Consider the following 49,338-nt stretch of genomic DNA (forward strand, 5'->3'; position numbering starts at 1 on the left):
ATCACGCCGCCGATCTGCGCCCACAGCCATTGCGCGAGATAACCAAAGTTAACGTTCGCGCAGATGCCCTGGCGCGCGGCGATATCGAGCTCGAGCCGCCGGCGCACGGCCGCGCTCGGCACGATCACGGGCCGCGCGGTCCACGGATCGGACGGCGCTTGCGCGAGGTCGCCGAGCAGCGCGCCCACCAGCGTTTCGTAGCGGTTCGAGTAGAAGAGCTGAAGCATGGATTCCAGATCACATTTGGCACGCTGATGGCCCGCGAGCGATGCGCGCGAGCCACGGCGGACATTGAAGTGACAGCATAACAAACCCATCCCCAGGGCATAACCTGGCCGAATGGACGAGGTCAGAACGCGCGCAAAATCAGTTAGACTCGACGGCAGTTTCGCGCTGTCTTTCCAACTGCGGTTTTCTCGGTGAATGGATTCAGGTAGTCGATGCGCTATTCGGTCGAAATAAGAAAATTCCTTTATAGCCAGTACTTTTATGGCGGCCTGCGCATCGCGGTCGGCGTGTCGTTACCGGCCGTCCTGTGCCTGATCGTGTTTCACAATCGTGACCTCGGCTTCACGATCGCGACCGGCGCGCTCGGCGCCTGCGTCGTCGACATGCCGGGCCCGCTCAAGTACAAGCACAACGAGATGCTGGCCTGCTCGGTGATCGGCTTTCTGTCCGCGCTCGCCACCGGCCTCGCCACCGTCAATCCGCTCGCGCTGTGGTGCACGGTCGTGCCGCTCACGTTCGTGCTGTCGCTAATCGTCGTGTACGGCAATCGCTGGCCGCAGATCAGCTTCGCGACGCTGTTCATGATGATCATGACGCTGGAGGAGCACTTCACGCCCTTGCAGGCGCTCGTCAACGCGTCGTGGATCCTGCTCGGCGGTCTCTGGTACACGTACTGGTCGACCTTCGTGAGCCGCTGGATGATGCATCGGATCGAGCAGCAGGCGCTCGCCGAAAGCGTGTTCGCGTGCGCGGACTATCTGCTCGCGCGCGCCGCCTTCTACGATCTCGACAACGATCTCGACGAGTGCTATCGCAACCTCGTCGACAAGCAGATCTCCGCGGTCGATCGCCAGGACGCCGCGCGCGACATGGTGCTGCGCAATCTGCCCAGGTTGAAGCGCGGCAAGCTCGAACCACGCCGCGCGATGCTCTACAACCTGTTCATCAATAGCGTCGATCTGCACGAGCTGTTCGTCGGCGCGCAAACCGATTACCCGCTCGTGCGCAGCACGTTCGGCGGCTCCGATCTGCTGGTGTTCTATCGCGATCTGATCCGCAAGGCGGCCGAAGATCTCGAGGAGATCGGCCTCGCGGTGCTGCAGGACCAGGCGCCGCGCATGCGCGTGAACGTGAAGGCGGAATTGCGCGCGATCGAGTATGAAATCGAACTGATGCGCAAGCAGGAGCTGCCGACGCAGAACCCGGAGGCGTATTCGGCCGTGTCGTCGAATTTCCGCCGCATCTGGAGCGCCACGCGGCTGATCGACAAGATGCGCCGAAGCCTTGCCGCCGAGCCGAGCCCGACCGAAACCGAACTGCGCATCGACCAGGCGCTGAGCCGTTTCGTGTCGAGCCGGCGCGTGCCGTTCGGGCAGATCCTGTCGAATCTGACGATGGCCTCGCCGAGCTTTCGACACGCGTTGCGCGTGACGATCGCGGTCGCCGTGGGCTTCTGGCTCGGCCGCCTGCTGCCGCTCACGAACGCGTACTGGATCGTGATGACCACCGTGATCATTCTGAAGCCCGGCTACTCGCTGACCAAGCAGCGCAATGGGCAGCGGATCATCGGCACGCTGATCGGCTGCGCGGCGAGCATCGCGCTGACCATCTTCGTGAAGGAGCCGCACATCCTGATGGTCGTGATGTTCGCGTCGATGGTGATGAGCTACAGCCTGCTGCTGTTCAACTACACGGCGAGCGTCGTGTTCACGTCATCGTATGTGCTGCTGCTGTTCCATCTGCTCGCGCCGGGCAGCATGCGCATCATCGGCGAGCGCGCGATCGACACCGTGGTCGGCTGCGCGATCGCGATCGCGGCGAGCCACCTGTTCCCGTACTGGGAGTACCGCTTGATGGGCAAGCTCGTCAACAACATGATCAGCGCGACGCGGCAGTATCTCGAAGCGAGCTGGTGGTGGAGCGGCAAACCGGCCGCGGCGGTGGCCGCGGCCGTGACCGAAGCGGGCGCGCGCGCGCCGGCGGCGGCGATGGCGGATCCGGCGATCGGCTTTGGCGGCCCGGCGCTCGCCGTCGCCGTCGCCGTCGCCGGCTCCGGCGCCGGCTCCGGCGCCGGAGCCGGAGCCGGAGCCGGTGCCGGTGCCGAAGTGGCGAGTGGCGTCGGTGCGCGCGGCGCGGGGCGCGCCGGCGTGGCACAGCCGGTCGCCGACGCCAATGCCGAGGCGAACGCGGGCGAGGCCAGCCATGACGCCACCACGATCCGCAACGCGACCGCGCGGCCGGCAAGCGGTGCATCGGTCGCCGCTGCCGCCGCGGCGACCGCGCTCGACCGCGATTACCGTTATCGGCTCGCGCGCAAGAACGTTCACGTTGCGTTCGCGAATCTCGGTCAGGCGTTCCAGCGGATGATGCTCGAACCGAAGTCCGCGCAGAAGTTCGTGCCGGAGTTGAACGGTCTGCTGGTGCGCAGCCATGTGCTCGCGTCGCAGATCACGGCCGCCGCGCCGCTGTTGCGCACTTCCGCGCAACAGCAGCACCAGGTCGAGGATATCTCGCTACAGCCGCTGCAGCGCGCTTTGAGCCTCGTGCGCGACAACCTGAGCGCCGCCGAAGCCGGCACCGCGTTGCCCGCCGAGCAGGGCGAGCAGATCAAACTGATGAGTCGCGAACTCGATGCGATGGTCGTCGAAACGGAGAAATCGCCGGACTATACGGCCGATGCCGTGCATGACACGAAGCTGCTCGCGCATCAATGCAAGCAGATGCTCGCGGCGTCCGCGCAGATTCGCAAAGACGCGAGCATGATCCGGCTACCGGAGGAGTGAAGCAGGAAGCGCGCGGGCGTTATTGCGCGGCGCCGCTCGCCGGTTTCATCGCGGTGGCCGCCGCGGCTGCCTGCGAAGCCACTGGCGGCACCTGCGTGGGCTGGCTGTCGAACTCGTGCTTTTCGCGGATCGCGTTATAGAACAGCGTGGCAATCACCAGCAGGATCGCCACCACGATAAAGACGGAGATGCCAAAGGTCGGATTCTTCTTGCGCGGCGGTCTGGTCATGAAGCGGGCTCGATTCGCGACGCAGTCGCGGATGGGTCGGAGAAGGCGGCATTCTACGCCCAGTGGGCTTGCACGCGGCTTGCAGCCGGGGGAGCAGTATGGATGCGCTGTGGCGCGTTTACGGTCGAGGCAGCAAGCGGCGCTCCTGACGGCACGCGATCTGCCTCGTATTGCTGCGGGTGATTTTGGTCTGTGCTCTCCCGTCGCCTTAAATGCATCGACCACGTCGCCATCGTAGCGAACCCGTGTTCCGTTCGTTCGTCACCGCCCCATCGCATGTCGCGCGTCAGCCGTTATTTGTGACAGTCACAGCCGGCCGCACCGGCAATGCCGTCGAATACTTGATCTGCTCCATCGCAAAGCTCGAACTCACGTCGTACAGCGGCACGGCCGTGATCAACTGTTTGTAGATCCGGTCGTAGTCGTCGATATCGGAGACCACCACGCGCAGCAGATAGTCGGTCTCGCCGCTCATCCGGTAGACCTCGACCACTTCGGGAATATCGCGCACCGCCTGCGTAAATGCGGCGGCCCATGTCTCCGTGTGCTGATTCGTCCGCACCGCCACGAACACCGTGGTTCCGACCCCGAGCTTGCGCGCGTCGCACAGCGCCACCTGCGCGCGAATCACGCCCGCCTCCTTCAGGCGCTGCAGCCGCTTCCAGCAAGGCGTCTGTGACAGGTTCACGCGCTGCGCGAGTTCGGCGATCGGCATCGTCGCGTCTGCCTGCAGCAATTCGAGCAGCTTCCGATCGATGATATCCATACTCATACCACCCACCCCTCATAGGAAATTATTCTACTTTTCTGACGGTCGAGGGAATTATATGGAAACTCTTTCTCCGGGCAAACCGGTATAAATATCGATACCGAAAATTGCCGAACTGCAGCGCCCGCGCTGCAATAAAACCATGAGCGACGACCTTCGCGCCACCGCTTTCGAGCACCTTCCCGACTACCTGAAGCCGCTGCCGGACCCGACCCGACTTGAAGCGGCCGCGTTACCGACACAAACGCTGGGCGAGATCGGGCGCACACCGGTCGAGCGCCTGTGCGACACGCTCGACGCGATGTTCGAAGCCTGCGCGAAATTTCCGGAACCGTCGCATTCGACGTTCTTCGCGCGCACCATGCGGCTCGCGCTCGCCGAGGCGGCCGCGGACCCGGCGCTGCTCGCACCGATGCAACGCGAAGGTTCCGCCGACACCTATCGGCGCCATCTGCTCATCGCCGATCCGCAAGGCCGCTATGCGATCGCCGCGCTGGTCTGGCAGCCCGGCCAGGCGAGCGCCGTGCACGCGCATCACACCTGGTGCGGTTACGCGGTGGTCGAGGGCAAGCTGAGCGAAACGGTCTTCGAATGGGACGACGCGCATCAATGCGCGAGCGCGCTGCGCGCTCAGACGCGCAAACGCGGCGCGGTGTCGTTCGTGCGCGGCGGCCGTGCTGCGATTCATCGGCTTGGCAACAGCAGTGATGCGCCGGCGGTGTCGCTGCATATCTATGGCGTCGAAGGCGCGCGGATCGGCACGCACGTGAACGACATCGTGCGCATGGCCGACGCGGCGGAGATGGTTTGACGGTTGCACGGCCCCCAAACCCACCCCCGCCTCAATTCTTCCCACCCACATCACCCGCCGTCGGAATCTGCGGCGGAATCGGCGCGGTCTGTCCGGTCGTCGGCGGCGCCGGACGCGGTTCGTGCGACACGTCACGGGCGGGCGCAAGCGGCACCTGTGTCGACGCGCGCGCCGACGGGCCAACGACGCCCACCTCATACTCAGCTTCGCGCGGATACTCGTGCGGCCCTTCGCGGTCTCTTTCGCGAGTGGGTTCATGCGCCCTTTGATGGGTTTTGCCGCGCGCGCCGTCCCGCGCCCGCTGCTGCGCCTCGCCATGCGCATGCCGGCTGTCATCGGCACCAGCATTCACAGGCGCGACGAACCCGGTCATCTCATCGTCGCGCAGCGGCTCGCCCTCGCTATCTTTCGACGATGTGTACAGCCGCATCTGCGCGACCGGAATCTCGATGCCGGCCTCGTCCATCTTGCGCTTGAGCCGCAAATTGAACGCGCGCGCGACGCTCCATTGCTGCAGCGGCCGCGTCTTGATCTGCCCTTTGACGACCATCCAGTTCGGATCGAAGCGGTCGAGGCCCCACACCTCGATCGGCCCGAGCATCTCGCGCCGGTAGCGGAAGTCGGCCATCAGCTCCGCGCCGACTTCGCGAATCAGCTGCGTGATCTCGTCGACATCGGTCGAGAACGACATGCGCACCTCGAACACCGCGTACGCGAAATCGCGCGACAGGTTCTTCACGATCTTGATCTGCGAGAACGGAATCGCGTGGATCGCGCCCTGCCCGTCGCGCAGCCGCACGGTGCGGATCGACAGATGCTCGACCGTGCCCGCATGCCCGCCATCGACGTCGATCCAGTCGCCGACCGAGATCGTGTCCTCGATGATGATGAAGAGGCCGGTGATCAGGTCGGTCACCAGCGACTGCGCGCCGAAACCGATCGCCAGACCGATCACGCCCGCGCCCGCGAGCAGCGGCGTCACGTTGATGCCGAGGTTCGCGGCGGTGACGATCCCACCGATCGTCATGATCGTGACGAGCAACACGTTGCGCACCAGCGGCAACATCGTGCGGGCGCGCATGCTCGGGCTGCGCGCCTTGTTGCGCGGGCTGCCCGGATTGAGCGTCTCGGTGATCGCGGTGTCGACCAGAATCCACAGCAGCCACGCGATGAACACGGTGGCGACGATCGCCGTCATCGCATGCGCGACGCCGCGCGCCGCCACGTTCCTCTCGATCACCGCGGCCAGCGACACGCCCCACAGACGCGCCGCGGATTCGAAGAAAAACAGCCAGATGAACAATGTCAGCAAGGTGCCGCAAAAGCGCAGCAGCCGCGTCAGATACGGCGAGCGGCGCCGCGCGCGGGCGCTGCGCGGCCGCGTCATGCGCAGCACGATCGCCGACAGGAAGAACGCCAGCACCAGCAGCAGCGCGGTGACGATCGAGATCTGCAGCACGTTTTCGCTGGAGCCGGAGCCGCCGAGCGTCGCGACCACCGACGCAGCCGAGAGCACCAGCACCGGCACGTGCCACAGCGCGGCGAGCACCTCGAACGCTTCGGTCGCGGCCTTGTGGTCGTTGCGCTGTTCGTACGGCCGGTTGCGGATCAGATGCGCGACCGGCCGGCGAAACGCGAGCGCGAAATAGCCGGTCAGCACGGCGGCCGTCATGTTGGCCGCGGTCGAAATCAGCGCGGCGAGGTTGGTGCCGAGCTGATGCTCGACGTCGTAATTGACGGCTGCGTCGCCGAGCGCGCCGCACACGCCGATCACGAACAGCACGCGGCGCGCGTGATCGATCAGCAGACGCACCGCGACGCGGCGGTGGCCCGAGCCGAACAGCGAAAACATGATCAGACAGATCGCGGAAAACACCGCGCCCGCGACGATCGCATACGCGACCACCATGCCGAGCGTGCGGCCGAGCGAATCGGGCATCGCGCGCATGAACAGCAGCGCCGCGATGAACGCGATGATCCACGGACCGACGCGGCGCAACGCGAAGATCAGCAGCTCGCGCGTGGTGGGATTGGGCCGCAGCACCAGCTCGACACCGAAGCGCCGGTGCAGCCGTTGCTGCAGATAGATCAGCGCGCCGGCACAGGCGCCCCAGCCGGCCAGCATCCCCAGCATCGCCAACAGGATCGTGCCGACACCCTCGTGTCCCTGGCCCGAGACGATCGTGTACAGCTCGTTGCCGGCCGCGGTCACGCGCCCGCTCCAGTAGCGCACCGGCGTGCGGCCCTGATGCACGTCGGATTCGAACGACGCGATACCCGAGGCGATCGCGCCGAGCAGGCCCGGGCTAGGTTGCGCGGACGCGGGCGCAGGTGGCCCGACGGTTTGCGCGGCGCTTTGCGACACGTCGCGCAGCTTTTTCAGCTGGGCAACGAGCGCGCTGCGCTGGCGGTCGTTGTCGAGCGTGGCGATCACGCTGTCGAGCGAGCGCGCCAGCTCCGCCTGGCTCGCGGGCGACGGCGCCGACGCCGCCTCGGGCGCCGACGCCCCCGATGCCGCGGACGCCGGCGTCGCGTTCACCGTCGCGCTGTTGATCAGGCTCTGCAATGCCGGGATCACCGGCGTGCCGCCGCCGACCGCGGGGCCCGCGGCTTGCGCCATGCGCGGCAGCGCGCCGAGGCACAGAATCAGGGCGGCGCACAGCAGCGCGGCAAACCAACCGACGGCATCTGTGCTCGCGCGCGGGCGGGCGTCGCCGCTGGCCGTGTCGCGAGCGGTGTGAGCGGAGGAGAGATGGGGGGCGCTGAGAATCGCCGGCTGCTGCCCGCCGCCAGACGGCGCAGCCTCGGACTCACGCTGCGACGGGCATGACTGCATGGCAAATCCGTGAGAAAACGGCAGACGCCAGTGTAGCCGCAGTTTCGCCCGGCGCGGCCGAACATGCGTAACCGAATGTTAGTACGCTTGCGCGGCCGGCGAATTCGAACCGCCGCTCGTCAGTACGCGACCGTCGCGATCTGGCGGATGAAGCGGCCCTGCTCCAGTTCGTCGACGAACGCGATCGCGTAGTCTTCGGCCGAAATGCGGCTGTTGCCGTCCGCGTCCGCAATCAGCGTGTTCGCGCCCGTGCGGTACTTGCCGGTGCGCTCGCCCGGCGCGATCAGCGCGGCCGGCGCGAAGAACGTCCAGTCGAGATCGGTCACGCCGCGGTAGTACTCGAAGGCGTCGCGGTGCGCGAGTGCAATACCCTTGTACGCGTCCGGAAAGCCGTCGGTATCGACCAGTTGTTTGCCCGGCGCGACTTCGAGCGAGCCCGCGCCGCCTACCACGACGACGCGCTTCAGCCCCGCCGCGCGCACCCCCTCGACCAGCGCGCGTGTCGCTTGCGTCAGCGTGGCGAGATCGCCCTGCGGCGGCGCATACGCGCTTGCGACCACGTCCTGACCGCGCACCGCCGCGCCGACGCTCGCGGCGTCGAGCAGATCGGCCTGCGCCGCATGCAGATTCGCGACGCCAGCCGGCACGCGCGCCGGATCGCGCACCAGCGCCGTCACCTGATGCCCGCGACGCGCGGCTTCCGCGGCAATCCGCGAACCGATCATGCCAGTCGCGCCAAACAGGGCGATCTTCAGTTGCTTGCTCATATCAGCATACTCCTCAGGTTGTCTTATATGTAACTTTTATAGTTACACATAACGAGAAAAAAAGCGGGGCGCTCACCCCCGTTCCTTTGTTTGGCACGCGTGCCGGACCAGTTCGACCCGCGCCCTACGACACTGTGCTTCTATCGTTCACCGCCGCCGCGTCTTGCGCGCGAAGGCACGCTCAAGCACGGCGTTTGCGCTCGCGCTGCTTCTCCGAGCGGACCACGTCGGCGGTCGCGTCGGCGAGCGTGCGCGCGGCCAGCGTCGCTTCCATTGCCTGCTGCGCTTCGTCGATGATCCCGCTCAACACGCTCTGGATATTGCGCCCCACCATGCACGCCGGATTTGGCTCCTCGCGATGCAACGCGAACAACTGCGCGTCTTCCACCGCGCGATAGACCTCGAGCAACGTGATCCGTTCCGGCCGCCGCGCAAGCAACGCGCCGCCACCGGCGCCCATCTGCGAGGTGGTGAGGCCGGCGTCGGAGAGCATGGTCAGAAGCCGGCGAATGAGCGCGGGATTGGTGTTCACGCTGCCCGCGATCATCTCCGACGACAACGGCACGCCACCCTGTAGCGACAACAGCGCGAGCACATGCACGGCAAAGGCAAACCGGCTACTCGTGTTCACGGCAGATCCGTCCCGAAGCGACAATGTGTAACCATCGTAATTACATATAACGCTAACGTCAAACGGCGAAACCGGATCGAACGGCGCGAGTCATTTATCCATCTGCTTCTGCGCGTCGGCGGAATCGGTCGATGCAGTCGACGAAGCCGACGCGCCCGCATTCTGCGCCGACCACGCCTGCAGCTTGCGCCCCGCCGTTTCGAGGCCCTGGCCCGTGATCGACGCGGCCTTGCCGAGCTGCGCGTTGGCCGCGCTCGCCGCGTTCTGCAGGTTGGCCTGCGCGCTCGACGCGAGCGCGGCGGGGTCGATCTTGAGCGACGGCGCGGAGGCCGAGTCGAGGTTCTGTTGCGCGGCGTCCTTGGTCGCGTCGACCTGTTGGCCGACGTAGCTCGCGGCCTGATCGAGCTTCTGACCGGCAAGCTGTGCGGCGTCGTTCAGCTTGCCCGCGGCCTGGCCGGCCGACGCGTCGTTCTTCTGGCACGCGGCCAGCGCGCCGAACACGAGGACCACGACCGCCGCGCGGCGCAATAACGATGAGGAAAGAGATGAAATCATGATCTGGAAGGAGCCGCGTCGGGCGGCTCGCACATGCGAAGACGTGCCCATGATACCGCCGTTGCGCGGCGCGCCCGCTTCGGATCGCCCCGGCGAGTTGGTCGCGGTTCTGTCGAACCTGATGGAGCTGACGTCCGCGCGATTCAAAAGGCGACCCTTCCCTCAACGATCGTCTTCGGCGCGCGCCTGTTGCCGCGGCAGTATTGCGAAGCCCACGCGCGCTGTATTGCCGACCATGCGCGCGAACCGCTCGGGCCACGTGATCAATGTTTCATCGATTGGCGGCTATCGTGCCGCGGTGGGCTTTGGCGTGTATTCGTCGACGAAGTTCGCCGTCGAAGGCATCACGGAAGCGTTGCATGCCGAGTTGAGACCGCTGGGCATTTACGCGACAGTCGGCACGCGGATCGCGCACCGAGTCCCGAGACCACGTGCAGCAACGAGCGTCGACTTGCAGCGGCGCTCGCCTCAACATCGCTCAACAGCGCCCCACAATTCAGAATCTTCCGACTGTTGCAGGCGAAACACCTCCGTATAGTGTCGCGGCTGCTTTTGGGGAGTGCTGTTTCGATGAAACTGATCGACTGGATCGTCACCCTCGTCATCATGCTGATGGCGATCGTTTTTTTCTGCGCGCGCCGGCTGCCCACCTGGTCGCACGACACCCGCGCTCGGCATATGAAAGGGACCCGTTTGCTGATGCAGGCTGCGTGTGCACTGTGGGCGGCGCTGCTGGGTGTCACGCACGGCCTGTTTGCCGTCGAGGGTCTTGCCGGCATTCAGCCAACACCGGCCGAAACGTTCGCCGGCATCGCCGTGCTGCTGGCATGCGGTTGCTACTGGTCGGTGCGCGGCAGAAGACTGCTGAAGCCGCGGCGGATTTTCGCCGGTTGATGCGCGGGCGAGCGCCATCCGCGCCGCACGATCGAGCGCCCCCTACCGCGTGCTGACTCCTCGCACCGCGTGGACCGAACGCGCGGACGACCCGCTGCCTGCGCCCAAGCCTGGTCCCGCAGCGCCCGGCACACTCTGACGCGCACCGCGCGCCGCCGGAGCCGGACCCGCCGCGGCGAGCGCAGCCGCGCCAGCCGCGGCCGGTTTCGCGCTCGCAGCACCCGCCTCTGGCAGCGACAGATAGAACGTCGTGCCCACCCCCTCCTTCGATTCCGCCCACACGCGGCCGCCATGTCGCTCGACCATCCGCCGCACGAGCGCGAGGCCGATGCCCTCGCCGGCCGCGGCATTGCCGTGCAGGCGCTGGAACGCGGTGAACAGGCGCGGCAGCGCGATCGCCGGGATACCGAGGCCGTTGTCGCGCACGTAGAAGATCCGCAGCGAATGCACGCCCGGCGGCGGCGCCGTCGTGCCGATTTCGACGCGGCCCTCGCGCGCCGGGTCCAGATAGTTGACCGCGTTGCCAATCAGGTTTGCGAAGATCTGTTCGAGCGCGGTCGGATCGCCCCATACCGCGGGCAGTTCGCCGACCGTCACGCGCGCGCGCCGCGCACGGATCGAGCCCTGCATCGCATCGACGACACGTTGCACGAGGTCGCGTACATCGACATTCTGGCGCCGGTACTCGACCCGCCCGACCCGCGACAGCCGCAGCAGCGCGTCGATGATGTGCGACGCGCGCAGCACCGCGGTCTGCAGATAGTGCAGCGCCTCGCCGATGTCCTCGTCGACGATGCGCTCGATCCGCTCGCGCGTGCTGATCGCGAGCGACGAGTTGCGCACCGCGTCGCGCAACTCGTCGCTTGCGCGAATCAGCTCCCGGGAAAATCCCTGCAGGTTCACGAGCGGCGCGCGCAGGTCGTGCGACACGCTGTAGATGAACGTTTCGTTTTCCTGGGTCTGCTGGCGCAGCGTCTCGTTGCTGCGCGCGAGCTCGGCGGCGCGCCGCTCGAGGTCCGCGTGAAAGCGAGCTTCGATGCGCTCGGCTTCGAGCAGTCGGCGGCTCGTCTCGTGCAAGGTCAGATCGAGCCGCGCGATTTCATCGCTACCCGCGCCGAGCGGCGCGAGCGGCGCGAGCGGCTCGTTGCCGGCGAGCCGGCCCGCGTTGTCGGACAGCAGCGCGAGCCGGCCGCGCACGCCGCGCGTGAACATCCAGACGGCGAGCGCGACGAACACCAGCGAGCCCAACGCGGCCGCGACGATCAGCGTCTGTTCCCGTTCGCGCACGGCGGCGACGGCATTCGAGCGCGAGCTATCGAGACGGCGCTCCTCGGCCTGGAACGCGCTCACCTCCACACGGAAATGATCGAGCACGTCGGCCTGGGCGAGAGCGTGGAAGCGCGCGAGAATCTCGCCGGTCCGCCCGGCGTGCAGCATGTCCTGGATCCGGTCGGCCCACTGGCGGTACGCCTGCACCGCCTGGCGCACCTCGGCCACGCGCTCGACCTGCGCCGGATCGTCCGCGACGAGTTCTGCGAGCTCGTCGATGCGCCGGTCGACGTCCATCCATACCGCGATCGGGGTGGTGAAATGCGCGTCGTTGGCGAGCACCGCGCCCCGCAGCGCGACCGATTCGGCCAGCACCGGATCGAGAATCTCCGTGGTCTGGCGCAACACCTCCTCGCTATGCATCGTCCAGCGCTCCGCCATCGTCGCATCGGTCTGGGCCTTCACGACACCGGTGAGCAGCGCGAGTTCGAAAACGGCCGGGATCGCAATCAAAAGCAGGCCTTTAGTGGTCAGTCTCATGCGTGCCCATGGGAGGGGTTGGCCGGCGGATCGTGGACGGAGTCGGCACATTATGTCGGCGTTTGCGCGGGAAAAGAAAGAGGGGCACGAACGCGTCGACGGCAGCTTCTGCCGTTCGCGTACAGTGCGCCAGAAATGGGCATCGACGCGCCGGCCAGCGTCTCGCTGCGTCAGGATGCCGAATGAAAATGTAATTTAAATCGAATATTTCGCCCTCGTCTGGGTCAATCTGCGCAAGGGCGTCGATTTATGCACTTTTCTTGTGCCATTCCTCTCTGTTAAGGTGCATGACGCGCTCGGGCGGCGCATGGCTCAGAACCCACCAGATACCCATCCCGGTGCCCGATTGCACCGTGTCGACGCGACCAGCACAGCTTTGGCCCGCTTCTTGCTCACATAGCGCACTTTTTTGGCATAAGCGGGACATATCGATGGAAAGTCTGAAATACGGCGCCGATACCGAGTTTCTTTTGATCGGCGCCGCCATGGTGCTGGCGATGCATGCGGGATTCGCCTTCCTGGAGCTTGGCACCGTGCGCAAGAAGAATCAGGTGAATGCGCTGGTCAAAATTCTGGTGGACTTCGCGGTCTCGACGATCGCGTACTTCTTCATCGGCTACACGATCGCATACGGCGTGCAGTTTTTCGACAGCGCGGCGACGCTCGCCCAGCACAACGGCTATGCGCTCGTGCGCTTTTTCTTCCTGCTGACGTTCGCCGCCGCGATCCCCGCGATCGTGTCGGGTGGCATCGCCGAGCGCTCCAAGTTCAATCCGCAGCTGTTCGCGACGTTCGTGCTGGTCGGTTTCATCTATCCGTTCTTCGAAGGCATCGCGTGGAATGACCGCTTCGGCATCCAGGGCTGGCTCAGGCAGGCTTTCGGCGCGCCGTTTCATGACTTCGCGGGCTCGGTGGTGGTGCACGCGTTCGGCGGCTGGGTCGCGCTGCCGGCCGTGCTGCTGCTCGGCGCGCGCCACGGTCGCTATCACCGCGACGGCGGTATCGCCGCGCATCCGCCGTCGAACATTCCGTTTCTCGCGCTCGGCGCATGGGTGCTGACGGTCGGCTGGTTCGGCTTCAACGTGATGAGCTCGCAGACGCTCGACAAGATCAGCGGCCTCGTCGCGGTCAATTCACTGATGGCGATGGTCGGCGGCACGCTGAGCGCGTGGTTCGCGGGCCGCAACGACCCGGGCTTCACGTACAACGGCCCGCTCGCCGGGCTCGTTGCGGTGTGCGCGGGCTCGGACATCATGCATCCGCTCGGCGCGCTGGTCACGGGCGGTATCGCCGGCGTGCTGTTCGTCTACATGTTCACCTGCGTGCAGAACCGCTGGCGCATCGACGACGTGCTCGGCGTGTGGCCGCTGCACGGGCTGTGCGGCGCATGGGGCGGCATCGCGGCCGGGATCTTCGGCATCCATTCGCTCGGCGGGCTGGGCGGTGTGTCGTTCGCCTCGCAGGTCATCGGCACGCTCGGCGGAATCGTCGTGTCGGGGCTCGGCGGCACGGTCGTGTATGGCGTGATCCGCATGACGGTCGGTCTGCGCCTCGACCAGGAAGAGGAATACAACGGCGCCGATCTGTCGATTCACAAGATTTCGGCAACGCCGGAGTGAACGAAGGCGGCGCTCGCGGGAAACGGGAGAGGCACGAATCAAGCGCCTGTCCCCAAATGCGCGCGCCGATGTTAGACTTCGCGGCTGGAGATGGCATTCTCCATTAACCGCCCTCGGGGCTGATGATGCCTGCTACGCCCGGTTATGCGGACGCGGCATCAACTCGCCCGCATCAACCGGTCTGTCGACATTCCGGTTTCGATCCTCTTCCATGTATTGGTCTTTTCTCGCTGTCGCGATTGGCGGCGCACTCGGCTCGCTGTTTCGCTGGTTCCTCGGCTTTCGACTTAACCCGGTCTTTAGCGACCTGCCGCTCGGCACGCTCGCCGCCAACGTGATCGCCGGCTACCTCATCGGCGTGGCGGTCGCGGGCTTCGCGCGTGTGCCCCAGCTCACGCCGGAATGGCGGCTGTTCGTCATCACCGGTCTGATGGGCGGGCTGTCGACGTTCTCGACGTTCTCCGCGGAGGTCGTGCAGCGTCTGCAGGACGGCCGGTTCGGCTGGGCGGCGGGCGAAGTGGCGATTCACCTGAGCACTTCGCTGATCATGACGATTCTCGGCATCGCGACGGTTTCGTTGCTGGCGCGCTGAGTCGAACACGTTGACGAGGATCACGGACGCGGGCCCGAGCCGTCGGCAATCGGGCTAGCGCCCGTTTGCATCTGAGCTCGGTGCGAGCCAGCTCGACGATCTCGTCGCCGCGTCCGTTCAATATCGCACGCAGCATATAAAGGCTGAATCCCTTCGCATGGGCAAGTTCCACCTTCGGAGGCATGGCAAGCTCATGCTTCGATGTGATCACATCGACGAGTGCGGGACCGGGATGCGCAAACGCCTGCACCTGGCCGGCAGCGCGTCTCACTGTGTCTTCGGCACCGACGTCGCAGGCAGCGGCGCGGGCCGCGCTGCCTCCCAGCGGCTCTTCAGCACGCGGCGCAGCCTGGTCCTGAGCGGCAACACGACCCGCTCCTGAAACAGCACCGACGTCACCAGCACCAAAATCAGATAGACCGGATAGGCGGAAAAATGCACGGGCACCTGGCTTGCCGCCTCCCGGCAAACATGCGGTCGATGCACGCATGACAACAGCGAATACGGAATGCCAAGCAGCTTCTGCACTTTGAGAAAGCCGATAAATAGCGGGTATTGCAGCGCGAAGATCGACAACGAAGCGTTGCCGAGCCGTCTCGTCCAGGCGGCCACGCGCGGCGACGCGTTTTGCAGTGTGCTCGCGCAAACAAAAATCACCGCGACTTGCGCGGGCAAGAGTGCGCCGTTGTGAAGAAGTACCTCCCACGAACGCATTCCCGCCGTAAACAGAAAAGTGGCGCCGATGAAAAGTGCCCCTGTAGCGGCGAATATGATCCACCGGCAACTCGCGATCATGCCGGTAATGCTTTCGACGTTCGCCTCGAATATCCCGTAAGCGAGAATGCCCGCCAGAAACTCCGGAAGCCGCACCAGCGGATTGGTATGCAACACACCGATCGGCCACCCCTGATACCAGCCGCCTGCAACGACGATCACGGCCGGCAACAGGCTGGCGCCCCACATCGCCATCAGCATCGTGGACTTCCAGCGCATCGACAGCAGGCGTGGCGCGAGCGCCGGAAACGATAAATAGAAAAAAAACAGCGTCGACAACGACCACGACGGAATGTTGAATGACAGATAAAAGGGATTCCAGGCCTGCAATAACAGGATCTGTAAAACCGCATTGACCGCCACTTCCACACCGCTCATGGTGTGCACAATCGGCGGTGCTGAATCGAGGTTGCTCAGTTCGGTGTCGAAGGGATGGGAATTTACCGCCATTAATGCAACGCTCAGCGCTAGCGTAACGATGTGAATGGGATAAATATTGCTAAAACGGTTGATAAAAAACTTCGATGCCGAAACCTTCATCGCTTCGCCAGTTTTCTTTTCCACCGAAACGTGCGATAGAATGAATCCTGACAGAATAAAGAAGATACTCGTCGCGCAGCCACCGAATTTGAAGAAGTCGGCCATTGGCATCGCCCTCGCCTCGGGGTAAATGACGAGCGTGTGGAAGACGACCAGATAGCAGGCCAGCAGGAACCGCAGGATGTCCAGCCCCGGGAGCATCGCCTTCATTTTGTTTTCCTTTTTCTTACATGGAAATATCGCTTCATTGCGTTTCCTTTCATTTTTATATTCTTTGATTTTTAAATTGAAAGCATTTACGCGGCTCGATATGCGGAGCATGATTCATGGAGGCGCGGCAACCGGTATGTGCGCTTCCGCACCAATTGCAGCTGCAAAAAAACACTGTGTGCGAAGATCGCCCGAAACCAGCGCGCGTCTCTCCGCCCGCCATCCCGTTAATGAGAAAACAGTGAAAAAATAAATGCGCAGAGCTGCGATGTAAAAAAACGCAACCAATAGGCGACCAGCAGTTCTCGCGTGACGTCTTTTGCGCGAGGCGGCAGTTTCTTAAGATTTCACCTGAGCGCTGCTTAATGCGCTGTCACGTTGCTGAGTCCATGACGAGATATCGGCATGGACAGTCGTGTCTCAGAACACGGTGGACGGAGCGTGGGCAACGCCGGTGAAGGGACGCCACGCTTCAAATCGCGCGGCGAGCTGTTTGCGATAGAGCGAGGCGCTCAGCAGATGACTGCGTGCGTTCGGGCAAGCGAAACCCTCGCATCCGGCGCTCGCGTTCACGCGTGGGTTGATGGCTGTTTTCAGCGCGGTTGTTCACGCGCGCGCAGGCCTTGACGAACACGTGCTTCACATTCGCCAGCTCGGGGATCTCTGTTTTCGCGGCCGGGTAGCTGCGAACCGCGTGGCTGATGACTGACGCCGGGAATCGATGGCCATGGTAGAGCGATTTCGTCTTCTTCGTCACGTCATCGTAGCTGACCAGCGCGCGTGACAACGCCCGGCGAACCAATCCTCACGCCCCGTTCGGAATCCCTTCAATCGGACACTCCGGCGTCCCTGGCGTCGGGCGCGTGAGTGCTTCGACGCGGCGGCGCGTGCCGTCGGGGTCTTCGATCCAGTCGCGATAGAACCCAAACGGACAGGCCGCCACGCCGTTCGCGCCGTCGCCCGAATTGATCGTGCCCGTGTACCCGCGGTGCAGAAGTTTGTATAGATGGTTCTGCGACTGCATCGTGCGCCGCGCGTCGCGGATCATGCTCAGCGAGAGCTCCGCGTACTGCACGCCCATCTCCTCCTCGCCGCACTCGCCGAGCGTGCGCCCGTCGAAACCCACGATCGCCGAGTGACCAAAGTACGAATACACGCCGTCCCAGCCCGTGGCATTCGCCACGGCGACGTAAGTGTTATTCATCCACGCCATTGCCTTAGCCACCATCACCTGCTGCTCCTTGGCCGGATACATGTAGCCTTGGCAGCGCACGATCAATTCCGCGCCGTTCATCGCGCAGTCGCGCCAGATCTCGGGATAGTTGCCGTCATCGCAGATGATCAGGCTGATCTTCAGACCCTTCGGCCCATCCGTCACGTAGGTACGATCGCCCGGATACCAGCCTTCGATCGGCGTCCAAGGCATGATCTTGCGATACTTCTGCACGATCTCGCCGCGATTGTCGATCAGCACAAGCGTGTTGTACGGCACCTTACGCGGATGTTCTTCGTGACGCTCTCCCGTGATCGAGAACACCCCCCAGACGTTGGCCTGGCGGCACGCCGCCGCAAATATTTCCGTCTCCTCGCCCGGCACCGTCGACGCCGTATCGAACATCTCCTGCCGGTCGTACATGATGCCGTGCGTCGAATACTCGGGAAACACGACGAGATCCATGCCAGGCAATCCCTGCTTCATGCCGACCACCATGCCGGCGATGCGGCGCGCGTTGTCGAGCACCTCCGCCTTCGTATGCAGACGCGGCATCTTGTAGTTGACCACCGCGACGCCCACGCAATCGTTGCTGCTCGAAATATCGCCATGTCGCATGACATATCCTCCTTAAGTCCCTCAGATCGCAGGCGGACTTCGGGCCGCCCGCTCCGCTTCAGCACACACTCACTAGTGGCTGATCATCCATGGTCGTCCTGCCGGCCGTTTGAGTCCGTCCGAAGCCGATCCCGCGAACTTCGCGCTGCCACCCGAGCAGCAACTGCATCCCGCCCGATGACGCAACGGCGCCCCGTCACCGGACTGGCGCGGCGCGTGCTGCGCGCGCTCGTTCGTTGCGTGCGCGGAGCGCCGTGTATTCGCCATCAAGGCTAGCGACGGCGCGCTGATCACCCGGCCACTCTCCCCTCCGCACTCGGGACAGCGGCAAGGCTTTTCGCGGTCCGCCATGCGCCGCATGACGGAAAAGGGACCGCAACTCACGCATTCGAAGTCGTAGATCGGCATGACAGGCTCTCCTGGTAGCGTTGGCTCAGACGTTCGCCAGATCCGGCGAGCATGGCAAATCCACACCGCCCTTGATGTGCTGGATGGGCCCATCGGCATTTGGGCGAATGTCGAAGTCGAAAATCTGCGTCGGCAGCCACAAGGTCGCGCACGCATTGGGAATATCGACCACGCCGCTGATGTGCCCCTGCACCGGCGCACAACCGAGCAACGAATACGCCTGCGCGCCCGAATAGCCGAACTTCTTCAGATACTCGATCGCGTTCAGACAAGCCTGCCGATACGCGACCGTCACGTCGAGATAATGCTGAGCGCCCTGCTCGTCGACCGAAATGCCTTCGAAAATGAGGTAGTCGTTGTAATTCGGCGTGATAGGACTCGGCTGGAATACCGGATTGCGAATTCCGTATTTCGCCATGCCACCCTTGATCAGATTCACGCGCATGTGTACCCAGCCCGCCATTTCGATCGCGCCGCAAAACGAGATCTCGCCGTCGCCCTGGCTGAAGTGCAGATCGCCGACGGAAAGTCCTGCGCCATCCACGTAGACGGGGAAGAACACCTTCGAGCCGCGCGACAGATCCTTGATGTCGCAATTACCGCCGTGCTCACGCGGCGGCACGGTGCGCGCCCCTTGCGCCGCCGCCTTGTCACGCGCGTCGCCCGCGAGTTGCCCCATATGCGCTGTCGCGGCGAACGGCGGATTCGCCAGCGGCGGCACGCGCTCCGGCGCGGTCGCGATCAGGCCGGTTTCGCGTGAGTTCCAGGTTTCCAGCAGTTTCGGATCAGGCAGGCATCCGATCAGGCCGGGGTGAATCAGACCCGCGAAATTCACGCCTGGAATGTGGCGCGAGTTCGTGTAGACGCCGTGAAAATCCCAGATCGACTTCTGCGCGGCGGGAAAATGGTCGGTGAGAAAACCGCCGCCATTGGACTTCGAGAAAAATCCGTTGAAGCCCCACTGGCTCTCGGACTTCGCACCGATGTCGAGCAGGTCCACGACCAGCAGATCGCCGGGTTCCGCGCCATGCACGCCGACCGGGCCGGACAGAAAATGGACGATCGACAGATCGATGTCGCGCACGTCGTCGGCGCTGTCATCGTTCTTGATGAAGCCGCCGGTCCAGTCGTAGGTTTCGAGGATGAAGTCGTCGCCGGGCTTGACCCAGCAAGCCATCGGAATATCCGGGTGCCAGCGGTTGTGCACCTGCGTGTTTTCGTAGGCCGGCTGGTTCAGATCCACCTTGATGAGAGTTTCGGGCATTGCGTTCGCTCCATGGTTCGAGAGTCGGTAAATGCGGTTCGGTGCGCCGCACTCATACCGAGAGGTATTCGCGGATGCGGTCGGTGTCGCCTGCATCGCGGGTGCTTTGATGGACGAAGCGGCCGCCTTCGATCACGAAGAGCCGGTCGGCGACGTCGAGCGCGAAGCTCAACACCTGCTCGGACACCACGATGGCGATGTTGCGGGTCGTGCGAATCTGATTGAGCGCCTTCGCGATGTCCTTGATGACGGACGGCTGAATGCCCTCGGTAGGCTCGTCGAGCAGCAACACCTTCGGATCGGTCGCGAGCGCGCGCGCAATCGCGAGCTGCTGTTGCTGGCCGCCCGAGAGGTTGCCGCCCTTGCGCCGTCGCATGTCGAACAGCACGGGAAAGAGCGCGTAGAGATCGTCGGGCACGAGCTGGCTGCGCGCCTTTTCGAGGCCCGTCTGGATGTTCTCCTCGACGCTCAGCGACGCGAAGATCTGCCGGCCTTGCGGCACGTAGCCGATCCCTTTCGCCACGCGCCGGTAGCTCTCGTCTTTGGACACGTCGGCGCCGCCCACCCGCACCGTGCCGCGATTGGCGGGCAGCATGCCGATGAGCGCCTTGAAAAGCGTCGTCTTGCCCATGCCGTTGCGGCCCATCACAGCGACGCTTTCGCCGTTCGCCACGGAAAATCCGATGCCGTGCAGCACCTCGCTCTGGCCGTAGCTGACCACGAGATCGTCGACTTCCAGCATGATGTGTTCTCCGTGTAAATTCAGTGGCCGAGATAGACATCGATCACGCGAGGATCGGATTGCACCTGCGCCATCGGCCCTTCCGCGAGGATCTTGCCTTGATGCATGACCGTGACCTTGTGCGCGATCCGCTCGACGAAGGCCATGTCGTGCTCGATCACGATCATCGAGCGATTGCGGCAAATGTGATCGAGCAGTTCCGCTGTGACTTCCCGTTCGCGCGCGCTCATGCCTGCAATCGGTTCGTCCAGCATCAGGAGTTCGGGATCCTGCATCAGTAACATGCCGATTTCCAGCCACTGCTTCTGGCCGTGCGACAGCAGCCCGGCTTCGAGATCGAGCGAAGCGGCAAGACCGATCTCATCGGCTACCGCACGCACCCGGTCGGCCACTTCGGCATCCTCGCGATAGGCGAGCGCGCCGAACACGCTGCGTCCGCGCGGAAACGACACTTCGAGGTTTTGCGCGACGCTCAGGTTTTCGTAGATCGACGGCGTCTGGAACTTGCGGCCGATGCCCTTGCGCACCCGCCGGAACTCGGCGAGATTCGTGATTTCCTCGTTGCGGAACTTGATGCTGCCGGCGGTTTCCCTGGTCTTGCCGCAAATCAGATCGAGCAGCGTCGTTTTGCCCGCACCGTTCGGGCCGATCACGACGCGCAATTCGCCGCGCTCGAGATAGAGGTTCAACGAATCGATCGCCTTGAAACCGTCGAACGACACGCTCAGATCTTCGATCGCAAGCAGAAAGTCAGTGTTGCTCATGTGTCAGATCTCCTTGTTCACTGCGCCGAGCCACCGGCGGATACGCGGCCGGGCATGCTCTTCGTAGAGACCCGCGAGCCCGTTCGGAAAGGCCATCACCACGCCGATGAACATCGCCGCCATCAGATAGAGCCAGAGATCAGGCAGGCTCTCCGAGAACCAGCTTTTGCCGAGGTTGACGAGAATCGCGCCATACACCGCGCCCACCAGTGACATGCGCCCGCCGACTGCGGCATAGATCACCATCTCGATCGACGGCACGATGCCGACGAACGACGGTGACATGAAACCCACCTGCAACGTGAACATTGCGCCACCGACAGCCGCGAGCAGCGCCGCGAGGCAGAACGCGAACACCTTGAACATCGCGACGTCGTAACCGGAGAAGCGCACGCGGTCCTCCTTGTCGCGCATCGCGAGCAGCAGCGTGCCGAGCTTGCTGCGCTGGACCCAGCGACAGGCGAGCAGCGCACCGATCAGCAGCACCGCATTGACGAAATAAAGAACCAGCTTCGCGTGGTCGGTGCGGATGTCCCAGCCGAGCAGCGTGCGCAGATCGGTGATCCCGTTCACGCCACCCGTATATCCTTGCTGGCCGATGATCAGCACCGAAAGAATCAATGCGACCGCCTGCGTGATGATCGCGAAGTACACGCCGCCCACCCGCCGCTTGAACATCGCATAACCGACGACGAACGCGAGAGCCGTAGGCACCACGAGCACGGCGAGGATCGAGAACGGTAGAGAATGAAACGGCCTCCACCACGTAGGCAGCGCGGTGAGCTGATTCCAGTCCATGAAGTCGGGAATGCCGGGCGTGGTCTGCGTGTGGGTGGCGGCCGGGTCGGACGCCTCGAGCTTGAGGAACATCGCCATCGCGTAACCGCCGAGGCCGAAGAACACGCCTTGTCCGAGGCTGAGCACGCCGCCGTAGCCCCACGCGATCACGAGGCCAATCGCCACGAAAGCGTAGGTGAGGTACTTGCCCATCAGGTTCAGGCGAAACGTATCCAGCACAAGCGGAAACACGACAACGATCAGCACCGCGAGTATCGCGATGCCCACGTAACCCGACGCGTCGAGCCGCATCGCGAGCGCGCGCCAGCCTCCCGGCGCGCTGGGACCGGATCGCGGGGAAACGCTCCCCGCCACGGCTTGGATGGGTTCCATGTCCATCTCCATACGAATTAATCAGTGAATGAGCCGTGCACGGCGCCCCGCACTCACACGCGCCGCACCTTCGACGCAAAGAGTCCCTGCGGACGCAGCATCAGGATCACGACGACCGTCAGCAGCGTAAGAACACGTGCAATCGAACCCGACAGGAAAAACTCGCTGATCGACTGCATCTGCGCGATGCCGAACGCCGAGGCCACGGTGCCGAGCAGGCTCGCCGCGCCGCCAAAGGTGACGACAAGAAACGAATCGACGATATAGAGAGAACCGCTGGTGGGTCCGGTCGAGCCGATCGCCGTGAACGCCGCGCCCGCCACCCCCGCAATACCGCAGCCGATCGCGAAGGTCATCCGGTCAGTGCGCCGCGTGTTGATGCCGGCAGCGTTGGCCATGGGCCGGTTGGCAACCGTGGCACGCACGCGCAGGCCCCAGCGCGAGCGGTAGAGCGCGAGCAGCAGTCCACCTGTCATGACCAGCGCGAGTCCCATCACGAACATGCCGCTGACTGGAATATCCAGGCCTGGCGCTGGCTCCCAGGAGCCCATCAGCCAGTCGGGCAGCGCAGGACTCACTTCCTTCGGCCCGAACGTCGAGCGAAACACTTGCTGCATGCCGAGACTCAGACCCCAGGTAGCGAGCAGCGTGTCGAGCGGACGGCGGTATAGATGGCGGATCAATGCCCATTCGGCGAGCCAGCCCGCCGCGAACGCGAGGCCGAACGCCGCGACGATCGCGAAGAAAAAGTACACCGGCGTGAACGCGTGCCAGACGTTCTGCGAGAACCACGAAAACATGTAGACGGTATAAGCGCCGATCGTCATGAATTCACCGTGCGCCATGTTGATCACGCCCATCTGGCCGAAGATCACGGCGAGCCCAAGCCCCATCAGGAGCAGAACGCTGAACAGGCTCAGACCGGCGAAGCCCTGCATCAGCGTGATGTTGAAAATGTCGGTGGCGGACATCGAGCGCTCCTCGCGCGGCGGCGCGTTGCGTCGCCGCGCAGCTGCGGTTGACGGATTACATGTAGCCCTTCGGGAACGGATTCGGCTGGATCGGCTGGTCGGACTGCGCGACGACCTTGAATTGGCCGTCCGCCTGGCCCTGGCCGATCAGCGAGCGGCTCCACAGGTGGTGATTCGCATCGACCTTCGCATAGCCCTGCGGCGCATTGGCCACGTCGATGCCCGCCGACGATGCCACCACCTTGTCCACGTCGAAGCTGCCCGCGCGTTCGCAGGCGGCCTTCCAGATCCATGGGCCGAGATACGCGGCCTGGGTCACGTCGCCGATCACGGACTTCTGGCCGTAGCGCGCCTTGAACGCAGCGACGAACTTCTTGTTGTTCTCGTTATCGAGTGCCTCGAAGTATTTCATCGACGAATAGAAGCCCGCGAAGTTGTCGCCGCCGATGCCGAGCACTTCGTCCTCGGTTACCGACAGCGTCAGCAGGAACTGCTTCTGCGGAGTGATACCGGCCGCCTTGAGCTGCTTGTAGAACGCAACGTTCGAGCCGCCCACCACGCTCGCGAAAATGCAGTCCGGCCGCGCGAGCTTGATCTTGTTCATCAGCGACGCAAACTCGGTCGTGCCGAGCGGGTAATACTCCTCGCCGACGACCTTCGCGTGCAGATGCTGCTCGATATGACGGCGCGCGATCTTGTTCGACGTACGCGGCCAGATATAGTCGGAACCAATCAGGAAAAACGTCTTGGCCTTCTTCGTGTTCGATGCCCAGTCGAGCGCCCAGAGAATCTGCTGGGTCGCTTCCTGGCCCGTGTAGAACACGTTCTTCGACTGTTCGAGGCCTTCGTAGAAGGTCGGGTAATAGAGCAGCCCGTTGTCCTTCTCGAACACCGGCAGCACTGCCTTGCGCGAGGCCGAGGTCCAGCAGCCGAACACGGCCGCGACGTGGTCGTTCTCGAGCAGCTTCTTCGACTTCTCCGCGAAGGTCGGCCAGTCGGAGGCGCCGTCTTCCTGAATGATCTGGATCTTGCGCCCGAGCACGCCGCCCATTGCGTTGATCTGCTCGATCGCCAGGCGTTCGGCCTGGATCGAACCGGTTTCGGAGATCGCCATCGTGCCGGTCGCCGAATGCAACTGGCCGACTGTCACCGTGGTATCGGTCACCGCGAGTCCGGTGGTGTTCACCTTGGCGGTGGGCGGCGTTTGAGCAAATGAAGTACGTGGCAGCCCCAGCGCCATCAACGGCGCGGCGGCGAGGCCGCCGATCAGTTTCCGGCGCAACGGCGACGGTGTGCGAGCATCATCATCGATTCGATCGTCTGCGGACATCACATTCTCCTTATCGGTCGCCCTGCGCTTCTTGCGAGAGCTGGTTCGAGGTTGGACGCAATGTAGAAAGCCAAATTGGCAACCGGAATACGTCGATTGACGTATTCCCCGCAGTCGCACTGGAATGTAATTTGCATCAGACACCGATCCGATCGTTTCCGCACCAATCCAGATCATCTTCATGCCCCAGAGTCACCCGTCAGTGGGCACGCCCAGTACCCAACGCATCGTCAAGGTGCGGCGCGACTACAATGCGTGGGTCGGTGACGAAACGCTTGAGGATTACGCGTTGCGCTTCACGCCGCGTTCGTTTCGACGCTGGTCGGAACTGCGCGTCGCCAACACGGCAATCGGCGCCGTGTCTTTTCTGGTGCTCGAAGCGATCGGCGGCAGTCTCGTCGTCAACTATGGCTTTACGAACGCGGTCTGGGCGATCGCGGTCGTATCGGTGCTCATCTGGCTCACCAGTCTGCCGATCAGCTTTTACGCCGCGCGCCATGGCGTCGACATGGATCTGCTTACGCGCGGCGCGGGCTTCGGCTATATCGGCTCGACGCTCACGTCGCTGCTCTATGCCGTCTTCACGTTTATTTTCTTCGCGCTCGAAGCGGCCATCATGTCGCTCGCGTTGCAACTCTATTTTCATATCTCGCTGGCGATCGCCTATGTACTGAGCTCGCTCGTCGTGATTCCGATCGTGATGTTCGGCATCACGCTGATCAATCGGCTGCAAAGCTGGACTCAGCCGCTGTGGCTGGTACTGTTCGCGCTGCCCTATGCGGCTGTGCTGTGGCACCATCCGGGTCTGGTGCACGAATGGACGACCTTTGCCGGCTTCGCTGCGCAAGGCCGCGCGTTCAGCGTGATCGCGTTCGGGCAGGCCTCGACCGTGGTGTTTGCATTGATCGTGCAGGTCGGCGAGCAGGTGGATTACTTGCGCTTCCTGCCGCCGCTGACTGCAAAGAACCACACGCGCTGGTGGCTCGCGCTGCTGTCGGCGGGACCAGGCTGGATCGTGCCCGGCGCGCTCAAGATGCTCGGCGGCGCATTCCTCGCCTTCGTCGCGATCCAGTACGAAGTCAGTCCGGCGCAGGCCACGCAGCCCACCCAGATGTACCTCGTCGCCTATCATTTGCTGCTCGATCCGTTTGGGCTCGCGAGCTGGGCGCTGCCCGCGATGACGCTGTTCGTGATCGTTTCGCAGTTGAAGATCAACGTGACGAATGCGTACGCGGGCTCGCTCGCGTGGTCGAATTTTTTTGCCCGTCTGACGCATAGCCATCCGGGGCGGGTGGTGTGGCTCGTGTTCAATGTGATGATCGCGCTGCTGCTCGTGGAAATGGGTGTATTCGAGGCGATCGCCAGGGTGCTGTCGCTCTACGCAAACATCGCGATCGCGTGGATCGGCGCACTGTTCGCCGATCTCGTCATCAACAAGCCGCTTGGGCTTAGCCCGCGTCATATCGAATTCAAACGCGCACACCTGTACGACGTGAATCCCGTCGGCGTAGGCGCGATGCTGATCGCCGCCGCCGCCGCAATGCTCGCGCAGAGCGGCATGTTCGGCTTGCTGGCACAAGCCATGTCGTCGTTCATCGCGTTCGGCGTGGCGCTCGCCTGTGCTCCGGTGCTCGCGATCGTCACGCGCGGACGCTACTACATCGCGCGCGCCGCCCAACCCACGGGCAACGCCACTTCGCTTCGCTGCGCGATCTGCGAGAACGCGTTCGAACCGGAAGACACAGCCTTCTGCCCTGCCTACGGCGGCACGATCTGCTCGCTGTGCTGTTCGCTCGATTCGCGCTGCCACGATCGCTGCAAGCCGCACGCACGCTTCGCGTCGCAAGCCGATCGCGCGCTACATCGCGTGTTTCCCCGCGTGCGGCTCGGCCCAGCCGCGCTGCGTCTCATGCACTATGCCAGCCTCATGTGCGCGATACTCGCGGTGCTCGCGAGCGTGCTCTATCTGATCTGGTCACAGAGTGTGACCTCGCTCGCCGTCGACGGATCGTCGATCGACAGCGCGATCGGCCACAGTTTCATGAAGATATTCTTCGCGCTTTCTCTCGTCGGCTGCATAGCGGCGTGGTGGTTCGTGCTGGAGCGCGAAAGCCGTCGCGTCACGCAGGAAGAATCGCAACGGCAAAACGAATTGCTGATGCAGGAAATCGACGCGCACCAGAAAACCGACGCCGCGCTCAAGCGCGCGACGGCCGCCGCCGAATCGGCGAATCAGGCGAAAAGCCGCTACGTGTCCGGTTTGAGCCACGAGTTGCGCACACCGCTGAACAGCATTCTCGGCTATGCACAGTTGCTTTTGCAGGCGAAAGAGGAGTTTTCGCCGACGCGCTACAGCGCCGTGCGAACGATTCACCGCAGCGGCGAACATCTGCTTGCGCTCGTCGATGGGCTGCTCGACGTCGCGCGTATCGAGGCGGGCAAGCTGGAACTGAACATCGCACGTGTGTCACTGGTGGATTTCGTCGCGCACGTCACCTCAATGCTGCGCCCGCAGGCGCTCGAGAAAGCGCTCGCTTTCGACGTGCAGACCGTAGGCCGCCTGCCCGCCACCGTGCGTACCGATCAGAAATGCATGGGTCAGATTTTGACCAACCTGATCGGCAACGCGATTCGCTTCACGTCCACGGGTACTGTGACGCTGCGTGTGAGTCACGTGCTCGACACGTTGAAGTTCGAAGTAGTCGACACCGGCCCCGGAATTCCTCCGGCCGAGATGGAGCGCCTGTTCCTGCCGTTCGAGCGAGGCGAAGCGGCGCATGCGCACGATCACGGCGCGGGACTGGGGCTCACGATCTGCCGGCTTCTCACGCAGGCACTCGGTGGCAGTCTGGAAGTGGACAGCGAGGTCGGGCGCGGCACGCGCTTCATCGTGCGACTGTTCGCGCCAGCAGTGAACAGCGCAGCCGACGCGCGCACTGAACTCGCGGCGATCCGCGGCTATACCGGGCCGAAGCGCGCGATTCTCGTCGTCGACGATCTCGCGGATCAGCGCGGCATCGTCGTGCAACTGCTGACGCCGCTCGGCTTCGACGTCGCCGAGGCGGAGAGCGGCCCCGACGCGTTGCGCTGGCTGGCGACACACAGCGTCGACGTGATCATCATGGACATCTCAATGCCGCTGATGGACGGCTACGAAGCCAGCCGGCTGATCCGCGAAAACCAGTTGTCGAACGCCCCGATCGTGCTGCTTTCGGCTAATGCATTTGCCGACGATCGGGAACGCGCGAGTGCGACCGGATGCGCCGGATATCTCGTGAAGCCACTCCAGATCAATTTGTTGCTCGACAAGCTCGCGCAGTTACTCGTGCTCGACTGGATCGCATCCGAGCCGTCCACGTCCGCGCAAGCCACGCCGCCCGTCAGGCACGCGTCACTGGACCTCGCGTGGCCGAAAGCGGTGCTCGAGCGGCTGCGCGCACACCTCGAAGTCGGCTACCTGCAAGGCGTGATCGAACAACTCGACTCGGCGCGCGCGACCTGGCCCGCGCTACAGGAGCAGATCGACGTGTTGCGCGCTTTGGCGGAACGCTTTCAGCTAAGGGAGCTTGAGCATGAACTCGACCGACTGTCTCGCGCCGCGGACGTCTGACGCGCGCGCGATGAACTCCACCGATGCGTCGCCCGAGTGGCTGCGCGAGCGTCCCGTCGTGTTGATTGTCGACGACACGCCGGACAACCTCGCATTTCTCTCCGATACGCTTCAGGCACATGGTTACGCGGTGCTGGTCGCGCTTTCGGGCGAAGATGCGCTCAAGCGCCTCGCACGCGTGACGCCCGACGTCGTGTTGCTCGACGCGATGATGCCTGGCATGGATGGCTTCGAGACCTGCAGCCACCTGAAGCAGGACGTTCGCCACGAACATCTGCCCGTGATCTTCATGACGGCATTGACGGAAAGCGAGCATGTGGTGCGCGCGTTTCGCGTCGGCGGCATCGACTATGTGACGAAACCCGTGCGTCCCGAGGAGGTTTGCGCGCGCATTGGCGCACACGTGCAGCGCTCACGTGCGCAACTCTATGCGCACGCGGCACTGTCGCTCGATGCGCGGGCGGCGCTGATCGTCGGCGCCGATGGCGCGATCCGCTGGCAGAGTCCGCAAGCGGCACGGCAAATTTCTGCCTACCGGGCCAGCCACGCCGATGACCTCGTGCAAGCGGTTGCGCACCCCATGTTGCCGCCGCTGTTGCGCGACTGGTTTGCGGACTGGCTCGGGCGCGGGAGTCCGGCCGGCGCCGTCCTCGAATTCACCGCGGGACACGTGCGGCGTTCTGCGAGCGCAACCTCCGCTCCCGATCCTGGAGAGTGGATCCTCACCCTCAAGGAGACCGATGACACTGTGCACAGCAGCGCACTCGTGGCGCGCTTCAATTTGACGGCGCGCGAGGCCGAAGTGCTGCTCTGGGTCTCTCGCGGCAAGACGAACCGCGATATCGGCGACATTCTCGGCATGGCGCCGCGCACGGTGAACAAGCACCTCGAACATCTGTTCCGTAAGCTGCACGTCGAGACGCGCGCGGCTGGCGCTGCGCTTGCGATCAAGGCGCTGGACAGGGCCTGAAATAGCTGAACGGTCGCGCAAGCGATGACGGAAACTACCCTGCCTTGTTGTTTTAGCCGAGCAGCCGCGGCACGCTCGACGCTTTGTCGGGAGCCACACGAATTGCGGGAGTTGCAGCGCAAGAGACCCGATGAACGCTGTAGCCACGGCGTTGCGCGCGGTGTACACGGAAAGCAGAGGAAGCGGCTTGAATGTCACTTTCGAGCGTCCAACAGGTGACGCTTTAGTTTGAGGTTGCAACGAGCATGTAGCCGAGGCCCCACACCGTGCGGATATGTCGGGGCGAGCTTGCCTCTGTCTCAATCACCTGTCGTAAGCGAAGAACTTGCACGTCAACGCTGCGGGCACTCGCCTCATATTGCGACCCGCGCGCGCGCTCTATCAGATTTGCGCGGCTTACAGGACGGTTTGGCGTCTCCGCAAGCGCACACAGGAGACGCATTTCAGCTGCGCCGAGTTCGACGATGCCCGCTTCGTCCGACATCAATTCTCTACGCCGAACGTCCAGCCTGAAGGCGCCGAACCGCAAGCATTGCGACTCGCCTGCGAGCAGCATCTCGCCCCGCACGTTTTGCAGGCGCATCTGAAACTGCTGCCGACGTAACATCGCCCGAACCCGCGCTATCAGCTCGCTCGGCAGAAACGGTTTCGCGAGATAGTCGTCGGCGCCAATCTCCAAACCTACGACCTTGTCCGCGGGATCGCCACGCGCTGTTAGCATGAGGATGGGGATTGTCTCTCTCCGAGCACGCAACCGACGGCAGATGGACAGGCCGTCTTCGCCTGGCATCATGATATCGAGAATCAACAGGTCGAACGGGTAGCGCTCGATCAAAACGTCCAACTCAATGCCTGTCTTCACCGCGCGCACCGAGAAACCTTGTGCCGTCAGAAAGCGTTGCAGCATATTGCGGATTTCAACATCATCGTCAAGCACGATGATGCGACCGGTTGGCAGATCATCTGACATGTGATTAAGCAGACACCTCTAATAACGCCTGTCTTTTAGTTCCTGTTTCCGATGCTACGCGGCGAACCGCTTGGCTTTGCTACAGCCGTCACGTGCCTCGGTGGGCGGCGACAATCTCGTCGAAGCGGGCTGCGCCGGGCGGCCTGCCGGCCTGCAGTTGCGCCTGCACTGCTTACCAATCCGCTTGATGTCTGCGGCGATACGTTGCACCTCAGACAGTGCCAGTGCGGCATGCAGTTCCGTAGCGACATCCAATGCCTCCTTTGGCAAGAAAACGGACTTGCAACCCGCTAACACCTTCGTATGCATCTGCATGCCACAGGAAGTTCCGTATGGTTCGACGCAACGGAATATACAAGGATCTTCGCACTGGATGTGTTGGAAAGATATGTCAAAAGATGTCATCGATTGTGCTGGCCACAACACAGACTGGCGAAAGCCCACGACCGCCCGGCGCCACCCGTATGTACCGGGCATGCCATCCTGACTGCTCATATTACAGATCTCGCTCGTGGTCAGCGAGAAAGCGAGTGCACCCGTGCGTTTGCGGACAGAAAAACAGGCCCCGTCGATGACATTTCCTGACATGATTTGCTAACACCTGGCGTTATGAAATTCGCCTACATTTCTTCGATCGATCGTGTGCTGCAGCTTCTGCGATGCGCTCGCATTGCGGTTAGTCGCGGCCCCGGTCATCACTCGTTTGTGAGCGTTATTCTCTTCCTATGTCAGCTCAGATTCTTCTAATCGACGACGACGCCGAATTGTGTGATGCGACTCGCCGCTACCTGGTAAGGTGGGGTTTCGACGTGTCAGTGCTACATGACGCGCGTTCGCTCGAACACCGGCTCAAACACGAACGCCCGGACCTGTTAGTGCTCGATCTTATGATGCCGGGCGTCGACGGCTTGACGGCACTACGTAGGTTGCGCGCATCAGGCGACGACATTCCAGTCTTGATGCTCACCGCCCGCGCCAACGAAGAGGACCGCATCGCTGGCCTTGAATTGGGTGCCGATGACTATCTCCGCAAACCGTTTAACCCGCGTGAGCTGGTAGCACGGATTCAGTCAGTGCTGCGGCGCCAGCGCGCCGTACCCGATGCGGGCATTCGCCAACGACGGCAACCTTACACATTCGGCGCGTTCACGCTGGACTTTCAGTCGCGCACTCTGAATAGCGGAGAGACGTCTCTTACCTTATCTGCCAGTGAGTTTGCGCTGCTGCAGATTTTCGTTAATTCTCCCATGTGCACACTCACCCGCCGGCGTCTGCTCAAGTCACTTCATGGCGCGGAATCCGAGTCCGCCGATCGCGGCATCGACGTTCAGGTCTATCGTTTGCGCCGCATCGTGGAAACTGACCCGTCGACACCACGATTCATCCAGACCGTTCGCGGGTGCGGATACATCTTCGTGCCGGACCTCGAAGAGCATGCTGCCGGCACATCGACTCACCATTCGCATAACTGAGGTCTCTGGTTGCCCTCATGCTGCTGTTGCGCCTTTCGCGCAATATGCGCTTATTGCTTCGAGCGCGACCAGTCGCCAAACTACTATACGGTAGCAGCGGCCAAGTGGTGACCACCGCGAACGCCATGGCAAGGGTAATCGAAGATAAGTCGAGCGCCGGCTCACTGACTCACTCAGATATACACGATTTTTGAGCGGCCGTTATATCCTGGTCGCTATCCGTGAACTGGACGCAGTTGCGCATCGTCCCTGCGGCGAGCTTCGGACAGGATACAAAGCGGCCGCTATGCATCCCGCCCGCCCACGGGGCGGACACGAATAGACTCAGGTCAATAGTACGCGGGAGCTACGATCAGTGGCGGTCGAGGGACTACAACCAGTGGCCGGGCCACTATTGGACGACCCACCGGAACGACTACACAGCCGCTCCGGAGCGCGCAGCAGCCCCATCTTTCGACGTGATGAGGCGACCCGATGGGACATATTCAATACACGGTTAAACCAGCCGAGGGTATTGAAGCTTGCCTTGCAAGCGCTTACTGCCGATGCTGCGCAGCGAACTGCTCGATCTGCTCAAGCGTCACGTACCCTTGATGCGTAGTATCGATCTCATCGAAATGGGCTGCGACGCGCGGCATACCTGCCTCCGCCTGTTCTTTCGTGAGCTTGCCGTCATGAGTTGCATTCGCGGCAGTAAAGCGCGCTTCCAACATCTGCTGCATGCTGCTCTGCGCGAACGCAGACGACACAGCGAACGTTGCAGCCAGAATAACGAATAAACGTTTCATCAAAGACTCCGTTAAGAAATGAATGGCGTGCACGGAATAGCCAGGGGACAAAGCTCCACCGAAGATTTCCAGCCGGCAGAATTCCAGGTCAAGCCATGCCACGACCATATGAGCGAAATCAGTACGGTGCGTAGTAGTAAGGTGGGGGAGCGCTATAGATTACGGCGCGGGGCGGCACGGGGCGTACAGGCACGACGATCGCTGCCGGACGCGGTGTTTCGATCGTATCTCCCTTCGCCGCGATGCATTGCGCGTACGCGTTGTCGTATTGCTGCTGCAACGACGCTTCGGTCTGATTGTGCTGCGCCGAGCCCGTCATGCTGCCGAGCAGCAGTCCGGCACCCGCACCGATTGCGGCGCCGGCACCGGCGTTGCCCGCCCCGGCGCCGATCAGAGCCCCGGCCGCAGCGCCTCCAGCTGTGCCGACGGCGGTAGCAGCAAGTCCGGAGGTTGCCGCCTGATGCGAGACCGCCGCCGGATTCACGACCTGCGTCGCGTAGGTGCGGCAGCTATAGTCGTCCTGCTGGAACTGGTTGAGGGTCTTGCCGTTCGCTGGGACCGCCATGACGGTAGGCGCACTCGGCGGCGTAACCGCACACCCCGCCATGCCCAACCCAACAGCGAGGCTGACAAGCAGTGGCGCGATACGAGTCGATGTCAGATTCTGGTTCATTGATAGTGCTCTCACGATGATGCAGCGCGAAGTAAGCGCTCAGAAGTGGTAAGCAGCGCCCACCGATCCAAATAGTGCCAGCGCGCGAACGCACCGAAGTCGAAGGACGTTGCGATATCTCCGATGCCGTTGAGCACCGCCGCATAGTCCTGGTTGCGGCCCAGTTGAACGCCGATCAGCGGGCCCACCGCAACACTCGGCCCCAACGGGTAGGCGACGCCGCCCGTGAGCGCCTGCACGAAGATTGCCCCGTTCAACAGCGACAGCATGGGCAACGGCAGCACACGATAGAACTTGCTGCCTTCATAGTTGGGCAATGCGGTCACGTTGATGTTCACGCTATTGCCCGGCGACGACTGCGCCAACGCTGGTGAGTAAGGCAGGCACTCAGTGGCGATGACGGCGAGCGCGCCCAGCCACCGTCGTGTGCGGCCTCGCTTGAGAACCGCGGCGACAAAGCGATAGTCATGCATGTTCAAGCCCATCTATCGATGGTTGCCCGGAGAACCGCAACGCCCACGCTGATATCAATCGCCAGGGACCCCGCAGGCGCCTTGCCGACAGCCATAGAAATTGCCGCACTGGCAGCAGACACGAGAACGATTTTAAATTTCACTGCACACTCTCCATGTGATGGATTCGCCCCACTGGCGAACCCCGCATGACACAGCCGCCAATGTAGAGAACCTCTGCGCTACATGTCGTTGGAAATGTGTTGCATGTCATGTCAAGCCACGTCGCGGGGAAGCGATACCGCACGAGTGGACGTAACAGGGCCTTGCACGCAGTTCGAGACGCGGACTTTGAAAAACGGCCGTGGGCGCTACCGGACTCTGGACCGCGCAGATCGGCAGACGACGTCACAACGGCGCGCCCGCCATCATGGGATCGAGCCTAACTCTTCGACGACATCCAGCCGCCGCCGAGGTTCTTCACCAGCCCAACGTCGCTTTTCGCCAGTACCCCCTGCGTGTCGTTCAGGTTCTGTCTGGCCGTCAGTAGCGTCACTTGCTGAGTCAAATCGGACTGCTCGCTCGCGGTTCCGGCCGTCAGTTGCGCGGCGACGCTCTCCAGCAACTGCCGGTTGCGCTGGTAAATGTCGGCAAACGCGTGCTCCTGCTGGCGCAGATGGTTCAGCGACGACAGGCTGTCTTCCACGTTCTGGAACGCCGTGAGCACGGCTTCGCGGTAAGATGCGACGTCTTCGTCATAGGTCGCCTGCGCCTTGTGCACGGCGGCCACGCGGGCACCACCGTCAAACAGCGTGGCGGCAAGTGAGGGACCGAGCGACCACATCCGGGTCGGCAATGAGAACAGCGTCGCGAAGGTGTTGTGTTGCACGAGACCCTGTGCCCGCAGATCGAGGTCGGGAAAGAATGCGGCCTTCTCTACCCCAATAAGCGCGTTCGCAGCAGCAGCGGTGCGTTCCGCGCTGACCACGTCAGGCCGTCTTTCCAGCAACGCAGACGGCAGCACGGATGGCACCTCGGGCTCGCGAAACACATAGTCGAGCCGCGGTGCAATCGACAACGAAGCCGGCGGCACACCCGTGAGCGCCGCGATTGCGTGCTCGTCCTGCTCGCGCGAGGTCTGTGAAATTTGCAGGTTCGCGACAACCGCCTCCTGCGTGTCCTGCGCATACAGCAGATCGACTTGCGACGCGGTCCCCTGTGCCAGCGCTGCGCGCGTGATCGCGAGAATCCGCCCGTTGACCGCCTCCTGCTGCCGCAACAGGTCGATGTCGATATCGAGCTGGCGGATGTCGAAATAGTCGGTCGCCAGCGTCGCGGCAATCGACAAGCGCTCGCCGGCAAGCGTCGCATCCGCGCTCTGCGCGTTCGCCTTGCCTGACTCGATCTGCCGGCGCACGGCGCCCCACAGATCGACTTCCCAACTCGCGTAGGCCTTCGCGTATTCCGCCGTCGTGCTCGAGCTGTGCGAGGCCGACGCGTCGACACCGAGCGTCGGAAACAGGCTCGCCCGGTCTGCAGCGACGGTGGCCTGCGCGAGCCGATAGGCGGCCGCCGCGCCTGCAATCGACTGATTCGACTGCAGCGCTGCGTCGACGAGCCGGGACAGTTCGGGATCGTCGTACGCGTCCCACCACCGGGTTGAGAGCGAAGCCTGCGGATTGGGCGTCGCAAGTCGCCACTGTGTGCCCGCTTCCTTGAACTGCGTTGGAATCGCTACGGCCGGCTGGTGATAGTCCGGGCCGACCGCGCAGCCCGAAAGCCAAAGCGCGGCGCCGAGCGCACAGGCGCAGCAGCGCATGCCGACCGACACGGCCGACAGGTATCCGATGGGCGATTTCATGCGTGTTTCCTTCGGCGCCGCAACCGCCGCGACGCCCGATCGAGCCAGAGATAGATGACAGGGGTGGTATAGAGCGTGATGACCTGGCTGAACACCAGACCGCCGATGATCGAGATACCGAGCGGCTTGCGGAATTCGGATCCGTAGCCTGACCCCAGCACGAGCGGCAGCGCGCCGAAAATTGCGGCGACCGTCGTCATCATGATCGGACGGAAGCGGATCAGGCCCGCGCGCACGATCGCCTCCTCCGGCGGCAGTGCATGCTGACGCCCTTCGGCAATCGCGAAGTCGATCATCATGATCGCGTTCTTCTTCACGATGCCGATCAGCATCAGCACGCCGATCAACGCGATGATCGACAGCTCCGTGTGAGTGAGCAGCAGCGCGATCAAAGCGCCGACGCCCGCAGAAGGCAGCGTCGAGAGAATCGTCAAAGGATGAACCAGATTCTCGTACAGCATGCCGAGCACGACGTACACCGACAACAGCGCGGCGAGGATCAGCAGCGGCTCGCTCGCCATCGACTCACGAAACGCTGCTGCCGTGCCGGCGAACGCGCCGGAGATACTCGCCGGCATTCTGAGCGCAGCGACGGCCTGACTGATCTGCTGCGTCACGGGTCCGATCGATGCACCGGGGCGCAGGTTGAACGATACGGTAATGGCGGGGAACGTAGCCTGGTGATTGATCGAAATGGCGCTGGGGTCGGTCGAGAACCGGGCCATCGCGGCGAGCGACACCAGCGCTGAACCGTTCGCCTGGGCCGCGGCCGACGGCGTAGCGGCGCTTGCGCCGGTTGCCCCCCCGGCGGCGGTCGTCGACGCGCCGCTCGTGGCGAGCGCCGGGCTCGCCGGAACATGGATGTCCTTCAGTACCGAAGGACTTGTCCAGTACTCGGGTGCCACCTCCATCACGACGTGATATTGATTCGCGCTCCCGTAGATGGCCGAGACCTGCCGTTCGCCGAACGCGTCATAAAGCGCCTCGTCGATATCTTTGAAGCTCACGCCCATTCGCGCGGCGCAGTCGCGATCGACGTCGATGCCGACCTGCATGCTCTTGTCCTGCTGGTCGGTGTTGATGTCGGCCAGCGCCGGCATCTTGTGCATCTGTGCGACTAACTTCGGCACCCATTGATCGAGTGTCGCCTGGTCGTCCGCGGTCAGCGTGTACTGGTACTGCGCGGCGCTCTGTCGGCCACCGGCCGCGAGGTCCTGCAACGACTGCAGATAGAGCTGTGTCCCCGGCATATCGGCAAGCCGTCGGCGCACCTGAGCGATCACCTGATCGGCCGTCGCGCGACGCTCACCCAGGGGCTTGAGCGTGACGAACAGCAGTGCGTTGTCGAGCGCGTTCGCTCCCCCCACGAAGCCACCCACGAACGCGACGTTCGGATTCTCCTGCACCGCCTTGTCGACCATCTGGAACTGATGCTGCATCTCGTGCCAGGAGATGCTTTGCGACGCCTGCAGCGTGCCAAGCAGCAGCCCCGTGTCTTCCTCCGGGAAGAAGCCTTTCGGAACCACGGTGAACAGCCAGAGGTTCAGCACGAACACCAGCACCGTCACGCCACCCATCAATAGCGGATGCCGGATGACCCAGCGCAACGACGTGCCGTACAGGCGAGAAAATCCGCTCTCGTGATGCTCGTCGCCGTTCCCGGCTTGCGGTCCTGGGCGCAGGAAAATGCTCGTCAGCATCGGCGTGACCGTGAGCGAAATCAGCATCGACATCACGATCGCAACGGAAAGCGACACCGAGAATTCACGCAGCAGCCGGCCCATCAGGCCGCCCATGAACAGCAGCGGGACGAATACCGCGATCAGCGAAACGCTGATCGAAAACACCGTGAAGCCCACTTCCTGCGCCCCTGCGAGTGCCGCCTCGATGGGCTTCTTGCCGCGCGCCAGATGCCGCATGATGTTTTCGACGACGACGATTGCATCGTCGACCACGAAACCGGTCGAAATGGTCAAGGCCATCAGCGAGAGGTTGTTCAAGCTGTAGCCAAGGACGTACATGACCCCGAACGTACCCAGCAGCGACAGCGGTACGACGATCGCCGGAATGAGCGTCGCGCGCCAGCTGCGGAAGAACGCGAACGTGACGGCCGTCACGAGCACGATGGATACAAGCAGCGTCATTTCGACGTCGAGCAGCGAGCCACGGATCGTCTTCGTACGGTCAACCGAAATCGCCAGCTTGATGGACGACGGGATCGCCGCCTCGAGCGCCGGCAGTTCGGCCTTCACGTTGTCGACTGCGTCGATCACGTTCGCGCCCGGTTCCTTATAGAGGACCAGCAACACGGCCGGCTTGCCGTTCGACAGGCCGTAGTTCTCAAGCTGCTCGACATCCTGACGTACATAGCCGAGGTCCGACACACGCACGATGTTGCCGTTGTTCTGCCTGACGATCAGCCGTCCGTAGTCGGCGGGCGAATACAGCATGTCGTTCGCGCCGATCGAATAGTTCTGCCCGCTCGCCGACATCGATCCCTTGGGCAAATCGACATTCGCATTCCCGATCGTGCTGCGGATCTGCTCCAGACTGATGCCGTAGTGGCTCACCCGATCTGGATTCAGTTCGACCCGCACCGCCGGCAGCGCGGCGCCGCCCACCACCACGTTGCCCACGCCGGTTGTCTGCATCAGCTTCTGTTGCAGCACCGTCGACGCCGCGTCGTAAAGCTGGGCTGGCGTGGCCGTGTCGGAGGTCAGACTGATCACGAGGATGGGCGAATCCGCGGGATTGACCTTGCGATACGTCGGGCTGCCGTCCATGTTGGGCGACAGGTTGGTTTTCGCCGCGTTGATCGCGGCCTGCACGTCGCGTGCCGCGCCGTCGATATTCCTGCTCAGGTCGAACTGCAACGTGATCTGCGTTTGCCCGCGCGAGCTGACCGACGTCATCTGGGCCAGGCCCGCAATATGGCCGAACTGCCGCTCGAGCGGCGTCGTGACCGAGGTGGCCACCGTCGTCGGATCGGCGCCGGGCAGTTGCCCCTGCACCAGGATCGTAGGAAAGTCGATTTCGGGCAGCGGCGCAACCGGCAGCAGCCTGAATGCCAGAATACCGAACAACGCAAGGGCGACCGCCAGCAAGGTCGTCGCGATGGGCCGCCTGACGAATGGGCCAGACAGGTTCATTGCACATACTCCGTTACGATCGGCTCGTCCGCGGCAAAGCGTCTTTCCAGACGATGCATCGCCAGATAGATCACCGGCGTCGAGAACAAGGTCAGCAACTGGCTGACGCACAGGCCGCCGATAATCGCGATGCCAAGTGGATGCCTCAACTCGGAGCCCATGCCGGAGCCGAACGCGAGCGGCAGCGCGCCGAACAGCGACGCCATCGTCGTCATCAGGATGGGACGGAAGCGCTGTTCAGCCGCACGACGGATCGCAGCGTGTGCGGACAGGCCGTGGTTGCGCTGCCCGTCCAGCGCCAAGTCGATCATCATGATCGCGTTTTTCATCACGATACCGATCAGCAGCACGATTCCGATCAGGCCCATGATGTCGAACTGGGTTCCGGTCATCAGCAGCGCCAGCAGTGCGCCAAGCGCCGCCGAAGGGAGCGTGGACAGGATCGTGACCGGATGAATGAAGCTCTCGTACAGGATGCCGAGCATCAGATAGACCACGATCACGGCAGCGGCGACCAGGTACCCTTCACTCGCCAGCGACGACTGAAAGGTCGCGGCCGATCCTTCCAGCGACACCTGGACGGACTGCGGCAACCCTATCTGTTCCTTGACCCGCTCAAGACGGGCGATCGCAGTGCCGAGGCTGTATCCGGGAGCGAGATTGAACGACACGTCCGCATACGGGAACTGGCCCTTGCGATCAATCCTCAGCGGCGCGGGCATTACCTTCATCGTCGCCATCGACGCGAGCGGCGCGAGGCTGCCCGACGACGTATCGACATAGAGTCCTGAAAGCAGATGCGCAAGGTCGTCGGCGTTGTTTCTCGCGACCAGCACCACGTGATACTGGTTCAGCTGCGTGTAGATCGTCGACACCTGGCGCTGACCAAACGCGTCGTACAGCACATCGTCGATCGCCTGCGGCGTGATGCCAAGGCGCGACGCGGTATCGCGGTCGAACGTGAGTTGCACCTGATTGCCTGACTGCATCGCCTCGCTCTGCACGTCGGCAAACGCCGGATCGCCGCGCAACGCGCCAACCAGCTCGCCAGTCCAGCGAGTGAGCAGCGCCGGATCGGTCGACTGCACGCCGAGCCGGTAGCTCGTCGTCGAGACGGTGTCGTCGAGCGTCAGATCCTGCACCGGATGCAGAAACAGTCGCACGCCCGCGAGGTCTGCGGTGTCATCGGTCAGGCGGCGGATCACCTCGTCGACGCGCGCTCGCTCGCCCTTGTCCTTCAGATTGATCAACAGGGTGCCCTGATTGATCGTCGGTCTCGTCTGGTCGATGCCGACGAACGACGAGAGACTTGCGACTGCCGGATCGCGTGCGACCCGGTCGACGACCTGCTGCTGTTGGCCGATCATGCGCTGGAACGAAATGGTCGGCGCGGCCTGCACGACACCTTCGATCAGACCTGTGTCCTGCTCGGGAAAGAAGCCCTTCGGCATCAGCATCAGCACGACGAACGTCAGCGTGGCCGTCAACACCACCGATGCGATCGTCAGGCGCCGATGCGACAACACCCAGTCGAGACCGCGTATGTACCTGCTGTTGAGCCGGTCGAAGAAATCGACCCGATGCGAGTGTGGCTGCGCTTTTAACATGCGCGAGCACATCATCGGCGTAAGCGTCAGCGATACGAACGCCGACAGGACGATCGCGACCGACAGCGTCAGCGCAAACTCGCGGAACAGGCGCCCGACCACGTCGCCCATGAACAGCAACGGGATCATCACCGCAATCAGCGACACGGACAACGAGACGATCGTAAAGCCGATCTCCTTCGCACCCTTGATCGCGGCCCTCAGGGGCGTTTCCCCAGCCTCGATGTAGCGCGTAATGTTCTCGATCATTACGATCGCGTCGTCGACGACAAAGCCTGTCGCGACAGTCAGCGACATCAACGTGAGGTTATTCAGCGAAAAGCCGAGCCCGTACGCGACCGCGAGCGTGCCAACGAGCGAAAGCGGCACGGTGACTGCGGGAATCACGGTAGCGGGCACATTGCGCAGGAATACGAAGATCACCATCACGACGAGCGCCACGGCGATTGCCAGCTCCGTTTCGACGTCGGCAACCGACGCGCGGATCGTCTTCGTGCGATCCGTCAGCACGGCGACCTTCACCGATGCGGGCAAGCTCGCCCGCAGTTGCGGCAACAGCTTCTGCACGCTATCGACCACATCGATCACGTTGGCGCCCGGCTGCCGCTGGATGTTCAGCACGATAGACGGCGTGCTGTTGGTCCACGCCGCCTGTTGCAAATTCTCGGCGCTGTCGATCGACCTGGCGATCTGCGCCAGCCGAACCGGTGCGCCTTGCCGGTACGCGATGATCAGGTCGCGATAGTCCGCCGCCGATTGCAGCTGGTCGTTCGCGCCGATCGAATACGACTGGTATTTTCCGTCGAGACTGCCCTTCGCCTGGTCAACGTTGGCACTGCCGAGCGCGGTGCGCACCTCGTCGATCGACATGCCGAGTGCGTTGAGCGCGCCGGTATCGGTCTGCACCCGCACGGCCGGCCGCTGACCGCCGCTGATCGTGACGAGACCCACGCCTGAAATCTGCGAGATCTTCTGCGCAAGCCGGGTATCGGCCAGGTCCTCGATCTTCGTCAGCGGCAGCACGTCGGATGTCAGCGACAGCGTGAGCACCGGGGGGTCGGCAGGGTTGACCTTGCTGTAGACAGGCGGATACGGCAGATTAGCCGGCAGAAAGCTCGAGGACGCATTGATCGCGGCCTGCACTTCCTGCTCGGCGACGTCGAGCGAGAACGACAGATCGAACTGCAACGTGATCACCGATGTGCCGTTCGAACTCGTCGAGTTCATCGCCTTCAGCCCCGACATCTGGCCGAGCTGTCTTTCGAGCGGCGAGGTGATGGACGAACTGACCACATCCGGGCTTGCACCGGGATACTGCGTGTAGACCTGGATCGTCGGATAGTCGATTTCCGGTAGCGCCGAAACAGGCAGCAGGATGTATCCCAGCACCCCGGCCAGAAACAACGCGATCATCAACAGCGCGGTCGCAATGGGTCGCTCGATAAAGATTCGTGAAGCGTTCATCGTCGGCTCCGCTCAGTGCGCCACGACTTTCACGAGCGAGCCGGTATCAAGCCTGTCTGCACCGTCGGTCGCGACCCGCTCTCCTTCCTTCACCCCGCCATCGAGAATCGCCGTGTCGTCGCCTTTTACCGGTCCGGTCTTCACGTTGCGCAATGCCACTGCGCCTGCGCCGCCGATCACGAAAACGAAATCGCCGTTCGCGCCATGCTGGATTGCCGTAGTCGGCACGACCGGAATCCGCTGCAGCGTGTCGACCTGCATCCGGACATTCACGAATTCGTTCGGGAACAGCGCGCTGCCGGAATCGGGGAAGACGGCCTTGACGTTAATCGTGCCGGCGCTCGTATTGACGAGGTTGTCGACCGCAAGCAGCGAGCCCTTCGCGAGCAACGATTTGCCGTCACGGTCATAGGCCAGCACCTGAACCTCCCCGTGCGACATCGCCCGCCGGATCCGTCCCAGGTAGTCTTCCGGCACCGAGTAGATCACGGTCGCCGGCTGCAGCTGCGTGATGACCGCGATACCGGTCGTGCTGGTGCTGCTCACGTAGTTGCCGGGGTCGACGAGGCGCAGGCCCACCACGCCATCTACGGGAGATGCGATGGTGCAATAGCCGACCTGAACCTGCAGATTGTTCACGTTGCCCGTGTCCGCCAGCACGGTGCCTTCGTCCTCCTGGACGGTAGCAACTTGCGTATCGAGCGTCTGCTGCGTAATCGAGCCCGCTTTGATCAGTTGCTGATAACGTTGCAGGTCCAGTTTCGCGTTTGCGAGTACAGCCTGGTCATGACGCAGCGTACCCTGTGCCTGCAGCAACTGCGCTTCGAGCGCCCGCGAATCGATGCGTGCAATCACCTGTCCTTTCCTGATCGTCTGCCCCTCGCTGAAATCGACGGAACGCAGTATCCCGTTGACCTGCGTGATGACCGTGACGGTACGTGTCGGTGTCACGGTGCCGAGCGAGTCGATATAGACAGCAACATCGGTAACCGAAGCCGCAACCGCGCTCACGGGGATCGGATCTGGTGCGACAGCCGTCTGACGGTGACCGTGAGCCTGGTGGAACCACCCAACGGCCACGACGCCGGCCATGAATATACTAAGTATCGCAAAGTATCTTGCAAGGTTTTTCATCACACAACCATGAAAAATGGCCATCTCATCAAATGCTCACGCTGCCCTGCCAGACCCTTTGGGCGGGGCTCGAGCGTCACATTAAGTCGAAGGCCGTGCGACACCGCGACGACGGCGCAGTCATCGCGCCGACAAGTGCCCGTTAAGGAATGGGAATTTGCACCACGGCCTTGAGTCCGGACGGCGCATTCTGGAAGAGATCGAGCGTGCCGCCATGCTGCTGTGCGACGTGCTCCGCTATCGCGAGGCCGAGGCCGCTCCCGCCCTTTCGATCCGCCTCTGAGCCGCGCCGGAATGGTTGCTTGATCAACGACAGAAGCTCTTGAGGCAGGCCCGGCCCCCGATCCTCAACCGCAATCGTGACACTTCGCGCGTCCACGGTAGTCCGGACTGCGAGCCCGACCTGACCGTACACGACCGCGTTCTGCATCAGGTTCATCAACAGGCGCTGCATGCCGACCGGTCGGAACGCAACAGGTGGCAATTCCGCGAGCGACAGTTCGAACGTGCGACCGAGACCTGCATAGTCGGCGGCGAGCTGTTCGATCAGCGCGTTCAGATCGCCGTGCGTCGCCGGTTCGCTATCCCACCCCCGGGCGAAATCGATAAACTGCTGGACGATCGTGTCGATCTCCTCGACAAAGCGTTCCGCACTGGCGGCCGGGGCCTCGAATGACTCCGGCGCGAAGATGGCCATGCGCAGCTTGGTCAGCGGCGTGCGGATATCATGCGATATGCCCGCAAGCATTTCGGCGCGCGTCGCTTCGAGATCTTCGAGCGTCGACGCCATCCGGTTGAACGCCTCCGCTACTGTTGCCAGCTCGCGCGGGCCGCTCACGGGAACCGCTTCGGGCCAAACGCCACGCTCGATGGTGCCGGCAGCGCGCGCCAGCCGGCGCAGCGCCTGTTCGACCGGCAGGTGGATCAGATAGGCCCCAAGAGCAGGAAGGGTGGCCGCACTTAACAACAGGCCGATCAGCGCCCAAGGCAGCGTACTGCTCATGGCCGACGTTCCACGCAGCGCCACCCAGTACCGCACGTCCTGCACATGGAGACGCACCCAGATCCGGTGCCCGTCGCGCTCCCAGCGAAGCTGTTCGTCCGGGGCAAGTTCCGATGCCAGTCGACCGAAAAAGCGGTGCGCCATGTAGTCGGGAGGCAACCCGTCGCGAGCCTGTGGCGGCGGCAGTTCACCTTGGGGCGCTCCGTTCATTTCGAGCAGTTGCCGGTTTCGCTCGTCGTCCGGCAGGACTGACAACAGCCGGTCCAGGATCCGGATCTGCGATGCCACGAGCGCTGCGCCATCGTCAACTCTTGGCTTCTGGATAAAGTTCAGATAGACGGCAAAGACCAGGATCTGACTTGTCAGCATCAGTACAATCAACAGCAATACGTTGCGCGCGAAAAGGGAACCCCACCATACCGACATACCGCTTCCTTTCATCTCGCTCTCTCGATGACCTGCTACGCAGGTATACATAAAACAGTCAGATGCCTTTTGCATTCGATTGACCGGTCCCGGGATCGCAGTGTGGGTCCTCTGCATCCTTGCCCGGGAAAGGCACTCATCCACTTGCGCGGTCATGCCGTACAGCGCGTCCCAAAGGATGGCGGACGAGTTGCCATAGCGTCGCGCGAGCTCCGCCAGGTTCATTAGCGCCGCATACGGCACTGTGCACTGCTATGCCAAGCTGTTAAACGATGGTGAATTATCGCTGCGGGGGACAATCGTTTGGGTGCACGTCCATTCAGCCTCATGCACCCTCCAACCGTAAGTGCACCGAGGACGCCCAGCAGCACAAAGTCGGCAACCAGCAGACCGCGGCGAGCAGCGTTGGCGCCGAAGCGATGTGCAACATGGCTTTGCTGCTTTGATGGACCGGGGTGATGTATCGCACGAGACGGGTTCAGCGCAGAGATTTCACGACCAGTGACCGGCCACCCAAACCCCACCTACCCAGTGACCAGGCATCCAGACGCGACGCGGCATGACGACGACCGCCATGGGAGGTGGGGGCGCTGGCGCAACCGTCACAACCGGTGCGACTGCCGCCGGCACGGCGGCTGCTGCGTAACCGTTTTGCACGACCACGGTCGGCGGCGCATAGACAGGTGTCACCGGAACGACAGCGACGGGGGCCGGCACGGCGACACCGACGACCACGCCGGCGAATGCGGAAGCAGTCATGGATGTGAGCAAAGCCCCACCCACCAGCATGGCAAACGTTCGAGTTTTCATGAGCATCCTCCTTTACATAGAGGGCGCACGAAGTGGATCGCGCGCCGAGAAGAGAATGTACAGAGATCGCGACCTCAAATCTGTTGGAAAGGTGTGTCAAAAGATGTCACTTTGGCACTGGCGGGTGCATGACGATGATTGATTGCTCATGTAGCACTACGACACCTATCCGCCCCTGTTGGGACGAGGATATGGAGTTCTTTTCGAACTTCACAGCTACTGCTGCTGATCGCATGGCGGCGCCAGAAGTGGCGCCGAGAGAATTCGGACAGGTCGGTAAGTGGAAAAGCCGGGACGTGAGTCGGTCATCATGGCCGGCAACAAGGAACCAGAAGATGACGAAACGCAACCGACGGACACACTCACCGGCGTTCAAGGCAAAGGTGGCACTCGCGGCGCTCAAGGGCGACAAGACGCTGGCCGAGCTGGCCCAGCAGTTTGATGTGCATCCGAACCGGATCACGGACTGGAAGAAGCAACTGCAAGAGCGTGTTGCCGAAGTGTTCGAGACGGGCCAGACATCGGCCGAGCCCCCGGTCGATGTGAAGATGTTGCACGCGAAGATCGGGCAATTGACTCGTAAGCGGCTCAGCTGGGCCGTTCGTCCCGTTCGTCCCGTTCGTCCATTCGCGCGCGTGTGAGGCATGATGGCGAACTGGAGCTGGCGGTCAACACGCAGATCAGCCTGAACTCGCTGACAGCCTCGTGCCCTTGCGCCTGCCGGACAGCCAGTTGCTCGCGCACGACGAAAGCTCGGTCGACGTCGACGGGATCTGAATGCGTTGCTTCGATCCGATGCCTAATCAATTTCTCTGGGGCTCGGAAGCCACGCATTCGGCGCTCAACTCGGCGTTGCCGGCGGCGACGACCAACGCCTCGTGAAAGGCTTCGTCGAGTGCCACCGTCTCGCGGCCATCGCGAACGCGCTGTTCGCGCACGCTGAAATAAACATGGTCAGCGCGCGATGAGGGAGATTCGGTTGTGTCTTTCACGCATGAGCCTGGAATTAACGGGTCTTTTCGGCAGTGACTATCGGCTAGCCCCAAAACATATGTCGAGAAGCTGGGTAATACGGATGCTGAAAAGCTGAGGGCGCATGAAGTACTCCGCAGTCCGGGGCGCGCCAGGCGCGCTTCTGGGCCTTCGGCGACGTCGATGAGATCGCCGGAGTGGCTGTCATGCTGGCTTCGTCGGCGAGCGCAAAACTGAACGCGAAGGGAGTAACTCTCCATGAAGACCGAAATATCCAGCGATCACTCGCGCGGGCTACGTGACTTGGCGGACGACGCTCTGCCGAGATGAATCGCCGAAATGTATGGGACTGGCTGATGTCCTTCCCAAGGATCCCATTACCGAGAGGTTGACGCATGATCGTAACGCCATCCTTCCCGATTAGCGAAGCAGCAAGGCGCGAAAGTAGTCGAGACTGACGACCAGGACGACGATTCCACCGAACGATCCGTCTGACTCGGATATCCGCTTGCTCAGGGCTATGCTGGGCGTGCCCAAACGCAATGGGGAAGAATAGGGATCACTGATATAAAAGCCCGCGTGCGGATCGTCTCGTTGAACGATGAAATATTTTTGACTCGCCACACTTACCTGTTCAGGCGTCGCATCATCCGAGTCGAGCAAAACGCGACCCGAGCGATCGACGACCAGGACGGTTCCAAGCGATCCCGCGGTTGCCATGCGATCGAAAAGAACCTGCCGCCGTACCGCCAGCGGCAAAGTCATGATGCGAGGTTGCCGCAGCCGCTCGATGAGCGTTTGCAACGACAATTGATACAGTGCAAAATTTCTCTCGATGTCCCGCTCTGCAATCAGGGCGATATTGCGAAGGTTGATTCGAGTAATTCGCCGTTTGCCAAGCGTGAAGTGAACTTTGCGGCTTTGAATAGCGCTAACACTACTGTGTTACGATTGCTTACACACTGTAGTAAAGAACGGACGCTTGGTAAAGGCGGTTTTGTCCTCGCGACAAGCGGTAGCGCTGGGCAAATCGGACCTGCTGATAACACGCTCACGCCCTTGCCTTGCGCTGCCGTATCCAACCGGGGGATTGAGTGAGCCGTCTTGTTGTTGTTTCGAATCGCACTGCTGACCTCCGGAAGGCCGCAGCGGGAGGTCTCGCTGTAGCGGTAAAAGAGAGTCTGCAACAGACAGGTGGGATGTGGTTTGGCTGGAGCGGCAAGATTCGCGACGCGGCACCCGAATCTGACAGCGAGACCAGCGTCAGACTGCAAACAATCGGGAACATACAACTGGCGACGCTTGACCTGAACCAGCAGGATCACGATAGCTACTATCTGGGATACGCGAACGATGTCTTATGGCCGGTATTCCACTACCGGCTGGACCTGGCGAATTTTGATGTACGATTCGCAGCAGGGTACCGGCGGGTCAACCAGCTGTTCGCGCGAAAGCTGCTACCGTTGCTCAGGCCCGACGACATCATCTGGGTCCATGACTATCACCTGATCCCCCTTGCTGCCGAACTCAGAGCGATGGGGTGCGGCAACCGGATCGGATTCTTTCTGCATGTCCCGATGCCACCGCCTCTCATCATGGCGGCCATTCCAGAGCACGAATGGCTCATGCGTTCACTATTCGCCTACGATCTGGCCGGCTTCCAGAGCGAAGCGGATGTAACGCATTTTACGCACTACGTAGAGTCCGAAGCCGGTGCTGACGCGCTACCCGGCGCACAGCTTCGGGCCTTCAATCGCACGTTGCGGGTCGGGGCGTATCCGATAGGAATCGACGTCGATGAGTTCGCCGCTCTCGCGCAGGACCGGGAGGGTGTCGAAATGTTCGATCGTATGCGACAGGAGTACTCCCGACGCCGCCTGCTTCTCGGCGTCGACAGGCTGGATTACTCAAAGGGTCTACCGCAGCGCGTGCACGCGTTTCGTGAGCTTCTCGCGAACTACCCCGAGAACCGCAACAGTGCAACACTCATCCAGATCGCGTCCCCGAGCCGGGAAGACGTGGGTGCCTATGACGATCTGCGCCGCGAGATGGACAGCCTCTGCGGCGCAATAAACGGTGACTTCGGCGAACTTGACTGGATGCCGGTTCGTTATATTCATCGCAACGTCGCCCGTAAGCGGCTACCGGGACTATATCGCGCAAGCCGCGTCGCGCTTGTCACGCCACTGCGCGATGGGATGAACCTGGTCGCCAAGGAGTTTATCGCCGCGCAGGACCCAGGCGATCCCGGCGTGCTGGTTCTCTCCCGATTTGCCGGCGCAGCGGAACAATTGAAAGAAGCTCTTCTTGTGAATCCGTACGATACGCACGGGACAGCGCAGGTCATTCAGCGTGCGCTGACGATGTCAATCGAAGAACGGATCGGTCGTCACGCAGCATTGATGGGGCGGATCCGCCAGTTCGATGTGCACTGGTGGAGTTCGAGTTTTCTGAGGGATCTCTCGGCTGCTGAGCGCAGTGACGACCGTGAACCGGTGCTGGGACATTCAGCCGATCGCGCGAGCTAACCGACGGCGATTGGCGCATCGTGCCGCCCTACGCCGACGACGCAATCGGCTCGAGTACCCACGCGACATCGCGTTGCAGCCCCGCTGAAGAGCACATGCAGACTCAGGCCTGCCGGTTTGGTGTTGCACCGGTTTTCCAGCCCTGTCATGTGCCCGCTCACCCACGCTCATAGGTGTGAGACCGGGCCATCCTTAACCATAACCCGGTCCGCGTATGACCAAAGCTACCAGGCAACAGCCTTCTTCCCGCCCCCCCTCCGCCCGTAGATGCGCTTCAGTATGAACGTCTCGCGCTGGCTGCCTTCCATCTTTGTGAACGGCAGGGACAGCAACTTCAACATCTGATTACGCTTGCGACTTCATTGTTCAGGAATCCTTTAACGCCTGAGGAAAGACACGACCGGCGGAATCTGCTTGAGGTCATGATCCATATCGGCGAGGACTACAGGCGCATGAACAATTGCGATCATGAACTGTTCACGGTTCTGGCGCTCGACGCCAAGGGTATTCCGAACCGTCGTCTTACTCCCCGCGATGCGGCGGACCTGCTGGCCGATGCGGCGCAAAGCGTTCAGGACAGACTTGCGACTCCTGGCACGACCACGACGAAGCACTAACTGGCTCTGTCAGCAATCCAATGAAGGCGGCTTGATGCCACCTTTTTCAATTGCACGGCGAGAAGCAGACGTTTATTCGTTTTGCATATTGTGTCTGCATATGTTGTCACGCGCGTCCATCAGATAAATCATGTGCCTCCCGACCCGACCCGAACGAAACGCGCGGGGAGATGCTGGCCATGATTGAGCGCATCGCCGAACTTCTGGAGGCGCGCGCTCGCGGCGACGCCACGCTTCTCTCTACCACACTGCGCTATCACGAGCAGCAGGGCTGACCGTTTCCCGCGCGCGATCGACTCGCATGC

The 49,338-nt window shown here is 62.7% G+C and carries 39 protein-coding genes, 4 pseudogenes and 1 riboswitch (1 of these 44 only partly in view); of the genes and pseudogenes, 12 read left to right on the forward strand and 31 right to left on the reverse strand.

Translation table 11 applies throughout. The annotated features are described in order from the left end of the window. Positions 1-227, reverse strand: the start of a protein-coding gene (gene recC, locus F6X37_RS04095; RefSeq protein ID WP_187610409.1) for an exodeoxyribonuclease V subunit gamma. Its footprint begins 3,166 nt before the window's first position; 227 of the gene's 3,393 nt are visible here — the first part of the coding sequence; it begins with the start codon at positions 225-227; the stop codon falls past the left edge of the window. A gap of 213 nt (positions 228-440) precedes the next feature. Between recC and F6X37_RS04100 the strand changes: the two genes are divergently transcribed. Further along, a complete protein-coding gene (locus F6X37_RS04100) occupies positions 441-3,011 on the forward strand; it encodes an FUSC family protein (RefSeq protein WP_187610410.1) in 2,571 nt (856 codons plus the stop codon). 19 nt (positions 3,012-3,030) lie between these two features. Here the strand turns inward: F6X37_RS04100 and F6X37_RS04105 are convergent, their stop codons facing one another. Then, positions 3,031-3,240: a hypothetical protein gene (locus F6X37_RS04105; protein ID WP_090804099.1), complete on the reverse strand. Its 210-nt coding sequence runs from the start codon at positions 3,238-3,240 to the stop codon at positions 3,031-3,033. Between the two features lie 286 nt (positions 3,241-3,526). Further along, positions 3,527-4,012 (reverse strand): Lrp/AsnC family transcriptional regulator, encoded by a 486-nt coding sequence (locus tag F6X37_RS04110; RefSeq protein WP_090804098.1) that lies wholly within the window; start codon positions 4,010-4,012, stop codon positions 3,527-3,529. A 139-nt stretch (positions 4,013-4,151) separates the two neighbouring features. Between F6X37_RS04110 and F6X37_RS04115 the strand changes: the two genes are divergently transcribed. After that, positions 4,152-4,820 carry a cysteine dioxygenase family protein gene (locus tag F6X37_RS04115; RefSeq protein WP_187610411.1) on the forward strand — a complete coding sequence of 223 codons (669 nt, stop codon included), beginning with the start codon at positions 4,152-4,154 and terminating at the stop codon, positions 4,818-4,820. A 31-nt stretch (positions 4,821-4,851) separates the two neighbouring features. Here the strand turns inward: F6X37_RS04115 and F6X37_RS04120 are convergent, their stop codons facing one another. The 4 genes from F6X37_RS04120 to F6X37_RS04135 form a co-directional block, all read right to left on the reverse strand. Further along, a complete protein-coding gene (locus tag F6X37_RS04120; protein ID WP_187610412.1) occupies positions 4,852-7,656 on the reverse strand; it encodes a mechanosensitive ion channel family protein in 2,805 nt (934 codons plus the stop codon). Between the two features lie 119 nt (positions 7,657-7,775). Continuing rightward, positions 7,776-8,423, reverse strand: coding sequence for an NAD(P)-dependent oxidoreductase (locus F6X37_RS04125; RefSeq protein ID WP_187610413.1), 648 nt, complete (start codon positions 8,421-8,423; stop codon positions 7,776-7,778). Between the two features lie 181 nt (positions 8,424-8,604). Beyond that, complete coding sequence (locus tag F6X37_RS04130; protein WP_187610414.1) at positions 8,605-9,054, reverse strand: Rrf2 family transcriptional regulator; 450 nt, start codon at positions 9,052-9,054, stop codon at positions 8,605-8,607. 90 nt (positions 9,055-9,144) lie between these two features. Further along, positions 9,145-9,609, reverse strand: coding sequence for a hypothetical protein (locus F6X37_RS04135; protein WP_187610415.1), 465 nt, complete (start codon positions 9,607-9,609; stop codon positions 9,145-9,147). Positions 9,610-9,823: 214 nt separating this feature from the next. Here F6X37_RS04135 and F6X37_RS04140 point away from each other — a divergent pair. Next, positions 9,824-10,006 (forward strand): annotated as a pseudogene (locus F6X37_RS04140) (SDR family NAD(P)-dependent oxidoreductase); the annotation flags it as partial. 173 nt (positions 10,007-10,179) lie between these two features. Continuing rightward, a complete protein-coding gene (locus F6X37_RS04145; protein ID WP_187610416.1) occupies positions 10,180-10,503 on the forward strand; it encodes a hypothetical protein in 324 nt (107 codons plus the stop codon). A gap of 42 nt (positions 10,504-10,545) precedes the next feature. On the opposite strand, the gene F6X37_RS04150 is transcribed toward F6X37_RS04145, so the two are convergent. Then, the gene (locus F6X37_RS04150; RefSeq protein WP_187610417.1) at positions 10,546-12,312 is read right to left on the reverse strand and encodes a sensor histidine kinase; all 1,767 of its coding nucleotides are present in this window, start codon (positions 12,310-12,312) and stop codon (positions 10,546-10,548) included. 431 nt (positions 12,313-12,743) lie between these two features. Here F6X37_RS04150 and F6X37_RS04155 point away from each other — a divergent pair, with 431 nt between their 5' ends. Together F6X37_RS04155 and crcB are read left to right on the forward strand one after the other, a co-directional pair. Then, positions 12,744-13,931, forward strand: a complete 1,188-nt coding sequence (locus F6X37_RS04155) for an ammonium transporter (protein ID WP_187610418.1) — start codon at positions 12,744-12,746, stop codon at positions 13,929-13,931. A gap of 77 nt (positions 13,932-14,008) precedes the next feature. After that, positions 14,009-14,070, forward strand: a riboswitch (Fluoride riboswitch). Between the two features lie 72 nt (positions 14,071-14,142). Beyond that, complete coding sequence (gene crcB, locus F6X37_RS04160) at positions 14,143-14,523, forward strand: fluoride efflux transporter CrcB (protein WP_090804083.1); 381 nt, start codon at positions 14,143-14,145, stop codon at positions 14,521-14,523. 70 nt (positions 14,524-14,593) lie between these two features. Here crcB and F6X37_RS04165 read toward each other — a convergent pair. The 11 genes and pseudogenes from F6X37_RS04165 to urtA form a co-directional block, all read right to left on the reverse strand. Then, positions 14,594-14,767: pseudogene (locus F6X37_RS04165) on the reverse strand (ubiquinone-dependent pyruvate dehydrogenase); the annotation flags it as partial. 23 nt (positions 14,768-14,790) lie between these two features. Then, positions 14,791-16,047: an acyltransferase family protein gene (locus F6X37_RS04170; protein WP_187610419.1), complete on the reverse strand. Its 1,257-nt coding sequence runs from the start codon at positions 16,045-16,047 to the stop codon at positions 14,791-14,793. A 420-nt stretch (positions 16,048-16,467) separates the two neighbouring features. Then, positions 16,468-16,762, reverse strand: a pseudogene (locus tag F6X37_RS04175) (IS6 family transposase); the annotation flags it as partial. Between the two features lie 90 nt (positions 16,763-16,852). After that, positions 16,853-17,878 carry an aliphatic amidase gene (locus F6X37_RS04180; RefSeq protein ID WP_090804078.1) on the reverse strand — a complete coding sequence of 342 codons (1,026 nt, stop codon included), beginning with the start codon at positions 17,876-17,878 and terminating at the stop codon, positions 16,853-16,855. Between the two features lie 72 nt (positions 17,879-17,950). Further along, positions 17,951-18,286: an FmdB family zinc ribbon protein gene (locus tag F6X37_RS04185; protein WP_187610420.1), complete on the reverse strand. Its 336-nt coding sequence runs from the start codon at positions 18,284-18,286 to the stop codon at positions 17,951-17,953. Between the two features lie 25 nt (positions 18,287-18,311). Beyond that, positions 18,312-19,550 (reverse strand): formamidase, encoded by a 1,239-nt coding sequence (gene fmdA / locus F6X37_RS04190; protein WP_187610421.1) that lies wholly within the window; start codon positions 19,548-19,550, stop codon positions 18,312-18,314. 52 nt (positions 19,551-19,602) lie between these two features. Further along, positions 19,603-20,292 (reverse strand): urea ABC transporter ATP-binding subunit UrtE, encoded by a 690-nt coding sequence (gene urtE / locus F6X37_RS04195; protein WP_187610422.1) that lies wholly within the window; start codon positions 20,290-20,292, stop codon positions 19,603-19,605. Between the two features lie 20 nt (positions 20,293-20,312). After that, positions 20,313-21,056 (reverse strand): urea ABC transporter ATP-binding protein UrtD, encoded by a 744-nt coding sequence (gene urtD, locus F6X37_RS04200; RefSeq protein WP_090804072.1) that lies wholly within the window; start codon positions 21,054-21,056, stop codon positions 20,313-20,315. Positions 21,057-21,059: 3 nt separating this feature from the next. Further along, positions 21,060-22,226, reverse strand: a complete 1,167-nt coding sequence (gene urtC, locus F6X37_RS04205) for an urea ABC transporter permease subunit UrtC (protein ID WP_187610423.1) — start codon at positions 22,224-22,226, stop codon at positions 21,060-21,062. 53 nt (positions 22,227-22,279) lie between these two features. After that, positions 22,280-23,197, reverse strand: coding sequence for an urea ABC transporter permease subunit UrtB (gene urtB / locus F6X37_RS04210; RefSeq protein ID WP_090804070.1), 918 nt, complete (start codon positions 23,195-23,197; stop codon positions 22,280-22,282). Between the two features lie 55 nt (positions 23,198-23,252). After that, positions 23,253-24,527 (reverse strand): urea ABC transporter substrate-binding protein, encoded by a 1,275-nt coding sequence (gene urtA, locus F6X37_RS04215; protein ID WP_090804068.1) that lies wholly within the window; start codon positions 24,525-24,527, stop codon positions 23,253-23,255. A 181-nt stretch (positions 24,528-24,708) separates the two neighbouring features. Between urtA and F6X37_RS04220 the strand changes: the two genes are divergently transcribed. Both F6X37_RS04220 and F6X37_RS04225 read left to right on the forward strand, forming a co-directional pair. After that, positions 24,709-28,137, forward strand: a complete 3,429-nt coding sequence (locus F6X37_RS04220) for an ATP-binding protein (protein ID WP_187610424.1) — start codon at positions 24,709-24,711, stop codon at positions 28,135-28,137. A 10-nt stretch (positions 28,138-28,147) separates the two neighbouring features. Continuing rightward, the gene (locus tag F6X37_RS04225) at positions 28,148-29,107 is read left to right on the forward strand and encodes a response regulator transcription factor (protein WP_316251939.1); all 960 of its coding nucleotides are present in this window, start codon (positions 28,148-28,150) and stop codon (positions 29,105-29,107) included. Between the two features lie 223 nt (positions 29,108-29,330). Here F6X37_RS04225 and F6X37_RS04230 read toward each other — a convergent pair whose 3' ends face one another. Next, positions 29,331-30,077 (reverse strand): response regulator, encoded by a 747-nt coding sequence (locus tag F6X37_RS04230; protein WP_187610426.1) that lies wholly within the window; start codon positions 30,075-30,077, stop codon positions 29,331-29,333. A 725-nt stretch (positions 30,078-30,802) separates the two neighbouring features. Between F6X37_RS04230 and F6X37_RS04235 the strand changes: the two genes are divergently transcribed. Then, a complete protein-coding gene (locus F6X37_RS04235; RefSeq protein ID WP_187610427.1) occupies positions 30,803-31,549 on the forward strand; it encodes a response regulator in 747 nt (248 codons plus the stop codon). A 536-nt stretch (positions 31,550-32,085) separates the two neighbouring features. On the opposite strand, the gene F6X37_RS04240 is transcribed toward F6X37_RS04235, so the two are convergent. From F6X37_RS04240 to F6X37_RS36665, 9 genes are all read right to left on the reverse strand, one after another. Beyond that, positions 32,086-32,337 carry a calcium-binding protein gene (locus tag F6X37_RS04240; protein WP_090805689.1) on the reverse strand — a complete coding sequence of 84 codons (252 nt, stop codon included), beginning with the start codon at positions 32,335-32,337 and terminating at the stop codon, positions 32,086-32,088. Between the two features lie 118 nt (positions 32,338-32,455). Further along, positions 32,456-32,902, reverse strand: a complete 447-nt coding sequence (locus tag F6X37_RS04245) for a glycine zipper domain-containing protein (RefSeq protein ID WP_187610428.1) — start codon at positions 32,900-32,902, stop codon at positions 32,456-32,458. A 119-nt stretch (positions 32,903-33,021) separates the two neighbouring features. Then, positions 33,022-33,483, reverse strand: coding sequence for a MipA/OmpV family protein (locus tag F6X37_RS04250; RefSeq protein ID WP_262419799.1), 462 nt, complete (start codon positions 33,481-33,483; stop codon positions 33,022-33,024). A gap of 421 nt (positions 33,484-33,904) precedes the next feature. Then, the gene (locus F6X37_RS04255) at positions 33,905-35,323 is read right to left on the reverse strand and encodes an efflux transporter outer membrane subunit (RefSeq protein WP_187610430.1); all 1,419 of its coding nucleotides are present in this window, start codon (positions 35,321-35,323) and stop codon (positions 33,905-33,907) included. Beyond that, positions 35,320-38,472: an efflux RND transporter permease subunit gene (locus F6X37_RS04260; RefSeq protein ID WP_187610431.1), complete on the reverse strand. Its 3,153-nt coding sequence runs from the start codon at positions 38,470-38,472 to the stop codon at positions 35,320-35,322. The genes F6X37_RS04255 and F6X37_RS04260 overlap by 4 nt, the downstream gene beginning before the upstream one ends. Next, positions 38,469-41,543, reverse strand: coding sequence for an efflux RND transporter permease subunit (locus tag F6X37_RS04265; RefSeq protein ID WP_187610432.1), 3,075 nt, complete (start codon positions 41,541-41,543; stop codon positions 38,469-38,471). The genes F6X37_RS04260 and F6X37_RS04265 overlap by 4 nt, the downstream gene beginning before the upstream one ends. Positions 41,544-41,555: 12 nt before the next feature. Then, positions 41,556-42,554: an efflux RND transporter periplasmic adaptor subunit gene (locus tag F6X37_RS04270; RefSeq protein ID WP_187610433.1), complete on the reverse strand. Its 999-nt coding sequence runs from the start codon at positions 42,552-42,554 to the stop codon at positions 41,556-41,558. Between the two features lie 265 nt (positions 42,555-42,819). After that, positions 42,820-44,331, reverse strand: a complete 1,512-nt coding sequence (locus F6X37_RS04275) for an ATP-binding protein (RefSeq protein WP_262419793.1) — start codon at positions 44,329-44,331, stop codon at positions 42,820-42,822. Between the two features lie 267 nt (positions 44,332-44,598). After that, complete coding sequence (locus F6X37_RS36665) at positions 44,599-44,916, reverse strand: hypothetical protein (protein WP_262419794.1); 318 nt, start codon at positions 44,914-44,916, stop codon at positions 44,599-44,601. Positions 44,917-45,251: 335 nt separating this feature from the next. On the opposite strand from F6X37_RS36665, the pseudogene F6X37_RS04285 reads away from it, so the two are divergent. Further along, positions 45,252-45,494 (forward strand): annotated as a pseudogene (locus F6X37_RS04285) (transposase); the annotation flags it as partial. A 225-nt stretch (positions 45,495-45,719) separates the two neighbouring features. Here the strand turns inward: F6X37_RS04285 and F6X37_RS37575 are convergent. Together F6X37_RS37575 and F6X37_RS04295 are read right to left on the reverse strand one after the other, a co-directional pair. Further along, entirely contained in the window at positions 45,720-45,908 is a 189-nt protein-coding gene (locus F6X37_RS37575) for a hypothetical protein (protein WP_316251937.1), read from the reverse strand. Between the two features lie 400 nt (positions 45,909-46,308). After that, positions 46,309-46,692, reverse strand: coding sequence for a hypothetical protein (locus F6X37_RS04295; RefSeq protein ID WP_143037150.1), 384 nt, complete (start codon positions 46,690-46,692; stop codon positions 46,309-46,311). A 290-nt stretch (positions 46,693-46,982) separates the two neighbouring features. Here F6X37_RS04295 and otsA point away from each other — a divergent pair, with 290 nt between their 5' ends. Further along, positions 46,983-48,416 carry an alpha,alpha-trehalose-phosphate synthase (UDP-forming) gene (gene otsA, locus F6X37_RS04300; protein ID WP_187610434.1) on the forward strand — a complete coding sequence of 478 codons (1,434 nt, stop codon included), beginning with the start codon at positions 46,983-46,985 and terminating at the stop codon, positions 48,414-48,416. A 422-nt stretch (positions 48,417-48,838) separates the two neighbouring features. Further along, on the forward strand, positions 48,839-49,033 hold the full coding sequence (locus tag F6X37_RS04305; RefSeq protein WP_187610435.1) for a hypothetical protein: 195 nt from the start codon (positions 48,839-48,841) through the stop codon (positions 49,031-49,033). The last annotated feature ends 305 nt before the right edge of the window (positions 49,034-49,338 follow it).

Origin of the sequence: Paraburkholderia sp. 31.1, assembly GCF_014397645.1 — a bacterium.
GTDB classification, from domain to species: domain Bacteria; phylum Pseudomonadota; class Gammaproteobacteria; order Burkholderiales; family Burkholderiaceae; genus Paraburkholderia; species Paraburkholderia tuberum.

What these genes read in the sequence shown, in the direction of transcription:
- F6X37_RS04245 (WP_187610428.1), bottom strand. Translation starts at nt 32,902, where the DNA reads ATGGCGGTCCCAGCGAACGGCAAGACCCTCAACCAGTTCCAGCAGGAC.
- F6X37_RS04125 (WP_187610413.1), bottom strand. Translation starts at nt 8,423, where the DNA reads ATGAGCAAGCAACTGAAGATCGCCCTGTTTGGCGCGACTGGCATGATC.
- F6X37_RS36665 (WP_262419794.1), bottom strand. Translation starts at nt 44,916, where the DNA reads ATGAAAACTCGAACGTTTGCCATGCTGGTGGGTGGGGCTTTGCTCACA.
- F6X37_RS04275 (WP_262419793.1), bottom strand. Translation starts at nt 44,331, where the DNA reads ATGAACCTGGCGGAGCTCGCGCGACGCTATGGCAACTCGTCCGCCATC.
- F6X37_RS04180 (WP_090804078.1), bottom strand. Translation starts at nt 17,878, where the DNA reads ATGCGACATGGCGATATTTCGAGCAGCAACGATTGCGTGGGCGTCGCG.
- F6X37_RS04255 (WP_187610430.1), bottom strand. Translation starts at nt 35,323, where the DNA reads ATGAAATCGCCCATCGGATACCTGTCGGCCGTGTCGGTCGGCATGCGC.
- urtE (WP_187610422.1), bottom strand. Translation starts at nt 20,292, where the DNA reads ATGCTGGAAGTCGACGATCTCGTGGTCAGCTACGGCCAGAGCGAGGTG.
- crcB (WP_090804083.1), top strand. Translation starts at nt 14,143, where the DNA reads ATGTATTGGTCTTTTCTCGCTGTCGCGATTGGCGGCGCACTCGGCTCG.
- F6X37_RS04220 (WP_187610424.1), top strand. Translation starts at nt 24,709, where the DNA reads ATGCCCCAGAGTCACCCGTCAGTGGGCACGCCCAGTACCCAACGCATC.
- F6X37_RS04100 (WP_187610410.1), top strand. Translation starts at nt 441, where the DNA reads ATGCGCTATTCGGTCGAAATAAGAAAATTCCTTTATAGCCAGTACTTT.
- F6X37_RS04170 (WP_187610419.1), bottom strand. Translation starts at nt 16,047, where the DNA reads ATGAAGGCGATGCTCCCGGGGCTGGACATCCTGCGGTTCCTGCTGGCC.
- F6X37_RS04110 (WP_090804098.1), bottom strand. Translation starts at nt 4,012, where the DNA reads ATGAGTATGGATATCATCGATCGGAAGCTGCTCGAATTGCTGCAGGCA.
- fmdA (WP_187610421.1), bottom strand. Translation starts at nt 19,550, where the DNA reads ATGCCCGAAACTCTCATCAAGGTGGATCTGAACCAGCCGGCCTACGAA.
- urtB (WP_090804070.1), bottom strand. Translation starts at nt 23,197, where the DNA reads ATGTCCGCCACCGACATTTTCAACATCACGCTGATGCAGGGCTTCGCC.
- F6X37_RS04145 (WP_187610416.1), top strand. Translation starts at nt 10,180, where the DNA reads ATGAAACTGATCGACTGGATCGTCACCCTCGTCATCATGCTGATGGCG.
- urtC (WP_187610423.1), bottom strand. Translation starts at nt 22,226, where the DNA reads ATGGAACCCATCCAAGCCGTGGCGGGGAGCGTTTCCCCGCGATCCGGT.
- F6X37_RS04185 (WP_187610420.1), bottom strand. Translation starts at nt 18,286, where the DNA reads ATGCCGATCTACGACTTCGAATGCGTGAGTTGCGGTCCCTTTTCCGTC.
- F6X37_RS04235 (WP_187610427.1), top strand. Translation starts at nt 30,803, where the DNA reads ATGTCAGCTCAGATTCTTCTAATCGACGACGACGCCGAATTGTGTGAT.
- F6X37_RS04230 (WP_187610426.1), bottom strand. Translation starts at nt 30,077, where the DNA reads ATGTCAGATGATCTGCCAACCGGTCGCATCATCGTGCTTGACGATGAT.
- F6X37_RS04150 (WP_187610417.1), bottom strand. Translation starts at nt 12,312, where the DNA reads ATGAGACTGACCACTAAAGGCCTGCTTTTGATTGCGATCCCGGCCGTT.
- urtA (WP_090804068.1), bottom strand. Translation starts at nt 24,527, where the DNA reads ATGTCCGCAGACGATCGAATCGATGATGATGCTCGCACACCGTCGCCG.
- F6X37_RS04120 (WP_187610412.1), bottom strand. Translation starts at nt 7,656, where the DNA reads ATGCAGTCATGCCCGTCGCAGCGTGAGTCCGAGGCTGCGCCGTCTGGC.
- F6X37_RS04155 (WP_187610418.1), top strand. Translation starts at nt 12,744, where the DNA reads ATGGAAAGTCTGAAATACGGCGCCGATACCGAGTTTCTTTTGATCGGC.
- F6X37_RS04240 (WP_090805689.1), bottom strand. Translation starts at nt 32,337, where the DNA reads ATGAAACGTTTATTCGTTATTCTGGCTGCAACGTTCGCTGTGTCGTCT.
- F6X37_RS04115 (WP_187610411.1), top strand. Translation starts at nt 4,152, where the DNA reads ATGAGCGACGACCTTCGCGCCACCGCTTTCGAGCACCTTCCCGACTAC.
- F6X37_RS04250 (WP_262419799.1), bottom strand. Translation starts at nt 33,483, where the DNA reads ATGCATGACTATCGCTTTGTCGCCGCGGTTCTCAAGCGAGGCCGCACA.
- F6X37_RS04305 (WP_187610435.1), top strand. Translation starts at nt 48,839, where the DNA reads ATGATCCATATCGGCGAGGACTACAGGCGCATGAACAATTGCGATCAT.
- F6X37_RS04260 (WP_187610431.1), bottom strand. Translation starts at nt 38,472, where the DNA reads ATGAACCTGTCTGGCCCATTCGTCAGGCGGCCCATCGCGACGACCTTG.
- F6X37_RS04225 (WP_316251939.1), top strand. Translation starts at nt 28,148, where the DNA reads ATGAACTCCACCGATGCGTCGCCCGAGTGGCTGCGCGAGCGTCCCGTC.
- F6X37_RS04135 (WP_187610415.1), bottom strand. Translation starts at nt 9,609, where the DNA reads ATGATTTCATCTCTTTCCTCATCGTTATTGCGCCGCGCGGCGGTCGTG.
- urtD (WP_090804072.1), bottom strand. Translation starts at nt 21,056, where the DNA reads ATGAGCAACACTGACTTTCTGCTTGCGATCGAAGATCTGAGCGTGTCG.
- F6X37_RS04265 (WP_187610432.1), bottom strand. Translation starts at nt 41,543, where the DNA reads ATGAACGCTTCACGAATCTTTATCGAGCGACCCATTGCGACCGCGCTG.
- F6X37_RS04105 (WP_090804099.1), bottom strand. Translation starts at nt 3,240, where the DNA reads ATGACCAGACCGCCGCGCAAGAAGAATCCGACCTTTGGCATCTCCGTC.